Source organism: Nostoc sp. DedVER02 (assembly GCF_034530675.2).
Classification (GTDB): domain Bacteria; phylum Cyanobacteriota; class Cyanobacteriia; order Cyanobacteriales; family Nostocaceae; genus Nostoc.
This window is the reverse complement of record NZ_JAVRCP020000013.1, coordinates 57,672-115,342: the sequence shown is the minus strand read 5'-3', so window position 1 is coordinate 115,342 and position 57,671 is coordinate 57,672. Positions and strand designations below refer to the sequence as shown.

The following is a 57,671-nucleotide window of genomic DNA, read 5'->3' as shown; positions in this document are numbered from 1 at the left end:
ACCAATTGCTTGATTACTCAGACGGCTAGAATTGCCCTCCTCCATCAATTTAGTAAAACGGGTTGTGATGGGAAGTACTATATCTAGGTTCGGATAAGGACGGGGAATTACCAAGCTAGAAACCAACTGACCAAACTGTTCAGCCGTTTGCACACCCGATTCTACAGCCAGACGCACGTCAGCAATGCCACCCCGCACGATCGCAGTACAATAACCGCCACCTATTTTTTCATACCCAACTAGATGGACTCCTGCTGATTTCAGCATCATATCCGCCGTCCCAACTATTGCTGGAAAGCTGCGGGTAGAAACTAAACCCAAAGCAGTATCTTGGAAGGTATCTCGATGACTCCTTCCTTCGATGCCTTTGAGAGACCGTTGATTAGATGTTTCCATTATGAACTTTCCTAGATAATCACAAAGCCGACAACTTACAATTAACACTTACTCGAACTAATCGTCATTTTGGTCGCTCAAGGATTGTCTATGAGGAAACAATGTAGTCAACAGTCTGCTTATGCTCCCTTGTCCATAAATTTGAGTCCCGAAACCGTTAGGGGATTCTGTAGTTAGCTGATTGGGGTCTGAGTCAGATTTTGTAGGCTCTTGAACGGCTTCTTGCAAGGGAGATTCAGCATCCTTCGCGGGTTCCTCCACTGGAGGAGGCTGGCTTTCAGGAGTAGCTGGAGATTTAAAATAAGAAATCGACTTATTTTGTCTAAAATCCACAAAAGCCGCAGCTGAGAAGTTAGTTGAGGAAGTTACATTTTCCTTAACTCCTCCTGAGCCATTTTCTTCTTCCTTCTGCGGTGGCACACTTGTAGCCGTGGGGTTATTTGTAGATGGTTCCGGCTGCTTCGTTTGAGCAATTTGCCGACTGGTGTCTCCTAAAATCGAACCAGGCGGAACTACTTGTCCAGGTTCAACTGAATAATTAAAAACTGTTGTTGCTGAACCAATGCAAGCATTTGCTCCAATTGTGCCTTTGCCAACCATCAAAAAACCGGCTCCCAGATTTGCCCCAGCTTCTACCTCTAGAGTTCCTTCATGGACTTGGAGAATTGCTCCCATCCCAATACATACCCCTGGGCCAATTACAATCTTGCTGTTTTCAGCCGCTTGGAGGATGACCCCAGGTGCAAGTACTGCGCTTGGATGAATAGTCACCTCACCACTAATGTAAGAATCAAAATTATTGCTGAGGCGCAGTGACAGCACAGACATGGAAATATTAACCTCGGAAGCCGGAGTGGGGAATGGAGATGAGGGCGCAGGGGGAGCAGGGAAGGCAGGGGAGGCAGGGAATGCAGGGGAAGAATTATTTATTGATTAATCTACCAATGACCAATGCCCCATTCCCCACTCGCTACTCCCGACTCCCGACTCCCTACTATGGTCTTTGGATAATCGTTTCTAATACCCGACGCTTGGCTTTGGGGTCAATACCAATTAAGCGCACATATTCCCCTTGGTATTCGCCAAGGTGCCCTTCTACGGCTGCGATCGCTTCTCTTTCTGAGGAGGCTTGAATTTGACCGGTACTAGTCCAAGAACCTGTACGGAACCGCCGTTGGTCTACGTGTTCAAGGCTAATTTTAGAGCCGCTAGCTAATAATTGTCGGACTTGGTCTACAACTTCACTACTCAAGCGAGTACTGGTAGCTGTTGCTGTTGCTGTAGCAGCAGGCGCACTATTAGTAAATGATTTCTGATTGCCAGAGGAGGCTACTTGACCATTTGGACGTTGGATAATCGTTTCTAACACCCGACGCTTGGCTTTGGGGTCAATACCAATTAAGCGTACATATTCCCCTTGGTATTCGCCAAGGTGTCCTTCTACGGCTGCGATCACTTCTCTTTCTGAGGAGGCTTGAATTTGACCGGTACTAGTCCAAGAACCTGTACGGAACCGTCGTTCGTCTACGTGTTCAAGGCTAATCTTATACCCACCAGCCAATAATTGCCGGAGTTGGTCTACTACTTCAGTACTCAAACTATTACTGGTACCTGTTGCCGTAGCACTTCCATAGCCTCCACTGCTGCTAGTAAATGATGATTTCTGACTACCAGAGGAGGTTACTTGACCATTTGGACGTTGGATAATCGCTTCTAATACCCGCCGCTTGGCTTTGGTATCAATGCCTATTAAACGCACATACTCACCTTGATGGCTTTCTATACATTCTTCTAAGCCGGAAATTACTTGATTTATGGAAGTTGCTTCAATTGGCTTGCAGCTAGTCCATGAACCGGTACGGAAACGGCGTTCGTCTACGTGTTCCATGCCAATTTTGTAACCACCTGCCAGAAGTTGGCGGATTTGCTCTACAGTTTCGCCATTGACTTTGCCACTGCTAGAGCCGTTACCATTACCATTACCATTACTGCTGTAGCTGCCATTGCTATGACTACTATTAGGAGCCTTAAAATTGGTAGCTGGTTTAAAATCACCATCCGGGCGTTGAATGATGCTTTCTAACACACGTCGTCTATCTTTGTCAATACCAAAAAGACGGACATATTCGCCGCTATGGTCACTTACACAGCTTTCTAACGCTGCGATCGCTTCACCGATGGATCTCGGTTCAATTGGTTGGCAACTAGTCCAAGAACCCGTGCGGAACCGTCTCTGGTCTACGTGTTCTGTACCAATCTTATATCCTTGTTCCAATAGATAGCGCAACTGCTCTATTGTTTCTGCACCCAAGCTATTGCTCGCCACTTCACTACTCCTTTCCAACTCTAAAACAGTAATACCATTACCTGTATAAGATTTAGCAATTTCATCCCGGATGGGTGCTATACATTTGTTATCCGCAGCACAAAGATAACCAGCCCGTAGTGCTTGATTAATTCCAACCACATGATGAGCAAATTCCTTATCTTGATCTTGCACATCTGGCAAGCGGTCAGCTTGCTGTTGGCTAATAATTACCGCTCCCGAAGGTACATATTTACCTGCGGGAATTTCTACGTCTTGAATCAAAGCGTGCATCATTACGATGCAACCTGCACCCACCCTGGCATTAAACACTGTAGAGCGAAAGCCAATGAAGGAATTATCGCCTACATAGGCTGGCCCGTGAATTAGAGCCATGTGGGTAATGCAAGCATTTTTACCTACCCATACCGAGTATTTTTCTTGGTCATCGCCAATTACTCGACCTTGCTCTAACCCATGAATGACTACACCATCTTGAATATTGGTGTTTTCACCAAGATAAAAAGGTGTGCCTTCATCCGCTCTAATCGTAGTCCCCGGAGCAACGATTACATTTGCACCTATTCGTACATCCCCAATCAGATTAGAGAATGAATGTACAAAAGCAGTTTTATGGATGTCGGGTTCAGCTAAATTCCTTGACCACGGAGTTGGGGGTGCTGCCGTGCTGCGGACTGCCATTGCTAGATTCCTCCTATATTGTCATAAGTCATTTGTCTGTTGTCATAAGTCCTTTGTCATTTGTCCTTTTGTGTAACGACTAATGACTAATGACTAATGACCAATGACTAATGACAAATGACTATCAATATTGATCTTTTTTGCTGTAAATCATGCGATCTTCAACATAAATTGTATCTATGATCGCCACTACCACTGCATCTAGTGGTCGCTGTTCGTTGCCAATAACTTGGCGAGCAACACTGCCACGACTGACAAGTACCCACTCATCGACACCTGCTCCCACACTATCTGCTGCTACCTCATACTGTGGGAGGATGTTACCGTCTTCATCTACAAATTGTAACAACAGTAGTTTCACACCTCTGAGACTTGGATCTTTTTGGGTGCTAACTACTGTGCCGCGAACTTTGGCGACTTGCATTAAAAATTACGGTCTTCTACCGAAAGGACGAATTGCGTTCACATTTTCCCGGAATTGCTCTACGTCTTCTGTATAACGAATTGGTAGGACGTATTCTAAGTTTTCGTGAGGACGAGCAATGATGTGAGTAGACAGCACTTGTCCACCGTTGACTCGCTTCACTGATTCAACACCTGCGGCTACGGAAGCTTGCACTTCCGAAACGTCACCCCGAACAATTACGGTAACTCGACCACTGCCGATTTTTTCATAGCCTACTAGAGTCACACGGGCAGCTTTCACCATCGCATCAGCAGCTTCCACAACTGCTGGAAAGCCAAGCGTTTCAACCATTCCCACTGCAATTGACATTAGTTTTAATCCCTTTTTTATTGTTTTTAGCTTTGGACAAAAGTGATGCTCAAAAAAGCAAAGAGCGTTAATTACTTTTTTTAAACAGCTTTTAGGTACGGAACTGTTCCACAGCTTCGGTGTAACGAATCGGCAAGACGTATTCTAGGTTCTCGTGAGGACGAGCAATGATGTGAGTGGACAACACTTCACCACCAAAGACTCTTTTCGCGGCTTCAACCCCAGCAGCTACAGAAGCTTGCACTTCCGATACATCTCCCCGAACTATCACGGTGACGCGAGCGCTACCAATTTTTTCATACCCGACTAAGGTGACACGGGCGGCTTTCACCATCGCATCAGCAGCTTCCACAACTGCTGGAAAGCCTTTCGTTTCAATCATTCCAACTGCAATTGGCATCGCAGAACTCCTACAAAATTAATGCAATCTGTACTGTCTTCTGAATTTTTTGACGGGGAGAGCCTGATCTTATAGCTAAGAAAACACTTCCAACTTAAGCATAGGAAAGCTTGGCGTTCCTGGCAATATAAATTACTATAATAGTTTATGATAAGAAAGTTTTAAAAAACTTAACAAATATTTATCCGGGCATTCTGAGTAATTAAAGTTTACTGATTACTTGAGCAGCCACTTATGCTTTATAATTTCTTTATTACATTTACAAAACGATATTCATAACCAAGGTTAATTCTCTCTAGTGGGGAAGAAGCGGCGGCTGTATGTTTTGCTGTGTATGTATTTCTTGTGATTTTGTGCTATGCACAACGAATAGATAAAAAGTATATAATATTTTCATATATATCGTATAAATTCCTCTGCTCAAAGTAGAAATACAAATGTAAAAACAGAGGTAAGGTTAAGGCAAGTAAATGCTTTTGCGTATGTAAAGTTATATTTTATAGAAGTTTATTAGGGAAAAGTCAAGTAAAAATACTTTTGATAATTTAGTTGAGAGAATAATAAAAAAATGTTGATATTTTACTAGATTAATTATTTTAAATAAATAATTGTCTGAAAGATTTTTTAAAATAAAGGTTAAGTCTTCAAGGTAAATTTAAATGGATCAATTTCTATTTTTAACAAGTTGGTTTGTGCCTTTATATAGCTTATTAGGCGCAATTTTGACGTTGCCCTGGGGAATAGGAATAATTCAGAGAACAGGGCCAAGACCTGCGGCATACATCAACTTGTTGACAACTATTTTGGCTTTTATCCATAGTCTGTTTGTATTCAACAACATCTGGGATAGAGAACCAGAAAAGTTACTAGTGCCGTGGTTCAAAGCTGCTGATTTAGACTTATCTTTTACATTGGAACTCTCAGCAGTCAGCATTGGGGCGACAGTTTTAATTACAGGTTTAAGCTTACTGGCACAAGTTTACGCTCTGGGTTACATGGAAAAAGACTGGTCTCTGGCGCGTTTTTTTGCGCTGCTAGGATTTTTTGAAGCAGCGTTGACTGGTCTAGCAATCAGCGATTCTTTGTTTCTCAGCTATGCCCTTTTAGAAGTTTTGACGCTTTCAACTTACTTGCTTGTGGGTTTTTGGTATGCTCAACCGCTAGTAGTGACGGCGGCGCGAGATGCATTTTGGACTAAACGGGTAGGCGACTTGTTGCTGCTGATGGCTACGGTGACGCTTTCCAACTTAGCCGGTAGTTTGAACTTTTCGGATTTATATGAGTGGGCGCAAACAGCTAATTTAAGTCCAGTGACATCAACATTGCTGGGGTTGGCGTTAATTGCTGGGCCGGCTGGAAAATGTGCCCAATTTCCCCTGCACCTGTGGTTAGATGAGGCGATGGAAGGGCCAAACCCTGCTTCGGTAATGCGAAACTCTCTGGTAGTCGCAGGTGGTGCTTATTTACTGTATAAATTTCAACCATTGTTAGCACTATCGCCAGTTGCCTTGAATGCTTTGGTAATCATGGGTACGGTAACGGCAATTGGGGCGACATTAGTATCTATAGCTCAAATTGACATTAAACGATCGCTATCTCATTCCACCAGTGCATACATGGGGTTAGTGTTTTTGGCGGTGGGGTTACAGCAAGGGGGTGTAGCCTTGATGTTGCTGTTAACTCATGCGATCGCTAAAGCATTATTATTTATGAGTTCCGGTTCAGTCATCTTAACTACCCAAAGCCAAGACTTAACCGAAATGGGCGGACTCTGGTCGCGGATGCCAGCCACCACCACCGCCTTTATTGTCGGTTCGGCGGGGATGGTAACGCTGCTACCATTGGGAGGATTCTGGGCAATGCTAGGATGGGCTGACGGTTTCGTGAATATTAGCCCTTGGGTGATTGGGGTTTTATTGTTGGTCAATGGCTTGACAGCATTAAACTTGACTAGAGTATTCAGATTAGTCTTCTGGGGTAAACCGCAGCAAAAGACCCGACGCACGCCAGAGGTGAGTTGGCAAATGGCCTTCCCGATGGTGACTCTGACAATCTTGACTTTACTTTTGCCTTTGATGCTACAGCAATGGTACTTACTACCCAATTGGGAAAGTATAAATTGGTACGTAGCATTAGGATTGGTTACTTCTACACTACTAGGAATAGTTGTCGGGTCTACAGTTTATCTGCACAAAGCTTGGTCAAGATCGAGATTCTTGGCATGGAGATTTGTACAAGACTTATTAGGTTATGATTTTTATATTGACCGAGTTTATCGCGTAACGGTGGTGAGTGCAGTTGCACTGCTGTCTAAAATTTCTGCTTGGAGCGATCGCTATCTAGTCGATGGTCTAGTAAACTTGGTTGGGTTTGCGACAATTTTTGGTGGACAAACTTTAAAATACAGTATTTCTGGGCAATCTCAGGGCTATATGTTGACCATCTTAGCAGTTGTCAGCGTCCTAGCCTTCTTCATCGGCTGGTCATCGGGTTTACTAGATAAATTGCCTTTTTAAAGATATTGTCATTGGTCATTTGTCATTTGTGATTGGGTAAGAATTTTTTCCCATTCCCCATTCCCCATTCCCAATTCCATACCTGCTTATGCTTAGTGTTTTAATCCTAGTGCCGTTAATCGGTGCAGCTTTAATTGGTTTCTCGCCGTCTGGCATCAGTGGAAAATTTGCCCGTGGGGTGGCTTTGGTGTTTGCTAGTATCGCTTTCTTGTGGACAATCATACTAGCAATTCAGTTCCATCCGGGGGAAATCACTCAGCAGTTTGCCGAGTCTGTGCCTTGGATAGATGTCTTAGGCTTAAACTATAACCTGGGAATCGATGGTTTATCTTTGCCACTGCTGATTTTGAATGGATTGTTAACTTGCATTGCCATTTACAGCAGCGATGAATCGCTTCAGCGTCCTAAGTTTTATTACTCTTTGATCCTATTATTGAGCGCTGGGGTAACTGGAGCTTTTCTAGCACAGGATTTACTACTATTTTTCCTGTTTTACGAATTGGAACTAATTCCGCTATATCTGTTGATAGCTATTTGGGGTGGGGAAAAGCGGGGTTATGCGGCTACTAAATTTCTGATTTATACCGCCGTTTCCGGAATCTTAATTTTAGCAAGCTTCCTCGGCATGGTTTGGCTGAGTGGTTCCTCTAGCTTTGCACTCGCAACCTTAAACGCTACAACTTTACCTTTAGCGACACAACTTTTACTGCTCGTGGGGATTTTGATCGGTTTCGGGATTAAAATTCCTTTGGTTCCCTTTCATACTTGGTTGCCAGATGCTCACGTTGAAGCCTCCACACCAATTTCTGTCCTGTTGGCTGGGGTGTTGTTGAAGTTGGGAACCTACGGGTTACTGCGGTTTGGCATGAACTTGTTACCAGAAGCTTGGGCTTATGTGGCTCCTTGGTTAGCAACTTGGGCAGTAATAAGTGTACTGTATGGTGCATCCTGCGCGATCGCTCAAACCGATATGAAAAAAATGGTAGCATACAGTTCCATTGGACACATGGGCTATGTGCTATTAGCGACGGCGGCGGCTACACCATTAACTGTGTTAGGTGCTGTCATGCAGATGATTAGCCACGGCTTGATTTCTGCCATGCTGTTTTTGCTGGTAGGAGTTGTGTATAAAAAAGCTGGAAGCCGAAATTTAGACGTTCTCCAAGGATTGCTGAATCCAGAACGGGGTATGCCCGTAATTGGTAGCTTAATGGTTTTGGGAGTTATGGCCAGCGCTGGGATACCTGGTATGGTCGGGTTTATTTCCGAATTCATCATTTTTCGGGGTAGTTTCGCTGTTTTTCCAGTGCAAACCCTACTGTCAATGCTTGGAACTGGCTTAACTGCGGTTTACTTCTTAATACTCCTCAACCGCGCCTTTTTTGGACGCTTGTCTGCACAAGTTACTAACTTACCACGTGTGTATTGGAGCGATCGCCTCCCAGCTGCAATTTTAGCTGTGCTGATTGTGATTTTCGGCATTCAACCGACTTGGTTAGCACGCTGGACTGAACCAACAATTACAGCAATGGTCAATAGCCAAAACGTAGTAGTAGCAGTGTCCTTGGAGAAAACAATGGGGAATGGGGATTAGGCATTGGGGATTAGGGACTGGGGATTAGGGACTGGGGATTAGGGGAAATTCCTAATACGTGACACCCAATGCCCAATGCCCCATGCCCCATGCCCAATTCCCAATGCCCTAATCCCTAAATTTTTTGGAGAGATGGTAATGGTAACTATTAAAAAGAAAGCGGTTCATAATCCCTTAGCTGAGTATATTGAACGTCTGCAAAAAGGAGAAGCATTACTCCTCGATAGTCCAGAAAACGTGCTGGAAGTTGTCGGTATTCTTAAAAGCTATGGCGTAGTTTTAGATGCCTACTCAATAAACCTTAACTACATTGCCGAACATCAGTTTTTAATATTTTTCCAATTTTTTAAATACTTTAATGGAGAGGTTTCTGTTCAGAAATTACTCCGTCACTGGTGGCACGATCGCATTAATTTTGAATATGCCGAATATTGTATGAAAGGCATGATGTGGCACGGTGGCGGCGGACTAGATACCTATTTAGATACAACAGAATTTAAAGAAAGAGCGCAAGCCGTTATTGCCGCAAAATTTAAAAATAATCCTTTAATTTTAGGTATTAACCAACTGTTTCCAGATTTTTTAATAGAACAATTGCGCGTCTCTGCTTACTACACGGGTTTAGGTCAATTCTGGCGAGTCATGGCTGATATCTTCCTCAGCTTATCAGACCTCTACGATAAAGGCAAAATAAAATCAATTTCCGAAGTTGTAGAACATATTAAAGCAGGGTTAGTGGCAAATGCATCCAACCCAATTACTTACGCCGTCAAAATTCGGGGTGAAGTATATGAAATCATTCCTAAAAGCGTTGGTTTAACCTTCTTAGCAGATACAGCAATACCTTATGTAGAAGCAGTATTCTTCCGGGGAACTCCTTTCCACGGTACAGTTTCATACAACGCCCAAGGTTATCAAATTCCTCCAGATCAAAGCCGATTTCAATATGGTGCATTGTATGCTGACCCTTTACCCATAGGCGGCGCGGGTATTCCTCCCACATTGCTGATGCAAGATATGCGTCATTATCTTCCAGAGTATTTGCACGAAATTTATCGTCGCAGTCTCCGGGGTGAAGATGATTTGCGGGTACAAATTTGCATGAGTTTCCAAAAATCAATGTTTTGTGTGACGACAGCAACGATTTTGGGGCTGATGCCTTATCCTTTGGATACTAAAGATCCAAATGAGGAGAAAGGTAATCGAGTTTATTTAGAAAAGTGGATGAGTCGGTTAGAAACTTCGCGGTTGCTGGATGTGAATAAATAACTGAATTGAATAAAGAGAAATTTCAGATGCTTCTGAATCGTTATAAAAACCTTCATCTGATTCAGCAACTCGATCCAGTGCGAGATCATTGCCAGATTTATCACTTAATGAATGGCTATGAGTTTCCTTGGGATATGACGCGATCGCTCGAAGTTGCTTTGATGCGAACTTATTGCGTTCCTAGTATTTCTAAATTGCTGAATCAGACAGGAGAATTTACCCATTGTCCGCAAAAACGCTACGATGATACGTCAATCATTGTTGGAGAGATGATTAAGTGGGGCTATGATAGCGCTCGCGGCAAAGAAGCCCTGCAACGCATGAATGCACTCCACGGACGCTTCAAGATTGACAACGGTGATTTCCTGTATGTACTCTCAACCTTCATTTTCGATCCCATCCGCTGGAATGCGCGGTTTGGTTGGCGGGTGATGTGCGAACAAGAAAAATTAGCGTCCTTTTACTTCTGGCGAGAAGTAGGTAAGCAAATGCAGATTCAGAATATCCCTGAAACCTACGAAGAATTAGAGCGCTATAACCTTGACTACGAACGCCAAAACTTTCGCTATTCAGATACAAACCGTCGGGTTGGGGAAGCTACACGCGATTTATTTTTGAGTTGGTTTCCTTCGTGGATGCGTTCTTCCATCAAACCAGGTATCTATGCTTTACTAGATGAGACAATGCTCGATGCCTTTGGTTTTCCTCATCCTTCGCCATTGCTGCGATCGGCTATGGTAAATCTACTAAAAATCCGAGCCAAATTAATCCGGTTATTCCCACCTCGGAATCACCCTAATTTTTATATTGACTCTCCTATCCCCAGCTATCCCACTGGCTATGAGATTGCAAATGTGGGGCCACTTCATCCAAAAATCTAGGCTTCTGGTTCGATACCTAGCGATCGCAATTGTGCAGTCAAGCGATCGGCTCTTTCGTCGCCAGTCAACAATAAATCACCTTGCAAATCCCACCAACGCAACCAAGGTAATTGCACGTTTTGGTAAACTCCATGCCAAATACCTAATTCAATTCCCAAAGGAGCAATATTATAATGTCCCCGTTCATTTGCTGTTAATAACTGATATTTTCCCCCAATTAATTCATAAACTTCTACACTGGCTTTATTCGCTTCATAAATACCATAATAAAACGGATGAATTACTTGCTCGTAAATCCAAAATTTGCCTTGGAAAGGGGTTTTGTCTCGCTCATCACTACCATCCCCAGAGACAAATTCTAAGGCAATCAAAGGGGCAATAAATTCTCGCCACAACACATAAGACCTGCGCGTTTGTCCATCGAGCAAGGGCGGTACATTTGGTACATAAAACCAATCTGGCGCTTCTGCGCCTTTTTCTAGAGGATCTGTCAACCGCCAGTAAATACCTAAGTCCTGACCGATACAATATTCACCATCAGGATGTAATTGTTTGAGGACGGGTGTAATTGAGTCAGTCAGTAAAATACTTTGGGGATGCTCTTGCCAATTTTTCACACCAGTTCGCACAACGGGGGGAACCCCCGCAAGCGACTGGCTTACAAAAGTACCATTAGACTCTGGTAGCTGCGTATGGTCTGGGAAAGGAGTCAGGGCAGTGGATGGATCGGTTGCAGAGGTCATAAGACTACCTTTGCAGGATGTAAGGGTTGTTTTTTAGTTTAGCAGTGGAAGGAGGAGAAGGGCGATCGCATTTTTCCAGCAACTCGTAGGGTACTACCTGGCTTTGATTAAATAATTGTGATTTTATTAGCTGCTTGAGTCGCTTTTTCCCTAGCCTCTTGAATATTTGCACCCTTCGCTAAAGCTACGCCCATTCGCCGATATGGATGAGCATTAGGTTTACCAAATAATCTGATATCTACATCTTTTTCTGACAAAGCATCAGCTACACCACTAAAACTAATAGAATCAGATTTTTCTGAAGCTAAAATTACCGCGCTAGCTGATGCTCCTAGCTGTTCTATATGAGGAATTGGTAAGCCTAAAATTGCTCTTAAATGTAGTTCAAATTCATTGAGATTTTGTGATATTAATGTCACCATTCCTGTATCGTGCGGTCTGGGAGAAAGTTCGGAAAAAATGACTTCATCTTTGGTAATGAAAAACTCAACACCAAAAATCCCGGCTCCTCCTAAAGCATCAGTGACTTTGATAGCTATTTCTTGAGCTTTTAATAACTTGTCATCAGAAATTAGTGCAGGTTGCCATGATTCTTGATAATCGCCTCTTTCTTGGCGATGACCAATAGGTGAACAAAAAATTGTCGGTGCATCCCACTGTTTAATTGTCAATAAAGTTATCTCGATTTCAAAGTCAATAAATTCTTCTACGATTACCTTTTGGCTGTCTCCTCTAGAATTAGCGATCGCATAATTCCAAGCCTTCTCAACTTCACTCTTATTCTGCACTACAGACTGACCTTTACCAGAGGATGACATCACAGGTTTAACAACATTAGGAAATCCGATTTTATCTGAAGCTGCAATAAATTCCTCTAAAGTTGTTGCATAACCATAAATAGCTGTTCTGATGCCTAATTCTTGATGTGCCAGTTCCCTAATTCTATCGCGGTTCATTGTATAGTTGGTAGCAGCCGCAGTCGGAATAACTGTAATTCCTCGCTGTTCAAATTCGATCAGTTTTTCTGTTCTGATTGCTTCAATTTCTGGTATGATAATATTTGGCTGATGTTTTTTCACTACAGCTTCTAAATCATCAGCACTAAGCATAGAAATAACTTCATAAGCATCAGCAACTTGCATCGCCGGAGCATTGGCGTAGCGGTCAACGGCAACCACATAATTACCAAGACGTTGAGCCGCGATCGCAAATTCTTTACCTAGTTCTCCTGAACCTAGTAACATCAATTTTTGGGGCAATTTAATACTCATCAACTTATCCAGGTTAATCTCAATTTAATAATCTTATAATTTTTTGTGTTTTAATTATTGCCTTCTCAAGGGTTAAATCTAGCTCCCCGCAGTTGTAAATCTTGCCGTTGTAGCTGAGTTAAACCATTACCTACGCCAAAGTTACACTTATCTACTAGAGCCTCTAACCAATTAGTCTCATTCAAAGTTGCCCCTCGTAAATCTGCATTACTCAAATCGGCTTTCATCAAATTTGCAAATAAGAGGTCTGCATTGACTAAACTACTGCCTTGCAGATTTGCTCCAGACAAATTTCCTCGGATAAAGTTTACTCCATCTAAAGTTAAACCGGATAAATCTGCTCCTATTAAATTCGGAAATTTTAGCTGACTTGGATATTTAAAAAACCGCATCATACAAATGATATTTGCTTCATTGAGGTGGATCTTAGTTAAAAAATCATAACGAGCGATGCCTAGTTGCTTAAGAATTTGTAGACGTTGTGAGGGACTTTGTTCTAAAAAATGAATAGCTGTATGGCGTAAGTCTTGAGTTGGTAGATTTAGCATTATTGTCAAATTATCATGATACTTATGCTAATAAAAAATTTAACCTTAACGCAAGAACCCCGACTTATCAAATAAATCGAGGTTCTAATGGATAACTACTTACCTAGTACAGCGCGGCGGAAATAAACAACCGATTCCAAATCACTGAAACGCTTATTACGCTTTTGACTTTGCCTTGCGTTACTAGCGCCCTGCTAATAGTGCTTTCGTAGCAGATTCACCTGCTAATCTCACCTGCTTTGTCAATTGGAAATTCAACAACGCTAAAACACTCAACTGAGTGAGGAATGCCATAAAAATTGTTGTCGCCTCAGAGTACTGAAGCGCTGCCCAAGGGAAAGTTGAAAACAGCCAAACAGTAGGATATTTCCACGAAGAGATGCCGAGAAATTCTAGAATTATCGGTGGTACGAAAGTTACCGCACCTATAGTACCTATTGCCCAAAAAGAACGTTTGGGAGTTTTCAGCAAAAGTATTAATTGGGCAATAGTAGCGTAAATCATGATTATGCTGATAGACAAAGCTACAGATGAAAGTACTTTCAACCTGTCTAAATTGTCATGCGCCCAATTTGGGCTATGGTCTGTATCAAGAATAGATGTGAGTGAAATCCAGACTAGCCAAGGGATACTAACAATTGCCAGATTAATAGCAATGGCCACGATTGCAGGGCTTCTTTCAGCCCATATTAGATCCTGCCAAACACTCTTGCGACTAGAAAATTCTTGATGTCGATATCTTGCCCAATCTTGTACAGCTTGGCGGTGAGGGGAAAGAATCGCAATAAAACTAAAAAGCGATATAAAGTTGTATACTCCCACCAAGGTCAAACTTTGGTTTTGCTCAATTTGTTGATCAATATTGCTAATTTGATCCCAATGTTGCAAGATAAATCCCCACATCATCATCTGAGAAAAAGCTATAAATAAATAACTTTGTCCCTTATTGATCATTGAGGCTTGAGGATTACGAAAGCAACGTTTAAGAGCTTGAAAAATACCGTAACTACACAATCCAAAATTTAATAAATGGAAGCCAATCAGACTAACAAAATTCCTCCCTATTGGTAAATAGAAAAACTCCAATTTTGTCAGGGGAGAACCATTAGTTAGATGAAAAAAGTTAGGAAAGAGATAATTCGTTGTATCCACAGGGTTAAACAGCGTAAACCAAACAACTGAATTGTTTGAACTGTAGCTAGAAGAGGGTGCCATCAAAATTGGTATGATTAAAAAAATGAAAACTGCACCACTACCTAACCAAGGCTGAAAACCGCTAAATTTATTACTAACCAAACCAAATAGTAATGCAGTACTGTAGAAGAAAATACAGCTTGCAGCAAGAATAGCGTAGTAACTCAAAATGGAAGCAAAAGCAATTTGGGCAGAATAACCAGCCCATAAATGTAAAGGAAGTGAAACTAAGATTACGAGAAAAATTAAACTCGGAACTCCTAGCAACTTACCAGTCAATATATTTGTTTCTGATTGAGGGCTGAGACGGATAAAATTCAGCGTACCGCGAGTTTCTTCTTTGGCTAAATCATTGATTATTAAATAAGTTCCTGCAACTAATAGTGTAAATACAAAAATTACACTAAACGTCAAGAATATATATTCCCAGTGATCTCGCCACCACAACTGCCAATCAATTTCGTTTTGCGGACAAATATTATTTAAGATTAAATTATCGTAATCAGCAATTCTAGATTGGTTTGATTGCTGTAAAGCCTGGTTTTGTTGTTGATATGCTTGACTCAAACGACAGTATATGTTTGTTAGCGAGTATTTATCATCAGGAAACTCGCGGAACTGATATAAAAAAACTACCAGTTGCAGTAATAAGGATGCTGCAACTGCGATCGCAATATTAAAAAATTTCAGCCGTCCTTTGAGTTCGCGCAATAGTTGCGGATTCCAATCGCCGATTTTGTCTATTAAATTGGGCATCATAGGAAAACAATCTCCAAAAATGGGGAGTGATATTTATTGACGAATTAAGATGCTTGTTTGTGACCTAATTTTAAGAAAATAGTTTCTAAGTCTTCTTGGGTGCAGTGAAAATCGCTCAGGGGGATGTCTGCTTTAATCAGCGATCGCAACAACTCAGCACTATCTTCTTCTTTGCCGGAAAAATTCACCCGCACGCTGTTTTTTCCTGATATCACCTCCCACTCTTCTACTAAATGATGATGTTTCAGTTCCCTTAAAAGTGCCTCTAGGTTTCCCAGAGTTGATATGACAATTTGCTGGTGGGAAAGACGTTGATAAAGGTGTTGTAACGAGGTACTTTCTACCAAGAAGCCAAGTTCCATAATTCCCACGGAAGTACACAGTTCCGCTAAATCACTGAGAACATGAGAGGAAATAATTACAGTCATCCCAGCCTCTTGCAAAGCCTTGATAATTTCCCGAAAGTGCATCCTAGCAATGGGGTCAAGCCCAGAAACAGGCTCATCTAGTAGTAGTAAAATCGGTTCGTGGATAATAGTTCGCGCTAAACTTAAGCGCTGTTTCATCCCCCGCGATAGAGTAGAAATCTGGCTGTGGCGTTTATTACCAAGTTGGATTAGTTCTAAAACTTCATGTAGGCGTTGAGTACGGCGTGGTTCTCGCAAGCGATAGAGACGCGCAAAATAATCTAGGTAATCCCAGACTGTAAGATCCTCATATAACGGGTAGTCATCGGGTAAGTAGCCTAGACAACCCTTAAGTTTGGGATTACTCTTGTCACGCAGTAAGCGATCGCCATTGATATAAATCTCACCCGTTGTTGGTTCCTCAGCAGTTGCCAACATGCGGATGAGAGTTGTTTTACCCGCGCCATTCGGCCCAATCAGTCCATACACTTCCCCCGCCTGGATTTCTAAATCAACATCATTGACAGCAACATGCCTGTCAAATTGCTTAGTTAGTCCACGGGTGCAAATTGCTAATTCTTTTACCATCGCTGCTGGGGTGCGGCTTGTGATTAACACTTAACGTAACCTCTTTCTATAGCTTTTGTCAGGCTGGTTTCAGAAATTGAAACTGAATCTAAGGAAATTGGCTACATAAAAAAGTAGGTAAGGCATATACCTTAACTACTTATTAATTCTTATTCTGTTATGGATGAAATCTTTGCAAATTAAACCTTGACTTTTTGCTTTAGTGTCAAGTTATTTCTGATAGTGGTGGGATGACATTATTAATTCCATTACCAGATGAACCGCTAACTGCATAACGATGTTCGGGAATTGGATACCCAGCTTCACTAAAAGTTTCACGGATAGCTTTATTAGTGTCGAAGTAAACTTGCCAGTAATGATCGTTATTGCAATAAGGACGTACTGCTAGTACAGGCCCTGCAAAATTGAAAGTCTGAATTTCTACATCCGGTGCTGGATTTTGGAGGACATTAGGAATTTGGCTAATTTTTGCTTTTAAAAGTGCGATCGCTTCGTTATGTTTCACTTCATGATGGAGTTGAGCCACCAGATCAACCCGACGGTAAGGATTGGCAGAATAATTCTGGATATTGTCAGCAAAGATTTTATTATTGGCAACAATCGTCAATACGTTATCAGGTGTATTGATACTAGTTGTGAACAACCCAAGTTCTGTAACAGTACCTGTAACGCCTGCTGTTGTGATGAAATCACCAACTTTGAATGGTCGAAAAACGATTAAAAATGCGCCAGCGGCAAAGTTGGCCAATAGTCCTCCCCAGGCTGCACCAATTGCAATACCTGCTCCTGCTAGCAATGCCGCAAAGGAAGTTGTTTCAACCCCAAAGAAGCCGAGAATTGCCACAACTAGAACAATTCTTAACGTAACACCAATGATATTCAGAAGATAGTTAATCAGTGTCGGATCGACGTGTTGGCTTCGGAAAGCACGTCGCGCTAGCTTCAACCCAAAATCAATCAAGCGTTGAGCAATCAGCCACAGAGCGATCGCCCCTAAAATTTTCAGCCCAAACAGAGTTAGAAGTTGACTAGCAACCAAACTAATTTGTTTTAAATCCATAATTTTTAGTCTGTGAATTATTAAACACAATCAACATACAATAAATTAAATGAAAATTTCCTATAAATACTTTTTTTTAATTTTTTGTGTTCTATGCTGCAAATAGCAAAGTGTTCTCGGAGAATGTCTGAACAGTTTTTTTTAGATGCTCTATTTAAAATTCGCTAACAGTGCCTTGTCTGTTTGCGGGTTGCTACACATAGCTCTTGGCTTTAGATTTTAATTATGAATCATCATCTCTTAAGGGTGATATTAGGAATGGCTCATAAGCGGTAATTTTATCTGGAACGTCGAGCCTTTACCCTCATTGCTGATCGCATGAATGTGACCGCCGTGAGCTTGGACAATTTGTTGAGCGATCGCCAATCCCAACCCAAATCCGCCGCTTTCTCTTGTACGTTCTGTGTCAACTCGGTAAAAGCGATCGAAAATATAAGGTAAATCTGCTTCTGGAATTCCAATTCCAGTATCAATCACCTGAATTACTGCCCGATCTGGATGAGGTTCTAAGCGTAACCAGACAGTTCCACCAGACGGAGTGTAATTGCAGGCGTTGTTGAGTAAGTTTTCGATTGCTAGCCGCAGCAAATCGGGGTCAGCCCACAACTCAATGGGTTGTTCTGGCAAATGGCTAATGAACTTGAGCGATGCTTTTGCCGCAATAGTAGTGTAATGAACAACTAGATTCTCCAACAAGCCATTAAGATTTACCCTTTTGAGTGATTCTGGAGTTAATTGTCCTTGATGCCGAGCCAATAACAATAAGTTATTGACCAAGGTACTCATCAACTTAGCGCTATCGATGATGTTCTCCATTGAGGGATGGATTTGGGGATGGTTTGCGGCCATTAGTAACCCAACTTGGGCATTGGTCAAAATTGCAGAAAGAGGCGATCGCAACTCATGAGAAGCATCTGATGTAAAACGCTGTAGTTGGTTATAGGCTTGCTGAACAGGCTGCATGGCTATACCACCGAGTACCCAACCTGTAAGTCCAATTAACCCCAGTGCTACAGGTACTGCCAGGCTCAACATTAACAGAAACTCTTTGAGATCGTTTTGAGTTTCTGTCAGAGGGATAGCAACTTGCAGATAGCCAATGACCGAATTTCCTCCTTGAACAGGCAGAGTTAACTGACGCAGCCAAAGCACTTTGTCTGTAAAGGGGTCAACGGACTCGATCGTGAGAAACCCAGATAATGTTTTTAACTGTTCTGGAGGTGGAGCCCCAAAAAAACGCTTGAGTTTGCCATTCGGGTTATACCAGCGAACATAGACCAGTTCAATATCAGCAGGATGAGAACCACTACCCAATAGCGGTATATTGCTCAGATCGACTTGTTTTTGTCCTTGATACAGCCGATATTGTGAACTGGCTGCCATTAGCTCTGCTCTTTTATAAAGCAGTTGATCTAATGCTTTGAGCTTGTCTTTCACCTCAAGATTATAAATGACTCCAGCAAAAAGAATGAGAATGCACCCCATTGAAAGGGTAAACCAACGAGCTAAGTTCCGACGACTGCGGTTAAACACAACTGATACTAATTCGTAATTCGTAATGACGCTCGATGACTCGCTAACGCTACGCTAACGTAATTCATAATTACAAGACTTGTAATTGAATTACACTACTGCCTATTCTCTGTCTCAGGCGTTTTAAATCTCAAGTTGGTTCTGGTGGGTTGAGACGATAACCCATACCATAGACAGTTTCAATCCAATCGGCTGCTGCTAATGTTTGCAAACGTTGGCGAAGTTTACGAACTATAACGGTGATTGCATTGCTTTCTGGCTCACTACCCCACTCCCATACGGCTTGCTCAATTTGGTTGCGAGTCAGGACTTGGCGGGGATGACGCATGAAATATTCTAGCAACTGAAATTCTTGGCTGGAAAGGGATACAGTCGCCCCTTGGCGCTCCAAAATTAGGGTATCGAGGTGAAGTTCGAGGTCTACCAAACGGAGGGTGTCTCCTTGCCAGAGAGGCGATCGCCTCCTCAATGCCCGCACCCGTGCCATGAACTCTATAATATCAATTGGTTTGACTAGGTAATCATCTGCTCCCGCATCTAAGCCGATGACTTTATCTGGTGTGGTATCTTTTGCCGTGATCATTAATACAGGAGATGTTTTTCCCGCCGCCCGATACTGTTGACACAAACTCACCCCACTAATTCGAGGTAACATCCAATCCAAAATCAGCAGGTCATATTCTTTTTCAGCTAAAAGCCATTGAGCGGTTTCACCATCCTTGACACCATCAACGCTGTGTCCAGCCTGAGAGAGAACCATTTGCAGTGGCATTAATTGTTTTGGATCATCCTCTACCAGTAAGATTTTCATCACCTTTATACACTTGTGCTTGTTTACAATAATGCATTGAAGCAATCTCAACTTCTTTCATCAGTCAGATTTCAGAGGATTGTCTATCCTATTCGGATATAGATCGAGTGTGACCTAGCAAAATCAGAAGTAGGTGTAATGTGTGGCGTATTAGTAAGCGTTGGCTGCAAGGGCTGGGATTAGAGTTTTGGTTGCCTCTACCAGTGGTAGCAATTGCATTTTGGCTTGGCTGTAGTTTCCTAGCTGCCCAAGAGTTAAGCCAACCCAATTCTACGGAAAATAAACTTCAGTCAGATACCCAACTCGAAGCCCGGATATCAGTCAATGTGTTGCTCATTAATGCCGCCGTCAACCGAACTAAGAGAATTACTCAAGTTGAAGTAGAAACAGCAGATCCCATTTTGAAGCGATTGGAATTAGAACTTCCAACGATAGAATTCAATCAAATAGAAGCAACAATTGCCCAAGAATTAGGTCTACCACGTCAGGATGTTAGAAAGTTAGTACGCTATGAATTTGTGGATTAACATCGATCCGATTTCAGGTTAGTACAGTGAAAATTAACTATAGTTGAAAGTTGAGAGGAAAACCAGAATTAAAGCGGCTATTCCTGCTAACAAGAACCCGATGTATTGTCCAACTCATATTCAGTCTGCAAAGTGTCTGTGAGAGAACTACTGACCTTGAACAACCAGAACGGAACATGGAGCGTGATGAACGACGTGATTGCTCACACTTCCTGCTAAAAGTTCGGCAAATCCCTTAAGTCCTCTGCGACCAAGCACAATTAAATCTGCTCCCCAACTCTGGGCTAAATCACAGATGTTAGTTCCAGGATCGCCTGTGCGAGAACTAAATTCTGCTAGAACACCGTGTTTTTTCGCTTTCTGATAGTAGAACCGCAGTAAACCCTGTGCCTGTTGTGTTTCTATTTCTAAATCTACTAAGTTCACAGTGAGTTGACTAGAAGTTGCTAGCTCAATACTGTGACCAATCATTAACTGAGCAGCGTCTTTTTGGGCTAACTCCAGCGCTTTTGCGAATACTGTTGCAGTTGCAGGTGAATCATCGACTGCCACTAAAATCTTCTTAAAGCTCATACACATCTCCAATAATCAATTACTTCATTCATCCGTCTTGTCTTTTAGCTTGAGGGATAAATGTGATTTAAAAGTGAAAGGTGAGTAGGATAAATAATTTATTCACTTTTCATTCACATTTATCGGTAATCCTGAAATAGAAGCAGATAAGCGTAACTAATACGGCTCACAATCAAACTTGAAAAGTTTAGTTTTCTACTATTTAGATACTAATAAACTTTTGTTTTCAACTTACTTGTTTTTATAGGAGATGTTGTGATGAATTTCCATCCAGTTAAAAATGCCACAGGCATCATTTCTACCCGTCAAGCTGCAACACAGGTGCTTGATGAACTTAGAGCGATTGACTTTCCTATGCAGAAAATTTCTGTGCTTAATTTAGACTCTGAACACGAAAAGTTGCACGAAGATACTAATACAGATAAACATCCCATAACTCCGATCGCAGGTGCTAAAGCAGGCGCAATTACAGGAGGAACAACCGGGGGCTTCCTGGCACTCACAGCCGGACTTGGCGTATTAGTTATTCCCGGTTTTGGCCCGGCATTAGCGGTTGAGTCTGTGCTGGCTACACTGCTGGCGGGTGGAGCGAGTGCAATTTTTGGCAGTGTGTATGGTGCTTTTCAAGGTTGGTTTGCTCCCGAAAGGCAAGCTAGACTCTATGAGCTAACTACCTTACAAGAAGAATTTTTGGTGAAGGTAGAGGGAACAGTAGATGAAATATGGCAAGCAGAATCGATTCTCCGTTATTGGGGTGTGCGAGAGTGGCATATTTATGAACTTAGCAAAAGATTCTCGCAATCACATCAATTTGAAAAAAGTACAGATTCAAACAGAGAAATCCAGATTAAATCTGATGAATCTTAATTACGAATTCGTTTAATGGTTACTGCATGGAGACAGAGATGGCAACAAATACGATCGCTACAAATACTTTTGCTGATTCCACAAAAGATTTACTCAACCATGAATGGCATACTCTGGCGGAACAGCAGATTTTACAAATGTTAGCCAGCCATCCAGAAGCAGGTTTGACTCATAAAGAAGCTACCACGCGGCATCAACAGATGGGTGCAAATCAACTAACTACTAAAGATGGCAAAAGTCCTTGGCTAAAATTTTTAGAGCAATTTAATCAACCACTACTATATATTTTGCTGACGGCAGGAATAGTAACGCTGCTATTGCAAGATTGGATAGATGCCGGAGTAATTTTTGGTGTCACCCTGATTAATGTCATCATTGGCTACATTCAAGAATCGAAAGCAGAAGGTGCGATCGCTGCTCTATCTAAAGCTGTCACTACTGAAGCAACTGTGATTCGTGATGGACAAAAAACCCGTCTGGCTTCCACTGAACTTGTTCCGGGTGATTTGGTACTGCTAGCATCTGGGGATAAAGTACCTGCGGATCTGCGGCTATTAAGTGTGCGTGGGTTACAAGTTGACGAGTCTGGTTTAACAGGTGAATCCGTTCCGGTGGAGAAAGCAACTCCATCGCTGGCTGTCGAAACACCATTAGCCGAACGCAGCAATATGGTCTATGCAGGAAGTTTCGTCACCTTTGGACAAGGAGAAGGGATTGTAGTAGCGATCGCAGATGCCACTGAAACCGGTCGGATCTCGCAGTTAATTGAAAGCAGCACAGGGTTGAAAACACCACTGACGCGAAATATCGACAAGTTTAGCAAAACCTTGTTGTATGTCATCTTAGCTTTGGCTGCCCTGACATTTGCAGTCGGATTAGGACAGGGTGAATCTTGGATTGATGTTTTCAAAGCAGCTGTGGCTCTGGTAGTCAGCGCAGTTCCCGAAGGATTACCTGTAATTGTCACAGTCACGTTGGCGATCGGGGTTTCCCGGATGGCACGACGTAACGCGATTATTCGCAAGTTACCCGCAGTGGAAACATTGGGAAGTACAACCGTTATTTGCTCTGACAAAACTGGCACGTTGACCGAAAATCAGATGACAGTCCAAAATGTTTATGCGGGTGGGCAACACTACACCGTTAGCGGGATTGGTTATGCCCCAGAGGGTGAAATCCTCATGAATCAGCAGCCTGTTGATTTCAATGCAAATGGACATATTGCTCTTTGGGAATCTTTGGAAGCGGGATTGCTGTGCAATGATTCTCACATCGAATGGCGAGACGGACAGTGGAATTTAATCGGAACCCCAACCGAGGGAGCATTGATTACGGCTGCTAATAAAGTGGGATTGACGCAAGAGAATCTAGAGCAAGAATTACCCAGAATCGATACTATTCCCTTTGAGTCCCAATTCCAATACATGGCAACTTTGCATGAATTGGATGCAAAGCGATCGCTGAATGTGATTTATCTCAAAGGTTCTGTGGAAGCAATTCTCCAACGATGCGATCGCATACTCGATAGTCAAGGACAACAGGCTGCGCTCAATCCTGCCGCAGTGGAACAAGAAGTTGCTGGCATGGCAAACCAAGGATTACGAGTGCTAGCTTTTGCGAGAAAAGAAGTTGCGGCTAAACACTCTTTAAATCGCCACGATCTCGATCGAGGACTGGTGTTTTTGGGACTTCAAGGCATAATCGATCCGCCCCGTGAGGAAGCGATCGCTGCTGTGGGTGCTTGTCAATCTGCCGGGATTCAGGTGAAGATGATCACTGGGGATCATGCGCTCACAGCTGCTGCGATCGCTCGCCAAATGGGAATTTGCTCGACTGAAGAACAAGTCTTCACCGGACAGCAATTAACTCAGATGGATGAAAAAGAATTCGCCCAAGCGGCCGAGCAAGGCATGGTATTTGCGCGAGTTGCTCCAGAACAAAAGTTGCATCTGGTGAAAGCGTTGCAACTCAAGGGCGAAATTGTGGCGATGACTGGAGATGGTGTCAACGATGCTCCCGCTCTCAAGCAGGCAGATATTGGGGTAGCGATGGGCATAGCCGGGGCAGAGGTTGCCAAAGAATCGGCGGATATGCTTCTAACTGACGATAACTTCGCCTCAATTGAAGCTGCTGTGGAGGAAGGGCGCGGGGTTTACCGCAACTTGCGAAAAGCGATCGCCTTCTTGCTGCCGATCAACATTGGAGAATCCATGACGATTTTGATTGCCATTCTCCTGTCTACTGCACTTCCCATTTTACCAATCCAAATTCTCTGGCTGAATATGGTCAGTTCAGTCGGGTTGATTGCTCCCCTCGCTTTTGAGCCAAAATCTGGACAGGTGATGCAACAACCACCACGCAACCCCAGAGAAAAGCTTTTATCGGGTGGGTTACTCAAGCGCATCTTGGCGATTTCCGCCTTCAATTGGCTAGTAATTTTTGGGGTATTTCAATGGATACTTCAAACTACAGACAATCAAGCCTTGGCACGCACGATGGCGATTAATGGGTTAGTGGCAGCAGAAATCTTTTACCTATTAAGCATTACCCAGCTTTTACCATCTCTAGTTGCCAGAATCCAAGGTAAACGCACACGCATAGCCTATGCACCTGCGATCGGAATTGTGGCTGTAGTGATTTTACAATGTCTGTTCAGTCAGTGGAGCATGATGAATCAAGTATTTAACACCACACCTTTGACATTTATCCAAGCTCTCATTTGTATGGGTGTCGGTTTGCCAGTAGTGTTCATCGCTCTGATCTTGCAGCGTTTCGATCCGCTCAATTAGGAGGACTCCTAATAGTAGTGGTTTATCGCATTAATTTTGATGGGGTTGATAAACGAACCGCAAAGGACGCATTCGCGCAGCGTCTCGTCAGAGAAGAACGCAAAGTTAAGAGTTAGAGAAGAGGGATTTAAAGCTGATTTACCTATCAAAACTTTTGCGACAGACCAGTAGTTTCAGACAATGCCAGATGATTACGTTAGAGCCGCACCCAAATCAATTAAAAATTCTATCGGTACATTTTGCTAGGTATGATATTTAATCTGTAAGCATTTACCTAGTAATAATCAGCTATGACCCAGAACTACCGCATTACTCTACTCTCCGGCGATGGCATTGGCCCTGAAATTATGGCAGTGGCGGTAGACGTGCTGAAAGTCGTAGGGAAGCAATTCGATCTGAAGTTTGAATTCCAAGAAGCCCTTATCGGTGGTGCAGCAATTGACGCTACAGGGGAACCCCTACCATCTGCCACTCTAGAGACTTGCCGTAACAGTGATGCTGTATTACTTGCAGCCATTGGTGGCTATAAGTGGGATTCCCTGCCATCTAATTTACGCCCAGAAGCAGGTTTGTTAGGGCTTCGTGCAGGTTTGGGATTGTTTGCCAATTTGCGCCCAGCGAAAATTTTGCCCCAGCTAATTGATGCCTCCACTTTGAAACGCGAAATTGTTGAAGGCGTGGATATTATGGTGGTGCGCGAACTCACTGGCGGGATTTACTTCGGTAAACCTAAAGGGATTTTTGCCACAGAAAACGGTGAGAAACGCGGTGTAAATACAATGGTTTACACAGAATCGGAAATTGAACGCATTGGGCGGGTGGCTTTTGAAGCGGCAAAAAAACGCGGTGGTAAACTTTGTTCGGTGGATAAAGCCAACGTATTAGAAGTATCTCAGTTGTGGCGCGATCGCATCACCCAACTTTCTCAGGAATATCCAGATATCGAACTCTCTCATTTATATGTAGATAATGCTGCTATGCAGTTAGTACGCGCTCCCAAACAGTTTGACACCATTGTTACAGGCAATTTGTTTGGCGATATTCTCTCTGATGCGGCTGCCATGCTTACCGGTAGTATTGGCATGTTACCCTCAGCGAGTTTGGGTGCTTCTGGGCCTGGTGTGTTTGAACCAGTCCACGGTTCCGCCCCAGATATCGCTGGACAGGATAAGGCAAATCCTCTAGCACAGGTTTTGAGTGCGGCGATGATGTTACGTTACGGTTTAGACCAACCAAAAGCGGCAGATCGCATTGAACAAGCCGTATTTCAAGTTTTAGAACAAGGCGATCGCACTGGGGATATAATTTCTCCAGGAAAAAACCTCCTTGGTTGCCGTGCTATGGGAGACTCACTAATTAGGGCTACTGAGGAAAAATAATTTTGTAGAGCAACTTGGGCAATTTGGCAACCTTTGCTATAAGTTTCGGGTAGACTATAGGGAAATCTAGCAATCAAATAACAGTCGATAGTGTACGCATTACGACAGAATCCAGTAAATTTCACCGCCCCAAAGAACCAATCGCCTTTGATTGATCCTGCTGTAATCAGAGCTGCTGGGCAGATATACTATACTCACTGTGAAGTTCATCCCGAAATCGCTGGGCAACCTTCCGGTGTAGCAATTAATCGTGTAAATCATCGAGGTAAGGTTATTTTTACTAACCAACCAGTTCTTTTACCTCAAGAGTGTTTTGTACCCTTAAGTCAAATTGAATCACATATCTATTAGTCATTGGTCATTGGTCATTTGTCTAACCCTTCCCACTCAGCACGTGCTAAACCATAGCTATCCGCTAACAGCATTGATGAGGGGCATTAGGCATTAGTCATTAGTTCTCGACAAAGGACAAATGACTAATGACTAATGACAAAAGACAAAAGATAAACGACAAATGACACAGGATTAATGACATAAGGACAAATGACTGTATGGACATTTTGTTCGCTATTCCAGCGAGTGTAATGGTCTTTGCTTTGGGTGCATCTATTGGTAGTTTTCTGAATGTTATTGTTTATCGCCTACCTGCTGGGTTGTCAATTCTTTGGCCGCCTTCTCGCTGTCCTAAATGCTTAAATCAGCTAAAAGCCTACGACAATGTACCAGTTTTCGGCTGGATTTCCTTAAGAGGGCGGTGTCGATACTGCAAAAGCAAAATTTCTGTCCGTTATCCCGTGGTAGAAGGGGTGACGGGCATAATTTTTTTGTTAGTTTTTTTAGTATTTCAAGTTTCGACTTTTACAATCGGCTATTGGGCTTTTTGTAGTTGGTTATTGGCACTATCGCTTATCGACCTGGATACCATGACCTTACCTAATCCACTTACTCAGTCGGGTCTAGTGGTAGGAATTTTATTCCAAATGGTCGTTGGTTATCTACCAGAAGGAAGTTTTGTCGCATTAGTAAATCACCTTATGATGGCCATAGTAGGTGCAGTGCTGGGCTTATGGCTATTTGATGCGATCGCCCTATTGGGTTCACTTGCCTTTGGGAAAACTGCAATGGGCGCAGGTGATGCCAAGTTAGCAGCCATGATGGGAGCCTGGTTAGGCTGGAAATATTTGCTCTTAGCTAGTTTTATTGCCTGTGCGTTGGGAGCCTTAATTGGTAGTGCTGTTATTATGCGTAGACGCAAAGCGACATCAAGAAAAACTTTAGGACAAAAAATGCCTTTTGGCCCTTTTCTAGCTTTAGGATCTGTGATTACCCTGTTTAGCGGCGAAGCCATTTTGTCTAGCTACCTGCGGTTATTTTTTCCAGCGTCTTGAATTGGAGTGACGAGTTGGAAGAGAAGGGGGATAAGGGGAGTAACCCATACCGAATACCCTTTCATAAGAAAAATTTATAATTCGTGACTGTAACCAACATTACCCCATCGCCCCTTCATATTTTGATAATATTCTGCTTGTGACTTGTATTACCCTCTTGAGACGATTAAGCGTTAGCAAGCACAAATGCAACAGATGTGGATCGTTCATAACCTAGCAATACGAATCATTGATTTGGGTGGGAGAGGGAAACATCTTATTTGGAGGTTGGTACTCTCATGGCTTTGTCAGTACGTCAATATAATTAAGTCTGCTGAAAAAAAGATCGGGAGACTTGTATTGGTATAAGTATTTTCGTTAAGCTGGCAACCAAAGATGATAATTAAGGTCTGAATTGCTTAAAAGCGTAGTTTGACGATGTAGTAATTAGTCATTAGGTAAAAACAAATAACTCATGACTAAGGACAACCCAATACGGTTTGACATGTTTTTGACCTCATACCCACTTAAAATAAAATAAAAAATGGCTAACAACGAAGAATCGCGTGGTTTAAAGTCTCTATTTGATTGGTTTGCAAATCGACGGAAATCAGGATCTACCAGCCTCGATCGCCAAGAACGTGAAATTGCTGATGGTCTGTGGCATAAATGCTCAAAATGTGGAGTGTTGGCATACACAAAAGACCTGAAAGCCAATCAGATGGTTTGTAGCGAATGTGGTCATCACAATCGGGTAGATAGCGATGAGCGCATTCGTCAATTGATAGATAGCAATACCTGGAAACCTCTAGACGAGCATTTGCGTCCAACCGATCCGCTAGAATTCCGCGATCGCAAACCCTACAGCGATCGCCTGCGGGAAACACAAGATAAAATCGGCTTAATAGACGCAGTTAACACTGGCTTAGGTCAAATCAATGGTTTGCCCATTGCCCTTGGGGTTATGGACTTCCGTTTTATGGGTGGTAGTATGGGTTCGGTTGTGGGAGAAAAACTCACCCGGATGATTGAGCAAGCCACTCAACGGCGGTATCCCGTAGTGATTATCTGCACCTCCGGCGGCGCGAGAATGCAAGAAGGAATGCTCTCCTTGATGCAGATGGCGAAAATCTCCGCAGCCTTACAACGCCATAAAGACGCGCGACTATTATATATTCCAGTTTTGACCAATCCCACAACGGGCGGCGTTACTGCAAGTTTTGCAATGTTAGGCGATATCATTTTGGCAGAACCCAAAGCAACAATTGGTTTTGCCGGTCGGCGAGTGATTGAGCAAACCCTACGAGAAAAACTGCCCGAAAATTTTCAGACTGCTGAAGATTTGCTCCTGCATGGTTTTGTTGATGATATCGTACCTCGTACCCAATTAAAGAATACCCTAGCCCAGCTGATTGCTCTACATCAGCCTGTACTAACACCACCTCACATGGTTTTGTGGGAAACAATGTCTTTAACTTCCACCGCAGCAGAATAGAATGTGGGGAATGGGGAATGGGGAATTGCTCAATAACCATAGTTATTCTTCCCTTGCTTCCCCTGCCCCCTACCCCCTGCTCCCTGCCCCCTGCCCCCTGCCCCCTTACCTTCCCGGCTCTTGGACAAAAACTAATGGAACAAGTGCTGCTAATCGAAATAGGCTAGAGAGAGCAAACACCCCTAATAAGCCTCCAAATTGAGCAAATTGGACGATGAAGCTGCCTATAGTTGCGCCTAAAGCACCACTTGCTCCAGCAACAGCAGCTGCGATCGCAAAATAGATAGACTGATTTTTAGTTGGTGCGATCGCTAATTGTATATTGTTGCTGCACAAGTCAATCGCCGCCCAAGTACCTCCAGCCAAGATGTGTAACAGAGGTAGCCATAACCAAATATCAAGGCGATTAGCACCAATCCCGAGCCATAGTAATAGTGTAGCTGCAACCAAAATCCCTATAAAGATGAGGATGGGACGATTGCCTATCTTGTCTGCTAATTTTCCCCACAAAATAAGCATTAGCAAAGTTGCCGCCGCCTGAAGGCTGTTGTAGATAGTCACATAACTTACATCTAAATCTAGCGTGTCCAGCATATAGAGGTTAAAAAAAGGACTGCTGAGGTTAACAGCAAGTGCCCAGAAGCTGAAATACACCAGAAATCTCAAAAAATTTGAGTTTTTCCAAACACTGTTAGCTAATTGGTTTTGTGTTGGATGAATTGATTGAGCGACTTCAGAAGATTCATCTTTCGCAACCTCTGGCTGAATCTCATTTGTTTGAGTTGACTTGCCATGATAAGTGTTTTGCGATCGCGGATTCATATCCACTTGAAAATACTGACATCCCAATCCCGCAATTCCCAACACAATGCTTATTAACAAAACCACCCCATAGCCTTGTAGAATTCCACCATACCAATGTGATACAGCTAAACCAGCCATTGGTACGCAAACCAAATTGGTGAGGTTTGCAGCACTATTGCGTATGCCAAAATATCTACCTCGCAATCGCCGGGGAACTATCATTGCAACCCAACTTAGCCATGATGCCGTTCCTAATCCTCCCAAAAGATTGCTGAATAGGACAATCACGAGTGTCAATATCACTAACTGGTGAGTATCAATCACTCCCAAACTTACGCCTACAATACCTATGACTAGAACCAGCCATAACAACCGCCCAATTCCGTGTGTCTGAAGAGAATATTGAAAGCGGCTAGTGCTACGTTCAGACAAGTAAGCACCCAACGGCTGAATAAGATTGACCAACATGGGGATAGAGCAAAGCATCCCAAATACCACGGGACTAGCACCCAATTCTACCAAGAAGTTGCTGAGTAGAATCCCGCCAGTTCCAAGAGAGTAAACTGCTGCTAAGACAGAATCCGCAGTGGAGGCTTTTAAACTTGTGCGAATTGCATCCTTGGGAATTCGAGAGGTTGGAGAAATTGCTGTTGCTGGTGAGGAAATCTGGGAAATTTCCATCAGTGGCGCAGTTGTTTCAACCTGAACAAAATCCATAATGTATGTTTATCAGTAAAGCATCCTGACATAAATCCGGTTGTCGAAGAACTCAGTATGCTTTTATTAGCATTTTTAACAAGTTTTCGTTATTCTAGCTTGCGATTTCAAACAAAAATTTCAGATAAGTAAATATCACTCCCAATACTGCTGGGGTTTTGCATTTTTAACTCGGAATTGGGTTTGGGGTAAAGGTTAAAGGTTTTTTCCTTCCCCTTTTCCCCAAAACCCGACAAGTATTGATATCAACTTTAGTGCTTATCAAATAAGGACTGAAGTCTTTACTACGAACTTTCTTACCCGACTATCAGCACAGTTCAACGATAATTCGATCAATTAGTGTACCTCATAACTTCGGGAAGTGCTGTATAGTATGGCTGACACCAGGGGTAACAGCCCTGTTCGCACAACGTCCGTTATGCAACAGGGACTTCTCTAATCTTTCTGGACAATCACATAACTGTGTGAATAAATAAGTCAGCAAAATTTTTAGCTCTGGCGATCGCTATTATTTCTACGCTTCTTAACAGCAGTTTTCGAGGATTAAAATTTCGCATATTCCTAAAGTTATTTTCCACTACTGTAAAAAAGGGCATGCCATTTTTATGAAGCTATTGCTAATACAATGACCATTCTAATTTCAGAGTTTCTAACTTAGGATTCTTCACACTCATCCTTTTACATTCTTCCAAAAATTCCTTGACTTGTTCTTGGTTTAGACTCAAACCACCATCTTGCAGATTGTTGATGTAAGTAATCACATCTGAAGTTGTTAAAGCTGAACTTATTTCTTCTAAAAGAATCGCATTTTTAACTTCCCGACAAACTAACTCAATATCTGATGAGGTAAATCTCATACTTTTTTCTGCCAAAATTTCAAAATTAGCTAGCTGATTCATATCAATTTTTGACAGGTAGTGTTTAAATAAATCTATTCTTTCTATTTGAGAAGGTGGAAAAATAGGAATTTTCCAATCCAATCTACCAGAACGTTTTAAAGCACTATCAATTCCACTCAAATAATTAGTAGCAGCAATTACAATTACGTCACTATTTTGAAGATTATTTAATTCTATAAGTAATTGGTTAATAGTTGCTTTTTGGTCTGTGTGTGCGTTGTCTTCGTTTCGATTAAACCCAATACTGTCTAACTCATCAATGAATAAAACTGAAGGAGCTTTTTTCTTAGCTTGGGCAAATATATCTCGAATATTTTTTTGACTTTGACCTATCCAAACACTGATAATATCAGCCGGAGAGAACTTAAAGAAATATCTTCCAGACTCATTAGCAAAAGCATTTGCGAGTAAAGTTTTACCGCATCCAGGTAATCCATAGAAAAGAATTCCACCAATTGAATTCTTGTATCCTTTAGATTGGAGATTCAGGAGTCTAGTTAGTTTTTCTTTTTCTTCGTTTAAACCTTTTACTTGGCTAAAGTCAAGCTTAAATTCTTTGATGCGGTTAGTAACTGGATATGCTTGCACTAAACTAGCTTTTTTAACCGCATACTTAAAGGATGGATAGTCGATAAAATCAAATGATACAGGGACTAACTGGTGTTTTTCATAATCAGGAGCCATGATTATAACCTGGAAGCGATCGCCATAATATCCAGACAACTTATATTCCAATATTTCCTTAGCCTTTTTCAGTTGGTAATAGTTGCGTGCAATTTCAAAACCGGGAATTACCAACCAGAGGCTTTCTAGCTTATTTGGCCATACTTTTGATTTTCTTAAAACTCTTTTAATTGGATCTAGAAAAAGATTATTATCCTGAAACTCTTGATATTTAAGAGTTTCAATCTCAACTACTATTTGATTTTTTACATAGACTTCTATAATTTCACTCTGGTACTCTCCATCATCATCTGATGTATCTTCGTCTGTTGTCTCCTCATCACTAGAAGTCAACTCAACTTCACAGCCGATATGAGACAAATCATATCCTAGAGTTTCCAAAGTTTTAATAGCAAAATACTTGAGATAAATATATTCTTTGCTTTCTTGCTGCCACTTTAGAGTGTAAAAATGTTCTGGCTTTATCTTTAGCAATAACTGGGACTCAGCCTGTACTTGAGCTTTTTGTAAATCTAAAAAATAATCTCGCAAAGATACATCATCTTCCTCTATTTCATAATATGGAAGTTCTAGCAGGAGACGGAAATGGGCATATATTTCTTCTTTATGTTCAATAGAGAGTTCATTTGGATATTTACACCTAAGAGTAAAAGTAAAAGGAATTTTACTAGCAACTCTATCTACCAAGTATCCTAAAGCGTCTTCTTGCTGATGAGCTTGGATTTCTAATACCGATGGACAATGAAATAAAATAAAAAACTGTTCAGAATTATATTTGTTGGCAGATAGAGATATTTGTTCAAACTGCCGATCGAATTTTTCAGAATCAAGCAACTCTAAACCAGTACTACCAAGTAGAATGCTGGTCATAGTTGAGCGATAAAACTGAAAAATACTAGCATCAGAGATAGGATTTTCTTGTTCATCTTCACAATCTTTATCTTCTGAGACAATACTTGTAGGAATTTTCCTATTGGCAGCTTTAGGTATAGTATTATAACCGCTATATTGATATTTTCTAATTAATTCATAGTTAATAGTTTTGACAACAATATCAGAGAAGAAATCTTCTACTTGTGGAATCAAAAAAATACCTACTGGCTGATGAGAATCTAAACACGCTTGGAATCGTTCGTATTCTTGTTCAGAGCCGAAATCAAATAAGTAGTAAAAAAAATCATGTTTGACTGAAATCGTCTGTTGTAGTTTGACTGAAATTGATTCAGATGCAGCTACTTTATTTATTGGCTCTACACCTTTAATAAAAATAGCTATTTTTGTATCTAACGGAATATACAAATCCAAGTTAGGATTTGTACAAAGTCCCAATTCATCAAGAGCAGTATTAAAATTGTCTATAAATGATTGACTTCTACGCTGGTAGCCAAACTGTTCTATGATAGTTTTCACGCGGAGGCTTTTTTGGGGTTTTCCAGTTCTCTGAAGTTCACTTTTAATCGAACGTAAGTAGGTTGTATATGACATTTTGTGTATTCTTGCTTGAGTAGAGTTAATTAGCATCTCCAAGGAAGCTAAATATATAGTTCCCTAAATTGCATAAGCAGCTAACTCATACAACCGATATCTCGGAAATCATCGTTTTAGGTCTACGCTTTCCAAAAATAGAAACTTACTTTAATAAGGTTAAATACTTTTTTATAGGAGTACGATAAATAATCATGCACAACCCATCCCTACAGCCGGGTTAGTGCGGGATTAAGTGGAGGTTCTGTAGTGTTTCAAATCATCAGGCAGCAGAGTAGCCCCAGGTGGAATATCACAGAAGACTTGGCTGGGTATATGTTGATGATGCCCACCATTCTAGCTTTGGGGACTTTTGTAGTATTATCCATTCTCTACGCCGTTTTTGGTGGTAATTTATCTGACGGCGCTGCAAGATATACCCCAAACTCTTTATGAAGCGGCGGAACTTGATGGCGCAGATGGGTAGCGGCAATTTATTTACATTACCCTTCCCTTGCTTAAGTCTGTAACCTTCTTTATGGTATCAGTGAGGGTGATTGGGACTTTTCAGCTTTTTGACCAGTCTTACATCTTTTTTGGCGGTACTGGCGACCCAAACAACACTACTTTAACGGTGCTGCTGCTAATTTACCAAGCTGTGTTTTAGAATTTACAAATTAGATACGCAGATGCGATCGCATTTTTGTTAGCAGCAGTTATCATTGCCATCACTTTGATTCAATGGTGACTTTTCGGAGGCATGATTGTTCGTAGCATGGTTAATGCCACTTTCATCTTTATGATGCGGCAATTATTTGTTAATTTTCCTAAAGAACTAGAAGAAGCCGTTCAACTTGATGGCTTAAATCCTTAGGAATTTTTCGATATATTGTCTTATCTTTAGCAAAACCAGCACTAGCAGCATAGGCAGTACCTTCACCGGAGGAAAAGGTTAATAGCCATGCCCCAATACCCCTTGCCCTATTCCCAATTCCCCAAACAGTATTTTTGGCAACAAATTGCACTCCTAACGTGATATTGGTATTACAGAGACTCAATCTCTATTTATCAGTTAACAAGCATTATGGGTTTTGCAGACCTATCGATCGCAGAGATAGCAGCCGACTACAGCATTCCTGTAGAAAAAGTGTTTTCTCTGTGCAACCAACTGGGAATCGCCTACAAACACCAAAAGACCCGTTTGGCGTTAGAAGATGCAAAGGCAATTATTTCCCAAATATCGTTTGAAACACACCCAAAAGGTACTAGTGACTTAGTGGGTGATAACGAGGTCATCTGAAGGGTGATCTTGGGCTTTAGCTAATCATTGATAGCTAATGACAAAAAACAATGAGTCATTAGCAATTAGCAGCTTGGAGATTGAGAATCGCTTTCTTAGCTGTGTTGAGCGTCAAAATTTTTAAGGGGAAACATGTTTAGAAGACTAATTGGCGTTGTTGTAGCCACTGTTTTACTCTCGTTTCAGTTGCTTGTCGGTAGCGCGACAGCTGTGGAACTAGACAAAGCTACCCGAACAGTGCCATTAAATGCTCAAGGTGAAACCACTGTACTTAGCCTGAAACAAGTCAAAGAAGGCAAACGTTTATTTAATTACGCTTGCGCCCAATGTCATGCTGGGGGAGTTACCAAGACAAACCAGAACGTGGGGCTGACTCCAGAGGATCTGGCACTGGCAACACCCAACCGTAATAACATTGAAGGCTTGGTGGATTATCTGAAAAATCCCACTACTTACGACGGGGAAGAAGAGATTTCCGAAATCCACCCTAGTATCAAGAGTGCAGATATTTTCACAGCAATGCGAAATCTGACAGATGAAAACTTGGAAGCGATCGCTGGTCACATTCTCTTACAACCCAAAATCGTTGGCACTAAGTGGGGAGGCGGAAAAATCTATTACTAAATCCTGGAACTGAGTCATTGGGAATAGGGCATTGGGAATAGGGCATTGGGCATTGGGCATTAGAAAGAATCCATTCCCCATTCCCCATTCCCCATTCCCCACTGATTACCTTTTTGTAATAAATTTCTTCCTATTTATAAAAAAAAAATTGTATCTATGACAGATTGTCATATTTGGTGTTGATTTTATTTAAAATGAGAAAGGAAAAAAATTGTTTGTTAGGAGAGAGCCATGAAATTGATTTCGACAAGCTTGCGGCGCTTTAGTTTAGCTGTGTTGACAATCCTTTTAGTTGTTAGCAGCTTTGCTGTTTTTACTCCCAGCGCTTCGGCTGAAACCTACCAGGTGAAATTGGGTACTGATAAAGGACTGCTAGCATTTGAACCCAAAAAGTTGACAATTAAACCAGGTGACACAATTGAATGGGTAAACAATAAAGTTCCTCCCCACAACGTTGTGTTTGATGCTGCTAAAAACCCCGCTAAAGATGGCGACTTAGCAAAATCTCTTTCTCATAAGAAATTGCTGATGAGTGCTGGTAAAAAAGAAACAACGACTTTCCCCGCAGACGCACCTGCTGGTGACTACACCTTCTACTGCGAACCTCACCGTGGTGCTGGTATGGTTGGTACAATCACTGTTAAAGGCTAGAAACGTCCTCATTGCCACAAGATGATTTCTCTTGTGGAAATTACCTCATAGCAACACGCCACGCTCCTAGAGTGACGCACAGAATGGATAAATGGCGGTAACGAGTCCTATCCCACCCTAAGACGCTAAACACTTGTAGCGATTGAGGGATAACTCGTTACCGCCAATATCGATCAAATTTGACTTAATCAGGGATTAATCGCGTTTATACTCTTCCTGGAGGCTTGTTGCGAGGAAATTCTCTTGAAAATACTTTTATTTATCTTAATGTTAGCGATCGCTCTATTCAAATTGACATTCATTAGTCCAGCACTAGCTGCCGAAACATCCAATGGTGCTAAAATTTTCGAGGCTAACTGTGCTTCTTGCCATATAGGTGGCGGCAATATCCTGATTAGCCAAAAAACTTTGAAAAAGGAAGCACTGTCAAAGTACCTAGAAAATTATAATAGCGACTCAATTGAGGCGATTATCCACCAAGTGCAAAATGGTAAAAATGCCATGCCTGCCTTTAAAGGTAAGTTAAGTGCTGAAGAGATTTTAGAGGTAGCCGCTTACGTTTTTCAAAACGCAGAGCAAGGCTGGTAAAGCCATAGTGAACTTAGAGCCAAGGCGAATGATTTGTGGCTAAACAAAAAAGTCCGCCTTAGCTGACTAAATAAAAATTGAACGAGGGACTGGGTATTAGGGAAACTTGGATGGGGATTTAGACCCCAAACAATTTTTGTTCGCGCAAAGTCTCGTGGAAAAGAAAACTATTCCCAGTCCCGGAGCTTAAGTTAACTTTTTTAATCCAAAATCACCAGGGAGTGATTATTTTTCTGGATTAGACTTTTCTCTATTTTCCTTTACTTCGCGTAACCGTTCTACTAATTTTTGATCCGATTCCTCAGTAGAGGGTGTAGGTTGAACCTTATTGACTCTCGGTAGCACTAACGCTTCCGAAGTATTAGCTCCTGATGAAGGCGCAGGCTGATTATTTATGACTCGCAACTCAGATAACGGTTTGGGAGTAGCTATAGGTGACAACTGAGACTGATTGCCATTGACTCCTGGTGTAGCTAATGGTTTAAGAATACCTGTCGATGAAGGCGTAGACTTGTTATTTCTGATTCGCAGTTCAGGAAATGGTTTAAAAGTAGCTGCTGGTGAAGGGGTAAGCTGATTGTTGATTATGGGTGTAGATAATTGAGTAGCCCCAGTGGTGCTGCTAGTACTGTTTTGGAAAAGCAGGTTAAACGGATAGGAACTAATCTGTTTACTTCCCTTGGGGGATTGCTTATTGAAGTATTCCCTTGCTTTTGATCGCAATTCTGGGGAAACTAGCTTGTCTTGAAACTTGATATCTAAAACCTTACCATCGGGATCTACCACTAACATACCTAAAACAGCGCCTTCAAGATTCGGCTTATCTGTGGCTAATGTTTGGCGGATAACTGGTTTTTGTTCAGCGTTGGGGTATTCTTGCTGAACTTCTTTTCTCAGGTTTGCGTAAGAATCTAGCTGTGCGATCGCTAACTCAGTCCCTTTTCGAGATAAATTGGGTGCTTGTGACGTGGTTCCTCTAATTAAGGTTAAGCTATCCCCAGTCCTTGGAGCTTGTTTTAAAGAACTTATGAGTTGATTTTGAGTCATGTTTGACGCATTATTGATCGGCTGCGTCATTTGTGGAGTGGTATTTACCTGTGCTGGTGTAATAGGGTTAGTGCTAGACAAATTCTGAGATTGGGCATTTTGCAGAATATCATTAGGTATTTGCTGCGACTGCAATACTGGCAATCTATTCACATCTAACGGCTTAGATGCCTCGTATTTGGTGGTATCAATGACATTTACACGAGAAACTGATGGAGGAGCAGCTGCTGGAGAGAATTTGGGGCTGTTACTGAATTTAGAATTATCAAATTTAGAGGCATCAAATCGCAAATTACTACTAGGAATCATCCGCAAAGACTGTCTTGTAGGCAATGAGGAGACTCGATAGTTATTCGATGATGGTGGTAATGGAGGCAATACTAGCTGACTGCCAGATGGTGGTGCTACCAATGGGGACAATCCAGTTTGGGCGCTAAAGTTAGGTGTAGAAAGTGGCGCTATTGGAGGAAGTTGTTGTAAACCAATTTGCGGCGTGCTTTGCGGCAAACGGCTTTGATCCGCTTGGCTCAATTCTAAAAGCCCGACGCTTTTTGATGATGCTGTGTCCTTGGGTTTGCTAGAATCCATAGGCATTAATGGCACAATCATAGCGATCGCACCGTGGATGCCAAGAGAAGCTATAGCTGCTATCCCAATTGGCTGGCTTAAGAGTTCTGGTATATTTTTAAACAGGGAGACGTAAGACATAGCTTTTATCGTTCACTCTACTCAGTTTTTGTTGACTGGCGATTTTCTCTTTCCGACTATATTGCAAAATCTCACAGGATATGCGTCCCTCTAAGGAAATAATAATTTCCTAATCGTGGCAATAAATACGCCAAAATTGCCATTTATTTCAGATTTGTAATTTTTTAATAACGCTGGTTCATATCTTCAAAATTGAGCTTGCTAAAGAGATATTTGAAAAATTACTACTTTTGATTTTGTTTTGTGATGACGCACACAAGTAAAATTAATATCTGAGATATTTCTTAAAGTTTAAGTAAAGTACAAGTCTGAGTACATTCAAACATCTGCTGAAGTTGGCTTGTTTTTTCTACTCTTTTCCAGTCAACTACGCTTCTGTAACAGATGGCACACAAGATTTATCCAAGACTAGTACCTATGTGAGAATACTACCACATTAGCAGCCCCAAAAACTGTTGTAAATTGTACAATTTCATTGACATTCTCTTCCTAAACCCCACCAAAACTATTTGGGTTTTTCTAAAAAGAGTTCAGTTTAGCGATCGCAATTCGCAATTATAGCTTTTGAATTCTGACTACTTCTTCGTCAAAAAGTTTCAAACCCTCAATCATTACATCTAAATATATAAAATGCCGTTACCGACAGTTATTGTGCCGGGATACCTAGAAAGCGCGATCGCTTACCGCCAACTAGAAGAATCCCTACAACAGTTAGATTTTCCCACACTTACAGTACCATTGCGACGACGCGACTGGCTACCGACTATTGGAGGAAGACCTGTAACACCGATTCTACAAAAACTCGACCTGACAATCAAGCAGACATTACAGCAACATAACGCTACTCAAATTAACTTAATTGGTCACTCAGCCGGAGGTTGGATATCCCGCATTTATATGGGTGAAAAGCCCTATCGGGTAAGCGGTAACGCTAAACCATCCATCTGGGAAGCGCATCCCCTGGTTGCTACTCTCATCACCTTGGGTACACCCCATATTAGTCAAGAACGCTGGACGCGCTCCAATCTGGATTTTGTTAACAATAACTACCCAGGAGCTTTTTACAAAAACGTTCGTTACGTTTGCGTGGCTGGCAAAACTATCTTTGGGGAAAGGCGGCGTGGTAGCTGGTTAGCTTACAGTAGTTACCAATTAACCTGTGGTAAGGGCAACACTTGGGGAGATGGAATCACACCGATTGAAGCTGCTCACTTGGAAGGTGCAGTAAATCTGGTAATTGAAGGTGTGAGACATTCTCCTAGAAGTCCTGGAATTTGGTATGGCTCACCAGAACCCTTAAAAGCTTGGGTGCAATATTTGAGTCATTAGGAATTGGGCATTGGGCATTGGGCATTGGGCATTGGTTTATCCCTTCACACTCCTTACTCAGCACTCGGCACTCGGCACTCATAAAAGGCATGAGCCAGTTAGCTTATCGGAAATATTAAAAAAATTTATTTTTCTTTGAAAAGTGCAACATCTATTAATATTTCTTAGTTAAAATTATGAAGTAATAAATACCTAGTTAAGAACAGGAGGGGTGAGCTATGCAAAGCGCCCAGTTCGATAGGATTGTGCGACGAATAGCGACGATATTATCAGTCGTGATTTTGACATTGTGCTTAATTTATGTATCTACGGGAGTTTTGCTTTCTTTTTACTATGAACCGACAGCAGGCGGTGCTTATAACTCCTTAAAGATGATTAATACAGAAGTGCCATACGGTTGGTTGTTTTGGAGAGCGCATAACGTTGCTGGTAACGCAGCAATTGCGATCGCTCTGATTCAACTTGTGGTGATGTTTTTAGGTCGCCAATTCCGTAAGAGTTGGCTGACTGCTTGGGTTAGCGGGATTTTATTGACCTTAAGTGCGATCGGGCTGGACTGGACAGCGATGATCTTAGATTGGACTCAAGTGGGATACTGGCGTTTTAACATTGAGTTGGGAACCATCGAAGCTATTCCTTTTATTGGTGGACAACTGCGCGAAATCCTAACTGGGGGTGGAGCGATTAACACAGTTACTGTCGAACACCTTTACACAATACATAGTTATCTCATTTCGGTGGCGACGCTAATTATTGCCATAGTTCATTTATCTGCTTTACTGTGGCAGGAATGGGAAATGTATCAAGAAGCACCAATACCAGAAATTGGTAATTTGCAACAACCACCAGGAAGTGAATTTATACCTTCTCAAAGCTAATAAAGAGTGTTGAGTGCTGAGTTAGGAGTTACAGCAGTTTGCAAGTCAGTGAGGTACATATAGCGATCAAAATCAGATATAAACTTTATATCTCCTACCCCCTGCCCCCTGCCCCCTGCCCCCTTCCCCCTGCCCCCTGCTCCCTGCCTCATCCCCCAGAAGCCTCACTAGCGGAAAATTGAGACAATTGGGCGAGGGATAAGTCTTCAACCTCTGGTAACTTTTCTAGAGACAGGGGAGTAGATTGGGTAGCACCAGATAAACGTTTTAAAAGGCTCGGTCTGGGGTCATGTAATAAGTAAATAATGCGATCGCCAATTTCCCAATCTTGGTTAACTGGCATTACCTGTAAGCGTTCTTCTCGTTCTACCAATAGTGGTATTAAAACCCCAGTCCGAATCTTTTCTTGGATGCGATCGCATTGAGTAGAAAATTCCAACTCATTGAGCGTAGTTGTCCCCAGCTTGACACGCCCATCATTCAAATATTCATTCCAAGTCTTAATCGCTAAGTCTGGAATAAAAGCTTGATTAACTTTATTACTAACCGAAATACTCGCTTGCGGATCGCGGGGGAAAACAGCTAAGACACGCGGCGGTTTAAATTCCTCGGCTGCTCGTTGAGCCAATACAAAATTTACCTCACCATTACTTGTCATAGCCAAAAAAGTCCCCATTGAGGCAAGTCCGGCCTCTTCTAAAACAGCAGCATCCAGCCCACTGCTAGCAATCACCCGCAGATTTTGCGCCTCAGCTTGGACAAGAGATTCTGGGTCAGTATCAATCATCACCACATTTTCTCCCCGTTCTTGAAAGAATCGGGCAATTAAAAGACTCAATGGGTTACAGCCCACAATCACCGCGCCAGTTACGTCTTTGGAAGTGATTTGCAGCCATTTAGCTACCCAGCCAGCTGTTAGCCCTTGGCAGACAACAGTCATGATAATTGTCAAGAAGACTAAAGCTTTGATGGAATCACCGCCGTTAATGCCACGCTGAGTAAGGGAAATTGCAAAAAAAGAAGCTACAGAAGCGGCAACAATTCCTCTAGGAGCAACCCAGCTTAAAAATAGTTTCTGTCGCCAATTTAAATCACTGTTCCAAGTACACAAGAGGATATTAATCGGGCGAACAACAAACATTAATACCAAAACAGTGAATACACTACCCCAACCCAAAGCAAACACACTGGCAATGGATAAATCGGCAGCTAATAAGATAAATAGCACTGAGACGCTGAGAATTGTTAGCTGACCCTTAAAGCTCCGTAACAGACGTTCTTCTGGGACTGAGGAGTTAGCAAAAACTGCTCCTGCAACAACTGTTGTCATGACTCCCGATTCACTGCGGATCATTTGTGATAAAGCAAACAAACCCCAAAGTATCGCCAGTACCACTAAGTTCTTTAACTCGAATGATAGAAAACTGGCGCGTTTGAAAATCAAGCTCATCAGATAACCGCCAGCACCACCAATTGCTGCACCAACGCCCAAGCGTATTAATAAACCGACGATCGCATTAATTGGATCGGCATCACCGTTCAAAATCGTATCGAGGACAACGAAGGCGAGGATCGCTCCTACAGGGTCAATTAAAACCCCTTCCCCTTCCAAAAGCGTTGCTACTTGCCGATCTACATTGATTTGTTTAAGCAAAGGGCCAACGACCGTTGGGCCTGTCACCACAATGATGGAAGCATAGAGAAAAGCTATATTCCAAGGAAATTCACCCAGCCAGTGAGCAGCCATACTGCCACCAAGCAGCGTGATTAGCGTTCCTTGAGTGACGAGCAATTGTAAGCTGACTGAAACTCTGCCTAACTCTCGCAGATCCAAATTTAGTCCGCCTTCAAACAAAATTATTGCAGTTGCCAGGGCGACAATAACTTCCACTCCAGTGCCTAACAAATGGGGATGCAACAGCCCTATGCCATCAGAGCCAAACAAAATGCCTAACAGCAATAATAAGACGATGCTGGGTATGCGAAAGTATGCAGCCAGCACTTGAGCGCTAATGCCTGCAAAAACAGCGATCGCCATCTGTAGGGTAATTTCAAAAGATGCTTCCATGTTGGAGATTTTGAGCGATTTATTTCAAAATCTTGAGTAAAAAATCGTAGATGTTAACTCTACAGGGTACAACATCATACCCTTTGTCCCTTGCAGAATGTACCGTTTTTTCTATCTGAACTTCGAGAGAAGTTACTAGCGCCGGATGCTAACCTATCCTGCGCCTTCCCATATAAGAAGTATCTACCGAATTCTTTACGTGTGTCCATCTCTTTGTATCCTCTTCAAGCTTTTGTCTCCACCCAGTTTAGCCGCCACAAACTTTTTTTCGCAAAAGCTGTTGACAATAGTCAGGAAATTAGTTACCTTATAAAAGGTCTGAGTCCGATGCCCCCATCGTCTAGAGGCCTAGGACACCTCCCTTTCACGGAGGTAACGGGGATTCGAATTCCCCTGGGGGTACTGAAAAAAGTAAAAGCATATATTTATGCAAATCGCAAATGAAAATGCTCGTTCAAGATTATTCCTGAACGAGCGTTTAATTATATATCCGGTTTTGTGCTGGCTAACTCTTCTACACGTTGGTGAATAGCCACAAGATTTAACCGTAGGTCTTTGCTCAGGCGGTTTTCAATGATTCCCACTGGCATCGTGAGTTTAGGCCAAACTTGAATTGTATAGCAAAGATTTGTTCCTACATACTCCCCGACGGAACAAGGCTCTAAGCACCAGCTACCAGAAAAGCCTTTAAAATCTCCCTCTACCATGCGGAAATTAATTTCTTTGGGGAAGCATTCTTCCAAATCTAGAACCACTCGCGCCGAAAAGTTGAAATTCAGTAAGCGCTGTGAGCCTACTTGCTCCAGTCTAATTCCACCGTTGGGATGCTCGATTAGACGACTCTTAGCCAGGTTAGGGAGAAAATCAGGCAAGGCTTCGTAATCTGTCAGAACCTTCCAAATTTGTTCTACTGGTTGGGGGATTTGAACTTTGGCGCTGATTTGTCGCTGTCGCTCTGCTATTTTCTGAATTTGAACTTCTACCTTAGCTGCCAAAGCGACGATATCAGCACTCAAATCTCCTTCAAGGCTAGTGTCACCATTAGAAGACTGGAAATCAAGGTTCTCTGTTGCGTTCTGTTCTTTAGTCACGTTCAGAATTATGGTTTGCTTTCGTCAGAAAATTGGGGCAGAGTCAGGGTAAAGCAAATTTCGCTCTGTTCAGAATCGGAGATTGGGAGACTCTCAACTGCGATCGCTCCATTTAAATGCTGTACTAAAGACTTGACTAAAGCAAGCCCTAAGCCAGTTCCTGGTGTCCAGCGCCCTTTTCCGCGACGGAACTTGTCAAAGATGTAAGTCGCTTCCTCTTGGGAGATGGCATGTCCTGTATTCGTCACCTTTATGATAACTTGATCGATTTGTTGATCGACTCGGTGAACAGCTTCTAAATGGACGGTGGTATCCAGCTGGGAATATTTACAGGCATTAGTTAACAACTCTTGCAGGATGCGGTCAAAACTCTCCAATTCAGTTTGCAGTTTTAGCGATTCTTCTGGTAAATCTACAGAAATATTTAATCCTTTCTCTGCAAGTTTATTCTCAAAAGCTGCTGCTATATTTTGAATTCTAGTATTTAAATCTATAGATTCTAATTGTGGAGCTTCGTGAGGCGATTCTAGTTTCTGGAGCGTCAACAAGTCGTTAATCAAGTTGATTTCCTTTGTGCATTCCTGCTCTAGGATATCCATGTATCTAATTTGACGTTCTGGTGCGATTCCTGGCAAACGTAAGTTTCGAATGGACATCAGCATATTTGTCAAAGGATAGCGCAAGCGATCGCTCATGTTGCTCAAAAATTCATCTTTGAGTTCATTGAGTTTCCGCAGCTGCTCAACATACTGCCGGGTTCTTTCATGCAACTTTGCCTGGAGTTCCAAGCTACTCTGGAGTTTCGCCGTCCGTTCATCTACCAAAGTTTGCACTTGGCGCAATGTCTGTGATTGAATGATGGCGTTACTTACTTGAGCGCAAACCATTTCCACAAGTTCTAATTCTGGTGTTTGCCAACTGCGAGTCACAGATTGCTGTAGCACCAAAAATCCTAAAATTTTACCTTGACTCTCTAACGGCACTAATAAAACCGCAGGCAATTGCTCTATTGCAAATAATGGAGCAGCTGCTGAGGTATCATTTTGCTCTGTATAGTTATTGAAGATGGCTGGTTTTCCAGAATCTGTAAAGGGACGCTGGCATAAACTACATTCTGAAAGCAAGAAAGATTTATCTTCTAAGGTATCTGGTTTAGTTGTAGGGCAAATTTCTACTGCCTTAGCCCATTCACCAGCTACTCTAGCTTTCGCTTTCGGAATTTGTTTTTTACCTTGAGTTCTAAATAGTGGGTCTGTATATTTTAGTAGTATCAGCAAACCCCGATCTGCCTGTAGAGATTCGGCAGTAGAGGTAATAACTAACTGGAGCATTTGATTAAGCTCCAAGTTGCTGCGGTTTAGTAGTGTTAATTGCTTGATCAAGCTTTGATACTGATCGCCCTTTTGCAAATACTCTTGTTGATGAGTAATTAGTTTAGCTTGCGCCACTTGAGAAAAAGCGATCGCACAAGCAGACTCCACTTCTTTGAGTAGTTGTTTTTCTGAGTCACTCCAATCATAAGGTTGGAATTTAATCAGATTAATCACCCCATTATTATTGCCACCCAACCTGGTGGGAATTGCCAAAACAGCTTTTATGGGTAGTGGTAAATACTGACAGCCAATTACCAGGCTCTTCTGAATGATGGAAATATCTTCAATCGTCAATGGTTCAGCAGCACATTGCAGCACTGGTGAGTGCATAAGCAACTGTTCCATTGAAAACATCTCTTCTGGATGTGGCAATCCTAGATATTGATCGGCACACCAATTGACAGTAGTTGCTTCGTCGGATATCTCACCCGTTACTGAAACCAAGCAGCAACAATCTACTTGAAAAGCAGCTCCTAGCAATTGAGCAATATCTTGCAACATCAATGCCGTAGCTGAGGTATTAGCGATGATTTGATTAATCTTTTGCACCAACTGGTGGGCAGTTTCTTCCTGATGCTGCATCAGCTTGACTTTGTAAGTTTGTAGTCGATCTATGTCATCTACGTACTGTGCCGACGATCGTAAAGGCTTTTTCATTCTTGGCACGCCCTCGGATAATAAACCCATAGTTTTTGCACCCAACCCCTTGGCATATTCTTCACCGTTATTTGTGTTGCGACACCTTGATAATTGGCAAATCTTATATGAATACTTTCTCTCACCTGTTATAGCCCTTTTCTATGGCAGATGGCCAAGTTGCCGTTATATAAAACAAATTGCTACATACGTAGTGAAATACTTAGGATATTCTAAAATGACCCAGCCTGATTATTTTTGGCTGCTTTATCTTCTTTATATTGAGATAATTGACTAACTTTGACTCAGAATATCCTGTCTGTAAGTATACATAAACCGTAATTTCTCTGGAATCTCATGAAAATACCCCAGTTATAACCGTGAAAATACTCGATCGACTTTAATAACTTTGTAAAATTTTGTTTTTATTTTAAACCTTTGACCAGCTATCCTTTGATATATATTGCTCTCAATCCAATACAACTAAGCCAAAGTGTCAAACCAATTTTGGATTTTGGATTTTCGGTTAAAAGAGACTACTGTCTTAGTTGTGAGAGGAAGTTCCGAGCAGTACATGAACTAAAAAATCTAAAATATAAAACTCGTAGCCAAAGAGAATTTCCTTTTATAAGCTATAAATCTTAACAATAAGTTTTACTCATTAGAGAAAATGAAAAACTCTATTCCGCTGCTTTAAATAAAGCTAAATTTTGAATGCCATCCAATTACTCAGTAATAAGACTTACGCACTGAAAACTCGTTCGTGTAGCCGCACTCTCTTCTAATAAACGCCAATTGCTCCACTTAGGAATAAGTGGAGCAATTGGCTTCCCTTAAAAAGGGGGTTGGGGGATCTGTTGTGCGTAAGCCCTAAATAAAATAACTAGTACAGCACGGCGGAAATAAACTACCCATTTGGAATGCCTAAAACCCTTATAGCGTTTTCCGGTCTATTGAGATGTGAGAACCCCTCCCCGCAAGCAGGGAGGGGGCTATGATATCGGGAAAAGCTATATGCAATGGGAATTACAAATTACGTAAAGCGGTTCTAGGCTGCATTACCTGAATATTTAAGACTATCATCCAGCCAAACTCTCAACGCTTAAAGGAACCATATCGCCATTTCTCGTTAGTCCTAACAACATCGGTTCTTGGGGTTGAATTAGTTGACCTGTGAGTACACAGCGTTCTTCTTGCTGCGCTGTGGCAGCTATGCTAGCTCGAATGTCCGATCGCGAAAATCGAGGCTTCCATTCACCGGATTTTTGCTGGACATAATTCCAAAGGATATCTCGAATCAGGGCTTGATATCCCTGATTTCCAGCAATTTCTTTCAGCTTATCTTTGAGTTCGCGCTCTAGACGGATGCTGGTAACTTCCATATCGGTGGTTGGGGTGCGAGCGATCGTATGCATCACTATTTCTCCTTAAAAGTATAGACAGGATAGTAATACAAGTGTAGTATGTTTAAAGGAATCTTCAATAGGTGAAATTTTCTGTGAAACCCATTTGCCCGATCTCTACTTTAATTTTGTGCCCTACTAATTGCCGAACCAGTTGGGAATCAGCTGCTATGGGAGTGGAGTATTTATTTATGGGCTATGGTAGCCGAGATCGTGGGCAAATCACAGAGGGTAATTATGATTCTAGACATCTCAGCATTAGTGGGTTGATTGCAAAACCACAACTAGATGAAAAAAGCGGGGGGTACAGGCAAAGGAAGACTGTACCGATATAAGACCAGAAAGTTTTCCGGTCAATTCTAACCCCCGCTTCACCGAAACAGGAAGCGGGGGTTTTTTTATAAGGAGTGAAGCTGTGATGATATCTTCTCTGCGCGGCGCGAACGCAATGCAAGTGTTAGAGCAATCGGTGGTGGTGTTTTCTCAAAATTACTTGCCACTGTGTCGGATCAATATCAAGCGGGCAATTGTGCTGTTAGTAACCAACAAAGCTCAACCGTTAGGTTTGACCACAGAAGGCGGATGGCGAGTTCACTCACCCAACTTGGTAATTGATGTGCCAAAACATATTCGCCTAACGATCGCTTCTAATGAGCGGATGTGGAAAGTTCCGCCAGTGAATCGGCGGGAAGTGTTGCGGCGAGATCATCACAGTTGCCAATATTGCGGTAGCGGCAAGCATCTAACGCTAGATCATGTGATGCCACGTTCTAAAGGCGGTTCTCACACTTGGGATAACGTAGTCACAGCTTGTGAGAGATGTAACTCCCGTAAAGGCGATCGCACCCTGTTTGAATCTGGTATGCAATTACGTACCAAACCAAAAGCGCCAATTCACCCCGCGATTTCTTTTGCCGAACAGTTTTGGATAGATATGCAAGGAAGCCTGGAATAGCAGGAGAGCATAAGGAATGCTGAAATTAACTTACACTGAAAACAGTTTTGATTTAGAATTTATCACTCTGTCGCTAGAAGAATGGGTAGCGCAGCGAGTGATTTTGGCCCTGCGAGTTGGGCAAAGTTTGTGCATTGAACCGAGTACTGCTTCCTTTTTGCTTCCTGTTGATTTGCCAGGAGTAGAAGTGCTTGAGGCTGAGGTAAAAAGAGGTGACAGAGAAATCATTGCCCTCTGTGCCTGCGATACCCAATATCTGGAAGTCACTCTGCAAGGTTCTTGGCTATCAGATAGTTCTAAGGATGCTGTAGGTGTGTTTTTCACCACTATGAGCGATCGCGCTGAGTTCTTTTTGCACAAACTTTGGCAGGAAGCTCAAGCTTGTGCTTCTGTCATGAGCGAATAAACGATTTTGGATTTTGGATTAAATAATCCAAAATCCAAAATTTAAAATCTAAAATTTGGTGAGAAGTTTTTCTCACCTATTGCGCCATTTGCAGCAATTCAGGAATTGTCACAAATCGGTAGCCTTGCTGTTTGAGTCCACTAATAATTTGTGGCAAAGCTTCTACAGTTCTGTGGCGATCGCCACCACCGTCATGCATCAAAACAATAGAACCAGGTTTCGCACCTTTGAGGACATTATTTACAAATGCCTGCGGTTTGGCGTGAGGATCGGTATCGGCTGAAGTGAGCGACCACATAATCACAGCATCTTTCTGACTTTTGGCGTAAGCGGCTAGTCCGTTATTTAAAAAGCCTCCAGGTGGACGAAACAGAGAAGTTTTCACCCCTGTAGTTTTGTATATCAGGTCAGATGTGCGATCAATTTCATTCTTAGCTGTAGCTTCATCCATTCGCCGATACCAATGATGCCAAGTATGGTTGCCAATGGCGTGTCCCTGGGCAACCACTTGTTTTGCTAAGTCGGGATTTGCTTGTAAGGCTTGTCCTACCCAAAAGAATGTCACTTTAACATCATTTTGCTTGAGAATATCCAGCATTTCCAGGGTTGTTTTTGGCCAAGGCCCATCATCAATGCCTAGAGCAATAACCTTTTCGTTGCTGCTCAGTTGAACCTTGTAAACTGTTTTTCCTTGAAATCTAGTTGGAACTGTGAATGTAAGGTTTTCTACTTTGGCTGATGGCGGTAGTTCATTAACTTGTCCCTTTGCTGGATTCTGAGCTTGTGCAGCATGGCTTTTGCTGATTGGCTGGTTCAACCCCAATTGTGGGGAAGTACCAGGGGCAATACTACAAGCTGTAATCGTAGAGGCGATCGCGACAAAACTAATTATCTGTTGTCGCTTGAAGGAGTTATCTGTCACGTCAGGTGTCACGTCAGGCTTTTAAAAACTCAACCAATCATAAGCTGTAGTTTGACTTTTAAGAGGTGTGAGCAAGCTCAAATATAAGCGCAGAAGCTTTTCTAGACAATTTAAAAAAAACTTTCTCAAACCCCTTGACACCTTTTGTAGTATTTTGTAGTATATATGTAGTGAGGCGAAAGACAAAGCTTCGCAAGGGTCAAAGTCATGTTCTACATACAACTCAAACAGAGGCGCTGGAATCAACCAGAATCCTCAGTCAAGAAAACCGCTTCTACTTGTAAACCATCTGAAGTAGAGGCAATCAACCAAAAAAGTTTTAAGTTTGCACTTAGTAAAACCACAGAATACATCCGTAATACACAACAGGCTTGCTACCTAGAATTTCGGTTGTTTTCCTAACAGTTTCTAACAGTAAAAAGTCAACTTTCTGAACCTTGAAAACTAAATAAGAAATGGGCAAGTTCACCAAAAATCTGTGCCTAAAAACCTAAAAATTTAGGCACAGATTCCAAAAAATCGGGGTGTAGCTCAACTGGCTAGAGCGTTCCGTTGTCTGCGGAAATGTTGCGGGTACCCTGCGGGAAGCAAGCTACAAGTCCCGTCACCCTGGTTGTAGTCCTGTAGGCGAATAGTTTAAGCCGTCAGTTTCTCAAACTGAAGATTGCGAGTGCGAATCTCGTCGGGACTCCCAAATGGTCAGGTAGCCAAGTGGTTGAAGGCGTTGGTCTGCAAAACCGATTAGCGCGGGTTCAAATCCCGCCCTGACCTCTGGTGCGATCGCAGTGTAGCTTAACCAGCAAAGCCCCAGGTTCATACCCTGGTATATGCGGGTGCAAATCCCGCCACTGCCACCAAATGCAGGGATGGTGTAACGGAAACACCTCGTGACTCCAAATCCGATGTTCTAGGTTCAAATCCTAGTCCCTGCGTCAGACAATTTTGGGATTTTAAATTTTAGATTTTAGATTAAAAAATTTAAAATTCTGCAAATTATGCCCTCGTGGACGAATGGTTAAGTCAGTGTTCTTTCAAAGCACAGATGCGAGTTCAATTCTCGTCGAGGGAATAATTTATAGGTCGGTGGCCGAGTCTGGTTGAAGGCGACAGTCTGTAAAACTGTTCTTTTTTGCACGCAGGTTCAAATCCTGCTCGACCCACTATGGAGAGGTGGCTGAGTGGCTAAAAGCGTCCTCCTGCTAAGAGGAAACGGGTAGTTAATATCCGTCGCAGGTTCAAATCCTGTTCTCTCCGTTTTGAGAGTGTGGTGTAACTGGATAACATCTCAGTCTACGAAACTGAAGATTTGAGGGTTCAAATCCCTCCACTCTCGTCATCATCTCTTATCCCCCGGTAGCTCAATTGGTAGTAGCGCCTGTCTGAAGAACAGGAGGTCGTCGGTTCGATTCCGACCTGGGGGGCTTCGTTGCCTCATAGCTCAATGGCAGAGCAAGCGGCTGTTAACCGCGCGGTTGTAGGTTCGAGTCCTACTGAGGCAGCCATTCATAATAATTCGTAATTACGAACTACGAATTACGAATTACGAATTATTTAATGCCGGGTGGACGAATTGGTAAGTCGCATCGCTCTGAACGATGAGGTTGCAGGTTCAAACCCTGCCCTGGCAATAAAGCCCTGTGGTGTAATTGGCAACATAGCGCCCTTTGAAGGCGAAGATTCCAGGTTCGACCCCTGGTGGGGCTGCCAAACTCTGCTCTTGTAGCCCAATTGGAAGAGGCTGCCGTCTCAAAAACGGTATGTTGTGGGTTCAATTCCCACCAAGAGTACCAAAACTTGCTCCTGTAGCCCAATTGGAAGAGGTGGCAGACTTAAAATCTGTTTAGTTGTGGGTTCGACTCCCACCAGGAGTACCACGGGATGTAATTCAGTGGCCAGAAGCCATGCTTTGGGAGCATGGAGTCGCAGGTTCGAGTCCTGCCATCCCGATATGCCCCTGTGACGGAATTGGCATACGTGCTGGAATCAGAGTCCAGATTTTGCAGGTTCAAATCCTGCTAGGGGTACTAATGCTCTCGTGGCGGAACGGAAGACGCACTAGACCGAGGATCTAGTTTTTTGCAGGTTCAAATCCTGTCGGGAGTACCAAAATATCTGGGTGTGGCGCAGATGGGCGCGCGGGAGTTTCGGGAACTCCAGGTCGTAGGTTCAATCCCTACCACTCAGACTTGGCCCTTGTAGCCCAACGGAAGAGGCGCTTCGCTTAGAACGAAGAGGTTGCTGGTTCAAATCCAGTCAGGGGTATTGACTTCTTGCAAAAGAATTTTTGCAAGAAGGGGAAAGGGAAAAGGTAAAAGGGGAAAGGTTTCTTATTATTCCTTTCCCCTTTACCCCTTACCCTTTTCCCACTTCTGCAAGAAGTCTATTGGTGAATATGCGGGGATAGAGCAACGGTGGCTCGTCAGGCTCATAACCTGAACATCAGCAGGTTCGACTCCTGCCCCCGTCACCAAAATTAGTGCTGGTGTAGCTCAATTGGCAGAGCAACTGACTTGTAATCAGTAGGTTGCAGGTTCAATTCCTGTTACCAGCTTGATGCGGATGTGATGTAACGGCAGCATGAGACGTTTCCACCGTCTTCGTGCGAGTTCAAATCTCGTCGTCCGCTCTGAAACTTGCGAGTGTGATGTAATCGGTAGCATCTGAGTACGCCATACTCAGTGCGTGGGTTCAAGTCCCTCCACTCGCTTGCGTAGTCCTGTAGCTTCAACGGTAGAGCAAGTGCCTTACAAGCAAGAGGTTGCAGGTTCAAATCCTGCCAGGACTACCAAATATTGGGAGTGTAGCTCAATGGAATAGAGCTTCGAGCTTCTACCTCGAAAGTTGTGGGTTCAAGTCCTACCACTCCCGCCTAAACAAGTCAAAAGTTAAAAGTTAAAAGTCAAAAGAATGAATTGAATATTTTTCTTTCTTTTTAGTTTTTACTTTGCTCTTTTTACTTATTTGATGGGGTCATAGCTTAAATGGCTAGAGCGCCTGCCTTGCAAGCAGGAGGTTATGGGTTCAATTCCCATTGATTCCACTGATGGTGTCTGAAGCCAAAGTGGTCGAGGCGCTGGTTTGTGGAACCAGTCATAGCGGGTTCAAGTCCCGTCAGGCACCCCTCAATGGAAGATGCCGCTGAATGGACGGCAACTGGTCTTGAAAACCAGGGTATGGGCAACTGTAGGGGTTCGATTCCTCCATCTTCCTCTTTTCCACCTGAAGCCGAAAAGCGAGGCGCTGTGCTGATAACACAGAAATAGGAGGGGCAGTACCTTCCAGGTGGATTTATATCTATTTTTGGTGTAAGGCTTGCGATGTAAAAAATATACGATCACACCAACTCATTTCTTAAATAAACTAGGGTGGTTGGCATACCGGCTGTGCAGCGGGCTTTTAACCCGCAGAAATAGGTTCGACCCCTATACCACCCACTAAACAATTAAAAATTAAAAATTAAAAATTAAAAATGACGCTCGCAAACTCGCTAACGCTGCGCTAACAAAATTCAAAATTAAGAAATGCAATCCTAGCCAGTTTTTTGGCAATTGCTAATGTGTAATTTGAAGGCACGTTCGCTTATGAATAGGAACTAACGATCGCTAATTGAGCATGTTGCAATAGTATATTTTTATCCAAAGCTTCTACGGTATATTGCGGTGTTACTGCCAGTAGTTTATCGATTCTTTCTTTGGCTGCTTCCACTACTGATTCGTCTAAGCTGCCTTTACTGAGGGAATCGGCAAAATCTTCAGCAATCTGATACGTTCTTTCAATAGATGATGAATTGATATTGCGCGAAACAATAAACAGGTCACAGCCTGCATGAAATGACCGTGCCACAGTACCAGGTTTCATAAACATATCTGAGATCGCTTTCATATCCAAGTCGTCAGATACAACTACTCCCTCAAAGCCAAGTTCCTCCCTAAGTATGTTTTTCAGGATAGCTTGGGAAAGCGTTGCTGGTACATCAGCATCTATCTTGGGAAATAAAATATGAGCAGTCATGATTAAAGGTATCTGTACTTCGATTAGAGCTTTGAAAGGTATGAGTTCTCGAAGTCGTAGGTCTTCTAAAGTTAAATCCAGTATTGGTAACTCAATGTGAGAATCTTTGCTGGTGTCTCCATGTCCAGGGAAGTGTTTGGCGCATCCTAAAATTCCTGACTCTTGAAGTCCAAGGTAATAGTCACGGGCATCTTTTGCAGCAATTTCGGGAGTGTTACCAAAAGCGCGAGGCCCAATGACGGGGTTGTGGGGATGGGAAAAAACATCTGCTACAGGTGCCCAAGATAGATTTATTCCCAGTGATTTTAGTTCTACTGCTGTGGCTTTTGCTACTTCGCGGGCGTGCGATCGCAACAACAATGCATGAGGAAATCGCGTAATCGGCAATGGTGTACGAATGACACGACCTCCTTCATGATCCAGAGTCATAAACATCGAATCACGTTCAGTATATTCTCGTATCTGGCTGGTTAAATCCTTGAAGCTTTCCAACCAGACTTGATATGGAGTGCCATCCAAAAAGTTTTTAGCAAAAAATATCACCCCAATCGGCTTTAATTCACTGAGTGCGCGTTTATCGTCATCGCTTAATGTAGCGCCGGAAATCCCTAGAATCAGGTGATGTCCAAAGCGTTTTAGCTTCTGCGATCCACTCATAATCTTTTACCTAACTGAGTTGTTTAATAGCAGTCTATAACCAGTATCTTAGATATTTTCTCAGATCAGATACACAGATTCCCAAACAAATCAACTACTTTTGAGATTACCTATTTTTGGTCAAAGGAATTACTTTTATTTTTTTAAATTTGCTGCATATAAATTTAGATGAAATACACGCCCAAACCTATTGCCAACAATGGTATTGGTAATTTTACTAGGTGGGTGTTCCAATGTAAAATCCCCTTTGACAAAACTTTTTTAAGGAAGCGATCGCACAATAACTGCCAAATGTAACGGTTTGCAACGTATAATGAGAACGACATAAACCATTAAGAAATATTGAAGGGCATTAGGGTTAAATGCGAGTAGCGATCGCGGGTGCTGGTCTAGCAGGACTTTCCTGCGCGAAATATCTCACGGACGCAGGTCATACGCCCATTGTCTTGGAAAGCCGGGACGTACTGGGTGGTCTGGTTGCGGCGTGGAAAGACTCTGACGGCGACTGGTACGAAACCGGGTTACACGCCTTCTTTGGGGCATATCCGAATATGCTCCAAATGCTCAAGGAGTTGGGCATTGAAGATAGACTCCAGTGGAAAGAGCATACACTGATTTTTAATCAACCAGACAAGCCTGGGACACTCTCACGTTTTGATGTTCCAGATATTCCATCTCCTTTCAACGTGATTGCATCGATTCTTCGCAACAAAGACATGTTGACTTGGGAGCAGAAGATTCGATTTGCAGTTGGTCTTCTTCCCGCAGTAGTGCGGGGTCAGAAGTATGTCGAAGAGATGGACAAGTACAGCTTCTTAGAGTGGTTGAAAAGGCAAGGTGTTGACGAGCGGGTAACTAGTGACGTTTTTATCGCCGCGTGTAAAGCACTCACCTTTATCAATCCTGATGAAGTTTCGTCAACGATTCTCCTAACTGCACTGAATCGCTTTCTGCAAGAACGATATGGCTCCAAGATTGCATTTTTAGATGGTTCTCCCACAGAACGTCTATGCAGCCCGATCGTAGATTACATCAAAGAACGCGGTGGAGAAGTGCGGTTGAATGCCCCCTTGAAAGAAATTTTGCTCAACACCGATGGCACGGTGAAGGGATACTTGATTCGAGGGTTAAATGGCGCAGAAGATGAAGTTGTTACGGCTGATGCGTATGTATCTGCCATGTCAGTCGATCCTTTGAAGGTGATGTTGCCCAAACCTTGGAAGCTTATGGAGTTTTTTCAAAAGCTAGAAGGTTTGGAAGGAGTACCAGTGATTAACCTGCACCTGTGGTTTGACCGGAAACTTACAGACATCGATCACTTACTTTTTTCGCGATCGCCCCTCCTAAGCGTTTATGCTGATATGAGCAATACCTGCCGTGAATACGCCAACCCCAATCGCTCAATGCTGGAATTAGTTCTAGCTCCGGCAAAAGATTGGATTGCCAAATCCGATGAGGAAATTGTGGCTGCAACGCTTGCTGAATTGGAAAAACTTTTCCCCGATCATTTTGGGGGAGACAATCCAGCAACATTGCTGAAATCTCATGTGGTGAAAACGCCGCGTTCAGTTTACAAAGCGACCCCTGGCCGCCAACAGTACCGTCCCGCACAAGTTACGCCCATTGCCAACTTCTATCTCGCCGGAAGTTATACCATGCAACGCTACTTAGGCAGTATGGAAGGTGCCGTACTTTCTGGTAAGCTGACAGCGCAGGCCATTTCTGAGGCTCTCCCGGTAGCAAATTCCTCAAACCTGCAAACGCTCACCCGACCGCCCGCAACGAATGCTGCAACTGCCTGATTCCCCCCCGCGCATGAAAACGCTGGTCTCTGTAGACGAGTCATACAAACTTTGCCGACATCTCACAGCAAAGTATGCCAAGACTTTTTACCTGGGTACTTTGCTCATGAGTCCGGTAAAACGTCAATCTATTTGGTCAATTTACGCTTGGTGTCGCCGTACAGATGAATTGGTAGATGGGCCCGCATCTGCTATTACCACGCCAGAAACCCTAGACCTATGGGAACAGCAGCTGGAATCGATTTTTGCGGGACACCCATTAGAAAATTACGATGTCGCTTTAGCTGATACCCTCCAGCGCTTTCCGATGGACATTCAGCCCTTTCGGGATATGATTGCCGGTCAGCGCATGGACTTATATCGCAGTCGTTATGAAACCTTTGAGGACTTATACCTCTACTGTTACCGCGTTGCTGGCACTGTTGGCTTAATGTCAACACAAGTTATGGGTGTGGATAGCACCATGTACACCGCTCCGTGGCAGCAGGACAAACAACCTTATATTCCCACAGAAGAAGCGATCGCTCTGGGAATTGCCAATCAACTCACCAACATCCTGCGGGATGTGGGAGAAGATGCCAAACGGGGACGAATCTACATTCCCCTAGAGGACTTGGAAAAATTCAACTACACCGAGCAAGACTTCTTCAAAGGTGTGGTAGATGACCGTTGGCGGGCATTGATGCGCTTTCAAATTGATAGAGCCCGCCAATTTTATACCACATCAAACCAGGGAATTACTTATTTAGCATCCGATGCCCGTTGGCCCGTGTGGGCAGCCTCAATGCTATATGGTCAAATTTTGGATGCGATCGAACGCAACAATTACGATGTGTTCAGTCAACGGGCTTTCGTTCCCCAGTGGAAAAAATTACGCACCTTACCCTTAGCTTGGATGCGATCGCAAGTTCTTTAAAAAATTAGTCATTTGTCCCTAGTCCTTAGTCCTTAGTGTTTTATAAATAACCAATGACAAATGACAAATGACAAATGACTATTGACTCTTAAAAGCGAGTCTGGTAACATTGATATTCGTGAGTCATGGAGAGGTGGCTGAGTGGTCGAAAGCGGCAGATTGCTAATCTGTTGTACGGCAGGCAACTCCGTACCGAGGGTTCGAATCCCTCCCTCTCCGTTTTTCAGGCTTTAAAACAGAATGTATTCTGCGTAAAACAACAATATGTAATCGTAAATATTTTTACTCCCAAAGATGGATGATATGATTTATCATTTGAAGTCTAGACAAGATCAAGCTAAATTTACAAACTTAGTTTGAATCTTAATTTTAGGCTCCTAGACGTTTGAGGAGTGAAAGTTATTTATGAGAAAAATTAGCGCCGCCTTAACCTTCAGTATAGCTACCCTAGCAATTGGATTTCTAGTTGGGGCTTGTGGTGATAATAGTACCCCCGGCACAGCTACTACGGGAAGTACTGCTACCCCAGCAACAAGCTCAACTAACACAAGCACTGCTAAAGGGCTAAAAATAGGTTCTCTACTACCAACAACAGGCGACTTAGCATCTGTTGGACAACAGATGCTAGGTTCTGTTCCTTTACTCGTCGATGCAGTCAACGCTTGCGGTGGGGTGAATGGTGAACCAGTTACTTTAGTGCAAGTAGACGACCAAACCGACCCAAGAGCGGGTGCAGCTGGTATGACCAAACTAGCAACTTTAGATAAAGTAGCAGGCGTAGTTGGTTCATTTGCCAGTAGTGTTTCTAGTGCAGCAGTCTCCATTGCTACGCCGAATAAAGTTATGCTGGTTTCCCCTGGTAGTACCAGTCCCATATTTACCGAAAAAGCCCAAAAAGGCGATTATAAAGGTTTTTGGGCGCGTACTGCTCCTCCCGATACCTACCAAGCACTAGCTTTAGCTCAACTTGCTAGAAAAAAAGGTTTCCA

General features: G+C 42.6%; 47 protein-coding genes, 32 tRNA genes and 4 pseudogenes (2 of these 83 cut by a window edge). 58 read left to right on the top strand and 25 right to left on the bottom strand.

Going from position 1 to position 57,671, the window contains the following annotated elements; translation table 11 throughout:
• The 7 genes and pseudogenes from RMZ41_RS15335 to RMZ41_RS15305 form a co-directional block, all read right to left on the bottom strand.
• Positions 1-396 carry the 5' portion of a BMC domain-containing protein gene (locus RMZ41_RS15335; RefSeq protein ID WP_322642180.1) on the bottom strand. The gene continues 402 nt to the left of window position 1, outside the view, so 396 of the gene's 798 nt are visible here — the first part of the coding sequence; the start codon lies at positions 394-396; its stop codon lies off the left edge, out of view.
• 57 nt (positions 397-453) lie between these two features.
• Complete coding sequence (locus RMZ41_RS15330; protein ID WP_322642181.1) at positions 454-1,224, bottom strand: transferase; 771 nt, start codon at positions 1,222-1,224, stop codon at positions 454-456.
• A gap of 166 nt (positions 1,225-1,390) precedes the next feature.
• Positions 1,391-1,636 (bottom strand): annotated as a pseudogene (locus RMZ41_RS15325) (ribulose bisphosphate carboxylase small subunit); the annotation flags it as partial.
• Positions 1,637-1,738: 102 nt separating this feature from the next.
• Positions 1,739-3,403, bottom strand: a pseudogene (locus tag RMZ41_RS15320) (ribulose bisphosphate carboxylase small subunit); the annotation flags it as partial.
• A 124-nt stretch (positions 3,404-3,527) separates the two neighbouring features.
• Entirely contained in the window at positions 3,528-3,827 is a 300-nt protein-coding gene (locus RMZ41_RS15315; RefSeq protein ID WP_322642183.1) for a EutN/CcmL family microcompartment protein, read from the bottom strand.
• A gap of 6 nt (positions 3,828-3,833) precedes the next feature.
• Positions 3,834-4,178, bottom strand: a complete 345-nt coding sequence (locus RMZ41_RS15310) for a carbon dioxide-concentrating mechanism protein CcmK (RefSeq protein WP_010995041.1) — start codon at positions 4,176-4,178, stop codon at positions 3,834-3,836.
• A 91-nt stretch (positions 4,179-4,269) separates the two neighbouring features.
• Positions 4,270-4,578: a carbon dioxide-concentrating mechanism protein CcmK gene (locus RMZ41_RS15305; protein WP_012410633.1), complete on the bottom strand. Its 309-nt coding sequence runs from the start codon at positions 4,576-4,578 to the stop codon at positions 4,270-4,272.
• 659 nt (positions 4,579-5,237) lie between these two features.
• Between RMZ41_RS15305 and RMZ41_RS15300 the strand changes: the two genes are divergently transcribed.
• The 4 genes from RMZ41_RS15300 (at position 5,238) to RMZ41_RS15285 (ending at position 10,838) form a co-directional block, all read left to right on the top strand.
• Positions 5,238-7,094 (top strand): NAD(P)H-quinone oxidoreductase subunit F, encoded by a 1,857-nt coding sequence (locus tag RMZ41_RS15300; protein WP_322642184.1) that lies wholly within the window; start codon positions 5,238-5,240, stop codon positions 7,092-7,094.
• A gap of 88 nt (positions 7,095-7,182) precedes the next feature.
• The gene (locus RMZ41_RS15295; protein WP_322642185.1) at positions 7,183-8,688 is read left to right on the top strand and encodes an NADH-quinone oxidoreductase subunit M; all 1,506 of its coding nucleotides are present in this window, start codon (positions 7,183-7,185) and stop codon (positions 8,686-8,688) included.
• A gap of 138 nt (positions 8,689-8,826) precedes the next feature.
• A complete protein-coding gene (locus tag RMZ41_RS15290) occupies positions 8,827-9,957 on the top strand; it encodes a CO2 hydration protein (protein WP_322642186.1) in 1,131 nt (376 codons plus the stop codon).
• 26 nt (positions 9,958-9,983) lie between these two features.
• Positions 9,984-10,838 (top strand): oxygenase MpaB family protein, encoded by an 855-nt coding sequence (locus RMZ41_RS15285; protein WP_322642187.1) that lies wholly within the window; start codon positions 9,984-9,986, stop codon positions 10,836-10,838.
• On the opposite strand, the gene RMZ41_RS15280 is transcribed toward RMZ41_RS15285, so the two are convergent.
• The 8 genes from RMZ41_RS15280 to rppA form a co-directional block, all read right to left on the bottom strand.
• Positions 10,835-11,581: a Uma2 family endonuclease gene (locus RMZ41_RS15280; RefSeq protein WP_322642188.1), complete on the bottom strand. Its 747-nt coding sequence runs from the start codon at positions 11,579-11,581 to the stop codon at positions 10,835-10,837. The two genes, RMZ41_RS15285 and RMZ41_RS15280, sit on opposite strands and share 4 nt — an antisense overlap.
• A gap of 107 nt (positions 11,582-11,688) precedes the next feature.
• Entirely contained in the window at positions 11,689-12,852 is a 1,164-nt protein-coding gene (purT, locus tag RMZ41_RS15275) for a formate-dependent phosphoribosylglycinamide formyltransferase (RefSeq protein ID WP_322642189.1), read from the bottom strand.
• A 65-nt stretch (positions 12,853-12,917) separates the two neighbouring features.
• A complete protein-coding gene (locus RMZ41_RS15270) occupies positions 12,918-13,400 on the bottom strand; it encodes a pentapeptide repeat-containing protein (protein WP_322642190.1) in 483 nt (160 codons plus the stop codon).
• A gap of 183 nt (positions 13,401-13,583) precedes the next feature.
• Positions 13,584-15,353, bottom strand: a complete 1,770-nt coding sequence (locus RMZ41_RS15265; protein WP_322642191.1) for an ABC transporter permease subunit — start codon at positions 15,351-15,353, stop codon at positions 13,584-13,586.
• 44 nt (positions 15,354-15,397) lie between these two features.
• Positions 15,398-16,348: an ABC transporter ATP-binding protein gene (locus RMZ41_RS15260; RefSeq protein WP_322642266.1), complete on the bottom strand. Its 951-nt coding sequence runs from the start codon at positions 16,346-16,348 to the stop codon at positions 15,398-15,400.
• 205 nt (positions 16,349-16,553) lie between these two features.
• Positions 16,554-17,408 (bottom strand): mechanosensitive ion channel family protein, encoded by an 855-nt coding sequence (locus RMZ41_RS15255; protein ID WP_322642192.1) that lies wholly within the window; start codon positions 17,406-17,408, stop codon positions 16,554-16,556.
• Between the two features lie 252 nt (positions 17,409-17,660).
• On the bottom strand, positions 17,661-18,941 hold the full coding sequence (locus RMZ41_RS15250) for a HAMP domain-containing sensor histidine kinase (protein WP_322642193.1): 1,281 nt from the start codon (positions 18,939-18,941) through the stop codon (positions 17,661-17,663).
• Between the two features lie 130 nt (positions 18,942-19,071).
• Complete coding sequence (rppA, locus tag RMZ41_RS15245; RefSeq protein WP_322642194.1) at positions 19,072-19,752, bottom strand: two-component system response regulator RppA; 681 nt, start codon at positions 19,750-19,752, stop codon at positions 19,072-19,074.
• 140 nt (positions 19,753-19,892) lie between these two features.
• Here rppA and RMZ41_RS15240 point away from each other — a divergent pair, with 140 nt between their 5' ends.
• Positions 19,893-20,279, top strand: coding sequence for a hypothetical protein (locus RMZ41_RS15240; protein ID WP_322642195.1), 387 nt, complete (start codon positions 19,893-19,895; stop codon positions 20,277-20,279).
• A 147-nt stretch (positions 20,280-20,426) separates the two neighbouring features.
• On the opposite strand, the gene RMZ41_RS15235 is transcribed toward RMZ41_RS15240, so the two are convergent.
• Entirely contained in the window at positions 20,427-20,852 is a 426-nt protein-coding gene (locus RMZ41_RS15235; RefSeq protein WP_322642196.1) for a universal stress protein, read from the bottom strand.
• 258 nt (positions 20,853-21,110) lie between these two features.
• Here RMZ41_RS15235 and RMZ41_RS15230 point away from each other — a divergent pair, with 258 nt between their 5' ends.
• The 6 genes from RMZ41_RS15230 (at position 21,111) to accD (ending at position 28,749) form a co-directional block, all read left to right on the top strand.
• Positions 21,111-21,719, top strand: coding sequence for a hypothetical protein (locus RMZ41_RS15230; RefSeq protein ID WP_322642197.1), 609 nt, complete (start codon positions 21,111-21,113; stop codon positions 21,717-21,719).
• A gap of 38 nt (positions 21,720-21,757) precedes the next feature.
• A complete protein-coding gene (locus tag RMZ41_RS15225) occupies positions 21,758-24,508 on the top strand; it encodes an HAD-IC family P-type ATPase (protein ID WP_322642198.1) in 2,751 nt (916 codons plus the stop codon).
• A 290-nt stretch (positions 24,509-24,798) separates the two neighbouring features.
• Positions 24,799-25,887 carry a 3-isopropylmalate dehydrogenase gene (gene leuB, locus RMZ41_RS15220; protein ID WP_322642199.1) on the top strand — a complete coding sequence of 363 codons (1,089 nt, stop codon included), beginning with the start codon at positions 24,799-24,801 and terminating at the stop codon, positions 25,885-25,887.
• A 90-nt stretch (positions 25,888-25,977) separates the two neighbouring features.
• A complete protein-coding gene (locus RMZ41_RS15215; protein WP_012409327.1) occupies positions 25,978-26,238 on the top strand; it encodes a hypothetical protein in 261 nt (86 codons plus the stop codon).
• Between the two features lie 200 nt (positions 26,239-26,438).
• Positions 26,439-27,275, top strand: a complete 837-nt coding sequence (locus RMZ41_RS15210; RefSeq protein WP_322642200.1) for an A24 family peptidase — start codon at positions 26,439-26,441, stop codon at positions 27,273-27,275.
• A gap of 523 nt (positions 27,276-27,798) precedes the next feature.
• A complete protein-coding gene (gene accD, locus RMZ41_RS15205; protein WP_322642201.1) occupies positions 27,799-28,749 on the top strand; it encodes an acetyl-CoA carboxylase, carboxyltransferase subunit beta in 951 nt (316 codons plus the stop codon).
• Positions 28,750-28,854: 105 nt separating this feature from the next.
• Here the strand turns inward: accD and RMZ41_RS15200 are convergent, their stop codons facing one another.
• Positions 28,855-30,270, bottom strand: a complete 1,416-nt coding sequence (locus tag RMZ41_RS15200) for an MFS transporter (RefSeq protein WP_322642202.1) — start codon at positions 30,268-30,270, stop codon at positions 28,855-28,857.
• 617 nt (positions 30,271-30,887) lie between these two features.
• Positions 30,888-33,338, bottom strand: a complete 2,451-nt coding sequence (locus tag RMZ41_RS15195; RefSeq protein ID WP_322642203.1) for an ATP-binding protein — start codon at positions 33,336-33,338, stop codon at positions 30,888-30,890.
• Positions 33,339-33,587: 249 nt separating this feature from the next.
• On the opposite strand from RMZ41_RS15195, the gene RMZ41_RS15190 reads away from it, so the two are divergent.
• From RMZ41_RS15190 to petJ, 7 genes and pseudogenes are all read left to right on the top strand, one after another.
• Positions 33,588-33,773 (top strand): hypothetical protein, encoded by a 186-nt coding sequence (locus RMZ41_RS15190; protein ID WP_322642204.1) that lies wholly within the window; start codon positions 33,588-33,590, stop codon positions 33,771-33,773.
• Positions 33,709-34,065, top strand: a pseudogene (locus RMZ41_RS15185) (carbohydrate ABC transporter permease); the annotation flags it as partial. The gene RMZ41_RS15190 and the pseudogene RMZ41_RS15185, both read left to right, overlap by 65 nt.
• Before the next feature lie 3 nt (positions 34,066-34,068).
• Positions 34,069-34,241, top strand: a pseudogene (locus tag RMZ41_RS15180) (carbohydrate ABC transporter permease); the annotation flags it as partial.
• Between the two features lie 160 nt (positions 34,242-34,401).
• Positions 34,402-34,617 (top strand): hypothetical protein, encoded by a 216-nt coding sequence (locus RMZ41_RS15175; RefSeq protein WP_322642205.1) that lies wholly within the window; start codon positions 34,402-34,404, stop codon positions 34,615-34,617.
• A gap of 132 nt (positions 34,618-34,749) precedes the next feature.
• Positions 34,750-35,241 (top strand): photosystem II cytochrome c-550, encoded by a 492-nt coding sequence (gene psbV, locus RMZ41_RS15170; RefSeq protein WP_322642206.1) that lies wholly within the window; start codon positions 34,750-34,752, stop codon positions 35,239-35,241.
• Between the two features lie 231 nt (positions 35,242-35,472).
• Complete coding sequence (gene petE, locus RMZ41_RS15165) at positions 35,473-35,892, top strand: plastocyanin (RefSeq protein WP_322642207.1); 420 nt, start codon at positions 35,473-35,475, stop codon at positions 35,890-35,892.
• Between the two features lie 243 nt (positions 35,893-36,135).
• Positions 36,136-36,480 carry a cytochrome c6 PetJ gene (gene petJ, locus RMZ41_RS15160; RefSeq protein ID WP_322642208.1) on the top strand — a complete coding sequence of 115 codons (345 nt, stop codon included), beginning with the start codon at positions 36,136-36,138 and terminating at the stop codon, positions 36,478-36,480.
• 225 nt (positions 36,481-36,705) lie between these two features.
• Here petJ and RMZ41_RS15155 read toward each other — a convergent pair whose 3' ends face one another.
• Entirely contained in the window at positions 36,706-38,235 is a 1,530-nt protein-coding gene (locus tag RMZ41_RS15155) for a hypothetical protein (protein WP_322642209.1), read from the bottom strand.
• A 630-nt stretch (positions 38,236-38,865) separates the two neighbouring features.
• Here RMZ41_RS15155 and RMZ41_RS15150 point away from each other — a divergent pair.
• Together RMZ41_RS15150 and RMZ41_RS15145 are read left to right on the top strand one after the other, a co-directional pair.
• Positions 38,866-39,564 carry a triacylglycerol lipase gene (locus RMZ41_RS15150; protein WP_322642210.1) on the top strand — a complete coding sequence of 233 codons (699 nt, stop codon included), beginning with the start codon at positions 38,866-38,868 and terminating at the stop codon, positions 39,562-39,564.
• A gap of 218 nt (positions 39,565-39,782) precedes the next feature.
• Positions 39,783-40,442: a cytochrome b N-terminal domain-containing protein gene (locus tag RMZ41_RS15145; protein WP_322642211.1), complete on the top strand. Its 660-nt coding sequence runs from the start codon at positions 39,783-39,785 to the stop codon at positions 40,440-40,442.
• Between the two features lie 148 nt (positions 40,443-40,590).
• On the opposite strand, the gene RMZ41_RS15140 is transcribed toward RMZ41_RS15145, so the two are convergent.
• On the bottom strand, positions 40,591-42,510 hold the full coding sequence (locus RMZ41_RS15140) for a cation:proton antiporter (protein WP_322642212.1): 1,920 nt from the start codon (positions 42,508-42,510) through the stop codon (positions 40,591-40,593).
• Positions 42,511-42,839: 329 nt separating this feature from the next.
• On the opposite strand from RMZ41_RS15140, the gene RMZ41_RS15135 reads away from it, so the two are divergent.
• Positions 42,840-42,912 (top strand) — tRNA-Glu (locus RMZ41_RS15135).
• 80 nt (positions 42,913-42,992) lie between these two features.
• Here the strand turns inward: RMZ41_RS15135 and RMZ41_RS15130 are convergent.
• The 3 genes from RMZ41_RS15130 to RMZ41_RS15120 all read right to left on the bottom strand — a co-directional run bounded on the left by RMZ41_RS15130 (position 42,993) and on the right by RMZ41_RS15120 (position 47,025).
• A complete protein-coding gene (locus RMZ41_RS15130; RefSeq protein ID WP_322642213.1) occupies positions 42,993-43,601 on the bottom strand; it encodes an SRPBCC family protein in 609 nt (202 codons plus the stop codon).
• An 8-nt stretch (positions 43,602-43,609) separates the two neighbouring features.
• A complete protein-coding gene (locus RMZ41_RS15125) occupies positions 43,610-45,631 on the bottom strand; it encodes a GAF domain-containing protein (protein ID WP_322642214.1) in 2,022 nt (673 codons plus the stop codon).
• Positions 45,632-46,689: 1,058 nt separating this feature from the next.
• Positions 46,690-47,025 carry a hypothetical protein gene (locus RMZ41_RS15120; RefSeq protein WP_094347436.1) on the bottom strand — a complete coding sequence of 112 codons (336 nt, stop codon included), beginning with the start codon at positions 47,023-47,025 and terminating at the stop codon, positions 46,690-46,692.
• 406 nt (positions 47,026-47,431) lie between these two features.
• On the opposite strand from RMZ41_RS15120, the gene RMZ41_RS15115 reads away from it, so the two are divergent.
• A complete protein-coding gene (locus RMZ41_RS15115) occupies positions 47,432-47,968 on the top strand; it encodes an HNH endonuclease (RefSeq protein WP_409875394.1) in 537 nt (178 codons plus the stop codon).
• Positions 47,969-47,984: 16 nt separating this feature from the next.
• The gene (locus RMZ41_RS15110) at positions 47,985-48,374 is read left to right on the top strand and encodes an alr0857 family protein (RefSeq protein ID WP_322642216.1); all 390 of its coding nucleotides are present in this window, start codon (positions 47,985-47,987) and stop codon (positions 48,372-48,374) included.
• 76 nt (positions 48,375-48,450) lie between these two features.
• On the opposite strand, the gene RMZ41_RS15105 is transcribed toward RMZ41_RS15110, so the two are convergent.
• Positions 48,451-49,308: a polysaccharide deacetylase family protein gene (locus RMZ41_RS15105; protein ID WP_322642217.1), complete on the bottom strand. Its 858-nt coding sequence runs from the start codon at positions 49,306-49,308 to the stop codon at positions 48,451-48,453.
• 195 nt (positions 49,309-49,503) lie between these two features.
• Between RMZ41_RS15105 and RMZ41_RS15100 the strand changes: the two genes are divergently transcribed.
• From RMZ41_RS15100 to RMZ41_RS14950, 31 genes are all read left to right on the top strand, one after another.
• Positions 49,504-49,698 carry a hypothetical protein gene (locus RMZ41_RS15100; protein ID WP_322642218.1) on the top strand — a complete coding sequence of 65 codons (195 nt, stop codon included), beginning with the start codon at positions 49,504-49,506 and terminating at the stop codon, positions 49,696-49,698.
• A gap of 118 nt (positions 49,699-49,816) precedes the next feature.
• Positions 49,817-49,909: transfer RNA gene (locus RMZ41_RS15095), tRNA-Asp, on the top strand.
• 4 nt (positions 49,910-49,913) lie between these two features.
• Positions 49,914-49,990 (top strand) — tRNA-Glu (locus tag RMZ41_RS15090).
• Positions 49,991-49,993: 3 nt separating this feature from the next.
• A tRNA-Cys gene (locus RMZ41_RS15085) sits at positions 49,994-50,067 on the top strand.
• Between the two features lie 10 nt (positions 50,068-50,077).
• Positions 50,078-50,153: transfer RNA gene (locus tag RMZ41_RS15080), tRNA-Met, on the top strand.
• A 3-nt stretch (positions 50,154-50,156) separates the two neighbouring features.
• Positions 50,157-50,228 (top strand) — tRNA-Trp (locus RMZ41_RS15075).
• A gap of 66 nt (positions 50,229-50,294) precedes the next feature.
• A tRNA-Glu gene (locus tag RMZ41_RS15070) sits at positions 50,295-50,365 on the top strand.
• A gap of 9 nt (positions 50,366-50,374) precedes the next feature.
• A tRNA-Tyr gene (locus RMZ41_RS15065) sits at positions 50,375-50,456 on the top strand.
• A 4-nt stretch (positions 50,457-50,460) separates the two neighbouring features.
• A tRNA-Ser gene (locus RMZ41_RS15060) sits at positions 50,461-50,550 on the top strand.
• A gap of 4 nt (positions 50,551-50,554) precedes the next feature.
• Positions 50,555-50,629, top strand: a tRNA-Arg gene (locus RMZ41_RS15055).
• A gap of 14 nt (positions 50,630-50,643) precedes the next feature.
• Positions 50,644-50,717, top strand: a tRNA-Phe gene (locus RMZ41_RS15050).
• Between the two features lie 6 nt (positions 50,718-50,723).
• Positions 50,724-50,798, top strand: a tRNA-Asn gene (locus RMZ41_RS15045).
• Between the two features lie 53 nt (positions 50,799-50,851).
• Positions 50,852-50,924 (top strand) — tRNA-Gln (locus RMZ41_RS15040).
• Positions 50,925-50,927: 3 nt separating this feature from the next.
• Positions 50,928-51,003: transfer RNA gene (locus RMZ41_RS15035), tRNA-Gln, on the top strand.
• A 6-nt stretch (positions 51,004-51,009) separates the two neighbouring features.
• Positions 51,010-51,086 (top strand) — tRNA-Leu (locus RMZ41_RS15030).
• 6 nt (positions 51,087-51,092) lie between these two features.
• Positions 51,093-51,170: transfer RNA gene (locus RMZ41_RS15025), tRNA-Leu, on the top strand.
• A tRNA-Pro gene (locus RMZ41_RS15020) sits at positions 51,171-51,243 on the top strand.
• Between the two features lie 3 nt (positions 51,244-51,246).
• A tRNA-Leu gene (locus tag RMZ41_RS15015) sits at positions 51,247-51,320 on the top strand.
• A gap of 5 nt (positions 51,321-51,325) precedes the next feature.
• Positions 51,326-51,402 (top strand) — tRNA-Leu (locus RMZ41_RS15010).
• Between the two features lie 6 nt (positions 51,403-51,408).
• Positions 51,409-51,481 (top strand) — tRNA-Pro (locus RMZ41_RS15005).
• Between the two features lie 4 nt (positions 51,482-51,485).
• A tRNA-Leu gene (locus RMZ41_RS15000) sits at positions 51,486-51,558 on the top strand.
• 131 nt (positions 51,559-51,689) lie between these two features.
• A tRNA-Met gene (locus RMZ41_RS14995) sits at positions 51,690-51,766 on the top strand.
• Between the two features lie 8 nt (positions 51,767-51,774).
• Positions 51,775-51,847, top strand: a tRNA-Thr gene (locus RMZ41_RS14990).
• Between the two features lie 4 nt (positions 51,848-51,851).
• Positions 51,852-51,922 (top strand) — tRNA-Gly (locus RMZ41_RS14985).
• A gap of 9 nt (positions 51,923-51,931) precedes the next feature.
• A tRNA-Gly gene (locus RMZ41_RS14980) sits at positions 51,932-52,003 on the top strand.
• Positions 52,004-52,008: 5 nt separating this feature from the next.
• Positions 52,009-52,084 (top strand) — tRNA-Val (locus RMZ41_RS14975).
• 6 nt (positions 52,085-52,090) lie between these two features.
• Positions 52,091-52,164 (top strand) — tRNA-Arg (locus RMZ41_RS14970).
• Positions 52,165-52,262: 98 nt separating this feature from the next.
• Positions 52,263-52,336, top strand: a tRNA-Ala gene (locus RMZ41_RS14965).
• Positions 52,337-52,342: 6 nt separating this feature from the next.
• Positions 52,343-52,416, top strand: a tRNA-His gene (locus RMZ41_RS14960).
• Positions 52,417-52,423: 7 nt separating this feature from the next.
• A tRNA-OTHER gene (locus RMZ41_RS14955) sits at positions 52,424-52,506 on the top strand.
• A 153-nt stretch (positions 52,507-52,659) separates the two neighbouring features.
• Positions 52,660-52,730: transfer RNA gene (locus tag RMZ41_RS14950), tRNA-Lys, on the top strand.
• 145 nt (positions 52,731-52,875) lie between these two features.
• Here the strand turns inward: RMZ41_RS14950 and nagZ are convergent.
• Positions 52,876-53,964 (bottom strand): beta-N-acetylhexosaminidase, encoded by a 1,089-nt coding sequence (nagZ, locus tag RMZ41_RS14945; RefSeq protein ID WP_322642219.1) that lies wholly within the window; start codon positions 53,962-53,964, stop codon positions 52,876-52,878.
• A 362-nt stretch (positions 53,965-54,326) separates the two neighbouring features.
• Between nagZ and pds the strand changes: the two genes are divergently transcribed.
• From pds to RMZ41_RS14925, 4 genes are all read left to right on the top strand, one after another.
• Entirely contained in the window at positions 54,327-55,766 is a 1,440-nt protein-coding gene (gene pds, locus RMZ41_RS14940; protein ID WP_322642220.1) for a 15-cis-phytoene desaturase, read from the top strand.
• Positions 55,750-56,682 (top strand): 15-cis-phytoene synthase CrtB, encoded by a 933-nt coding sequence (gene crtB / locus RMZ41_RS14935; RefSeq protein WP_322642221.1) that lies wholly within the window; start codon positions 55,750-55,752, stop codon positions 56,680-56,682. The genes pds and crtB overlap by 17 nt, the downstream gene beginning before the upstream one ends.
• A 127-nt stretch (positions 56,683-56,809) precedes the next feature.
• Positions 56,810-56,901: transfer RNA gene (locus tag RMZ41_RS14930), tRNA-Ser, on the top strand.
• A 186-nt stretch (positions 56,902-57,087) separates the two neighbouring features.
• On the top strand, positions 57,088-57,671 hold the start of the coding sequence (locus RMZ41_RS14925) for an ABC transporter substrate-binding protein (RefSeq protein WP_322642222.1). 733 nt of this gene lie beyond the right edge of the window; only the first 584 of its 1,317 coding nucleotides appear in the window; the start codon lies at positions 57,088-57,090; the stop codon falls past the right edge of the window.

Excerpts from the sequence above, each read along its gene's own strand:
- RMZ41_RS15330 (WP_322642181.1), bottom strand. The coding sequence starts at position 1,224 with ATGTCTGTGCTGTCACTGCGCCTCAGCAATAATTTTGATTCTTACATT.
- RMZ41_RS15315 (WP_322642183.1), bottom strand. The coding sequence starts at position 3,827 with ATGCAAGTCGCCAAAGTTCGCGGCACAGTAGTTAGCACCCAAAAAGAT.
- RMZ41_RS15310 (WP_010995041.1), bottom strand. The coding sequence starts at position 4,178 with ATGTCAATTGCAGTGGGAATGGTTGAAACGCTTGGCTTTCCAGCAGTT.
- RMZ41_RS15305 (WP_012410633.1), bottom strand. The coding sequence starts at position 4,578 with ATGCCAATTGCAGTTGGAATGATTGAAACGAAAGGCTTTCCAGCAGTT.
- RMZ41_RS15300 (WP_322642184.1), top strand. The coding sequence starts at position 5,238 with ATGGATCAATTTCTATTTTTAACAAGTTGGTTTGTGCCTTTATATAGC.
- RMZ41_RS15295 (WP_322642185.1), top strand. The coding sequence starts at position 7,183 with ATGCTTAGTGTTTTAATCCTAGTGCCGTTAATCGGTGCAGCTTTAATT.
- RMZ41_RS15290 (WP_322642186.1), top strand. The coding sequence starts at position 8,827 with ATGGTAACTATTAAAAAGAAAGCGGTTCATAATCCCTTAGCTGAGTAT.
- RMZ41_RS15285 (WP_322642187.1), top strand. The coding sequence starts at position 9,984 with ATGCTTCTGAATCGTTATAAAAACCTTCATCTGATTCAGCAACTCGAT.
- RMZ41_RS15280 (WP_322642188.1), bottom strand. The coding sequence starts at position 11,581 with ATGACCTCTGCAACCGATCCATCCACTGCCCTGACTCCTTTCCCAGAC.
- purT (WP_322642189.1), bottom strand. The coding sequence starts at position 12,852 with ATGAGTATTAAATTGCCCCAAAAATTGATGTTACTAGGTTCAGGAGAA.
- RMZ41_RS15270 (WP_322642190.1), bottom strand. The coding sequence starts at position 13,400 with ATGCTAAATCTACCAACTCAAGACTTACGCCATACAGCTATTCATTTT.
- RMZ41_RS15265 (WP_322642191.1), bottom strand. The coding sequence starts at position 15,353 with ATGATGCCCAATTTAATAGACAAAATCGGCGATTGGAATCCGCAACTA.
- RMZ41_RS15260 (WP_322642266.1), bottom strand. The coding sequence starts at position 16,348 with ATGGTAAAAGAATTAGCAATTTGCACCCGTGGACTAACTAAGCAATTT.
- RMZ41_RS15255 (WP_322642192.1), bottom strand. The coding sequence starts at position 17,408 with ATGGATTTAAAACAAATTAGTTTGGTTGCTAGTCAACTTCTAACTCTG.
- rppA (WP_322642194.1), bottom strand. The coding sequence starts at position 19,752 with ATGAAAATCTTACTGGTAGAGGATGATCCAAAACAATTAATGCCACTG.
- RMZ41_RS15235 (WP_322642196.1), bottom strand. The coding sequence starts at position 20,852 with ATGAGCTTTAAGAAGATTTTAGTGGCAGTCGATGATTCACCTGCAACT.
- RMZ41_RS15230 (WP_322642197.1), top strand. The coding sequence starts at position 21,111 with ATGAATTTCCATCCAGTTAAAAATGCCACAGGCATCATTTCTACCCGT.
- RMZ41_RS15225 (WP_322642198.1), top strand. The coding sequence starts at position 21,758 with ATGGCAACAAATACGATCGCTACAAATACTTTTGCTGATTCCACAAAA.
- leuB (WP_322642199.1), top strand. The coding sequence starts at position 24,799 with ATGACCCAGAACTACCGCATTACTCTACTCTCCGGCGATGGCATTGGC.
- RMZ41_RS15210 (WP_322642200.1), top strand. The coding sequence starts at position 26,439 with ATGGACATTTTGTTCGCTATTCCAGCGAGTGTAATGGTCTTTGCTTTG.
- accD (WP_322642201.1), top strand. The coding sequence starts at position 27,799 with ATGGCTAACAACGAAGAATCGCGTGGTTTAAAGTCTCTATTTGATTGG.
- RMZ41_RS15200 (WP_322642202.1), bottom strand. The coding sequence starts at position 30,270 with ATGGATTTTGTTCAGGTTGAAACAACTGCGCCACTGATGGAAATTTCC.
- RMZ41_RS15195 (WP_322642203.1), bottom strand. The coding sequence starts at position 33,338 with ATGTCATATACAACCTACTTACGTTCGATTAAAAGTGAACTTCAGAGA.
- RMZ41_RS15175 (WP_322642205.1), top strand. The coding sequence starts at position 34,402 with ATGGGTTTTGCAGACCTATCGATCGCAGAGATAGCAGCCGACTACAGC.
- psbV (WP_322642206.1), top strand. The coding sequence starts at position 34,750 with ATGTTTAGAAGACTAATTGGCGTTGTTGTAGCCACTGTTTTACTCTCG.
- petE (WP_322642207.1), top strand. The coding sequence starts at position 35,473 with ATGAAATTGATTTCGACAAGCTTGCGGCGCTTTAGTTTAGCTGTGTTG.
- RMZ41_RS15155 (WP_322642209.1), bottom strand. The coding sequence starts at position 38,235 with ATGTCTTACGTCTCCCTGTTTAAAAATATACCAGAACTCTTAAGCCAG.
- RMZ41_RS15150 (WP_322642210.1), top strand. The coding sequence starts at position 38,866 with ATGCCGTTACCGACAGTTATTGTGCCGGGATACCTAGAAAGCGCGATC.
- RMZ41_RS15145 (WP_322642211.1), top strand. The coding sequence starts at position 39,783 with ATGCAAAGCGCCCAGTTCGATAGGATTGTGCGACGAATAGCGACGATA.
- RMZ41_RS15140 (WP_322642212.1), bottom strand. The coding sequence starts at position 42,510 with ATGGAAGCATCTTTTGAAATTACCCTACAGATGGCGATCGCTGTTTTT.
- RMZ41_RS15125 (WP_322642214.1), bottom strand. The coding sequence starts at position 45,631 with ATGAAAAAGCCTTTACGATCGTCGGCACAGTACGTAGATGACATAGAT.
- RMZ41_RS15120 (WP_094347436.1), bottom strand. The coding sequence starts at position 47,025 with ATGCATACGATCGCTCGCACCCCAACCACCGATATGGAAGTTACCAGC.
- RMZ41_RS15115 (WP_409875394.1), top strand. The coding sequence starts at position 47,432 with ATGATATCTTCTCTGCGCGGCGCGAACGCAATGCAAGTGTTAGAGCAA.
- RMZ41_RS15110 (WP_322642216.1), top strand. The coding sequence starts at position 47,985 with ATGCTGAAATTAACTTACACTGAAAACAGTTTTGATTTAGAATTTATC.
- RMZ41_RS15100 (WP_322642218.1), top strand. The coding sequence starts at position 49,504 with ATGTTCTACATACAACTCAAACAGAGGCGCTGGAATCAACCAGAATCC.
- nagZ (WP_322642219.1), bottom strand. The coding sequence starts at position 53,964 with ATGAGTGGATCGCAGAAGCTAAAACGCTTTGGACATCACCTGATTCTA.
- pds (WP_322642220.1), top strand. The coding sequence starts at position 54,327 with ATGCGAGTAGCGATCGCGGGTGCTGGTCTAGCAGGACTTTCCTGCGCG.
- crtB (WP_322642221.1), top strand. The coding sequence starts at position 55,750 with ATGCTGCAACTGCCTGATTCCCCCCCGCGCATGAAAACGCTGGTCTCT.